At 40.0% G+C, this 57,671-nt stretch carries 44 protein-coding genes (1 of these 44 cut by a window edge); 18 read left to right on the forward strand and 26 right to left on the reverse strand.

The window, feature by feature from the left end; genetic code table 11:
* The first annotated feature begins 492 nt into the window (after positions 1-492).
* Positions 493-3,225 (forward strand): choice-of-anchor I family protein, encoded by a 2,733-nt coding sequence (locus H5163_RS01140; protein WP_182730904.1) that lies wholly within the window; start codon positions 493-495, stop codon positions 3,223-3,225.
* A gap of 305 nt (positions 3,226-3,530) precedes the next feature.
* Here H5163_RS01140 and H5163_RS21495 read toward each other — a convergent pair whose 3' ends face one another.
* From H5163_RS21495 to H5163_RS01155, 3 genes are all read right to left on the reverse strand, one after another.
* Positions 3,531-3,923, reverse strand: coding sequence for a GreA/GreB family elongation factor (locus tag H5163_RS21495; protein ID WP_182730903.1), 393 nt, complete (start codon positions 3,921-3,923; stop codon positions 3,531-3,533).
* A 231-nt stretch (positions 3,924-4,154) separates the two neighbouring features.
* Positions 4,155-7,244: an efflux RND transporter permease subunit gene (locus tag H5163_RS01150; RefSeq protein WP_182734032.1), complete on the reverse strand. Its 3,090-nt coding sequence runs from the start codon at positions 7,242-7,244 to the stop codon at positions 4,155-4,157.
* Positions 7,244-8,293: an efflux RND transporter periplasmic adaptor subunit gene (locus H5163_RS01155; protein WP_182734034.1), complete on the reverse strand. Its 1,050-nt coding sequence runs from the start codon at positions 8,291-8,293 to the stop codon at positions 7,244-7,246. Before H5163_RS01155 ends, H5163_RS01150 begins: the two co-directional genes overlap by 1 nt.
* Positions 8,294-8,463: 170 nt before the next feature.
* Here H5163_RS01155 and H5163_RS01160 point away from each other — a divergent pair, with 170 nt between their 5' ends.
* Positions 8,464-9,069 (forward strand): TetR/AcrR family transcriptional regulator, encoded by a 606-nt coding sequence (locus H5163_RS01160; RefSeq protein WP_145234238.1) that lies wholly within the window; start codon positions 8,464-8,466, stop codon positions 9,067-9,069.
* A 17-nt stretch (positions 9,070-9,086) separates the two neighbouring features.
* On the opposite strand, the gene H5163_RS01165 is transcribed toward H5163_RS01160, so the two are convergent.
* The gene (locus H5163_RS01165; protein WP_149980025.1) at positions 9,087-9,776 is read right to left on the reverse strand and encodes a VC0807 family protein; all 690 of its coding nucleotides are present in this window, start codon (positions 9,774-9,776) and stop codon (positions 9,087-9,089) included.
* A gap of 107 nt (positions 9,777-9,883) precedes the next feature.
* Positions 9,884-10,792, reverse strand: a complete 909-nt coding sequence (locus H5163_RS01170) for a LysR family transcriptional regulator (RefSeq protein WP_182734036.1) — start codon at positions 10,790-10,792, stop codon at positions 9,884-9,886.
* Positions 10,793-10,912: 120 nt separating this feature from the next.
* Between H5163_RS01170 and H5163_RS01175 the strand changes: the two genes are divergently transcribed.
* From H5163_RS01175 to H5163_RS01185, 3 genes are all read left to right on the forward strand, one after another.
* Positions 10,913-12,901: a ligand-gated channel protein gene (locus H5163_RS01175; RefSeq protein WP_182734038.1), complete on the forward strand. Its 1,989-nt coding sequence runs from the start codon at positions 10,913-10,915 to the stop codon at positions 12,899-12,901.
* A gap of 435 nt (positions 12,902-13,336) precedes the next feature.
* Positions 13,337-15,364 (forward strand): ATP-binding protein, encoded by a 2,028-nt coding sequence (locus H5163_RS01180; protein ID WP_182734039.1) that lies wholly within the window; start codon positions 13,337-13,339, stop codon positions 15,362-15,364.
* A gap of 331 nt (positions 15,365-15,695) precedes the next feature.
* Positions 15,696-16,559, forward strand: coding sequence for a sensor domain-containing diguanylate cyclase (locus H5163_RS01185; RefSeq protein WP_182734040.1), 864 nt, complete (start codon positions 15,696-15,698; stop codon positions 16,557-16,559).
* Between the two features lie 65 nt (positions 16,560-16,624).
* Here the strand turns inward: H5163_RS01185 and H5163_RS01190 are convergent, their stop codons facing one another.
* The 6 genes from H5163_RS01190 to H5163_RS01215 form a co-directional block, all read right to left on the reverse strand.
* On the reverse strand, positions 16,625-17,488 hold the full coding sequence (locus H5163_RS01190; protein ID WP_182734042.1) for a DMT family transporter: 864 nt from the start codon (positions 17,486-17,488) through the stop codon (positions 16,625-16,627).
* Between the two features lie 210 nt (positions 17,489-17,698).
* Complete coding sequence (locus H5163_RS01195; RefSeq protein WP_182734043.1) at positions 17,699-19,360, reverse strand: methyl-accepting chemotaxis protein; 1,662 nt, start codon at positions 19,358-19,360, stop codon at positions 17,699-17,701.
* A 217-nt stretch (positions 19,361-19,577) separates the two neighbouring features.
* The gene (locus H5163_RS01200) at positions 19,578-20,567 is read right to left on the reverse strand and encodes a Gfo/Idh/MocA family protein (protein ID WP_145234213.1); all 990 of its coding nucleotides are present in this window, start codon (positions 20,565-20,567) and stop codon (positions 19,578-19,580) included.
* Positions 20,568-20,569: 2 nt separating this feature from the next.
* Positions 20,570-21,373, reverse strand: coding sequence for a class I SAM-dependent methyltransferase (locus H5163_RS01205; RefSeq protein WP_182734044.1), 804 nt, complete (start codon positions 21,371-21,373; stop codon positions 20,570-20,572).
* 8 nt (positions 21,374-21,381) lie between these two features.
* The gene (locus H5163_RS01210) at positions 21,382-21,753 is read right to left on the reverse strand and encodes a hypothetical protein (RefSeq protein WP_145234209.1); all 372 of its coding nucleotides are present in this window, start codon (positions 21,751-21,753) and stop codon (positions 21,382-21,384) included.
* 57 nt (positions 21,754-21,810) lie between these two features.
* On the reverse strand, positions 21,811-22,230 hold the full coding sequence (locus H5163_RS01215; protein WP_149980032.1) for a DUF3429 domain-containing protein: 420 nt from the start codon (positions 22,228-22,230) through the stop codon (positions 21,811-21,813).
* 245 nt (positions 22,231-22,475) lie between these two features.
* Here H5163_RS01215 and ahpC point away from each other — a divergent pair, with 245 nt between their 5' ends.
* The 3 genes from ahpC (at position 22,476) to H5163_RS01230 (ending at position 25,262) form a co-directional block, all read left to right on the forward strand.
* Positions 22,476-23,045: an alkyl hydroperoxide reductase subunit C gene (gene ahpC, locus H5163_RS01220; protein ID WP_145234205.1), complete on the forward strand. Its 570-nt coding sequence runs from the start codon at positions 22,476-22,478 to the stop codon at positions 23,043-23,045.
* Positions 23,046-23,147: 102 nt separating this feature from the next.
* Positions 23,148-24,722 carry an alkyl hydroperoxide reductase subunit F gene (gene ahpF / locus H5163_RS01225; protein WP_182734046.1) on the forward strand — a complete coding sequence of 525 codons (1,575 nt, stop codon included), beginning with the start codon at positions 23,148-23,150 and terminating at the stop codon, positions 24,720-24,722.
* Positions 24,723-24,857: 135 nt separating this feature from the next.
* A complete protein-coding gene (locus H5163_RS01230; protein ID WP_182734047.1) occupies positions 24,858-25,262 on the forward strand; it encodes a GFA family protein in 405 nt (134 codons plus the stop codon).
* A gap of 98 nt (positions 25,263-25,360) precedes the next feature.
* Here the strand turns inward: H5163_RS01230 and H5163_RS01235 are convergent, their stop codons facing one another.
* Both H5163_RS01235 and H5163_RS01240 read right to left on the reverse strand, forming a co-directional pair.
* Positions 25,361-25,831 (reverse strand): DM13 domain-containing protein, encoded by a 471-nt coding sequence (locus H5163_RS01235; protein ID WP_182730892.1) that lies wholly within the window; start codon positions 25,829-25,831, stop codon positions 25,361-25,363.
* A gap of 200 nt (positions 25,832-26,031) precedes the next feature.
* Positions 26,032-26,844 carry a transporter substrate-binding domain-containing protein gene (locus H5163_RS01240; RefSeq protein ID WP_257326987.1) on the reverse strand — a complete coding sequence of 271 codons (813 nt, stop codon included), beginning with the start codon at positions 26,842-26,844 and terminating at the stop codon, positions 26,032-26,034.
* 140 nt (positions 26,845-26,984) lie between these two features.
* Here H5163_RS01240 and H5163_RS01245 point away from each other — a divergent pair, with 140 nt between their 5' ends.
* Complete coding sequence (locus H5163_RS01245) at positions 26,985-28,610, forward strand: methyl-accepting chemotaxis protein (protein WP_182730891.1); 1,626 nt, start codon at positions 26,985-26,987, stop codon at positions 28,608-28,610.
* Positions 28,611-28,765: 155 nt separating this feature from the next.
* Here H5163_RS01245 and H5163_RS01250 read toward each other — a convergent pair whose 3' ends face one another.
* From H5163_RS01250 to H5163_RS01285, 8 genes are all read right to left on the reverse strand, one after another.
* Positions 28,766-29,611, reverse strand: a complete 846-nt coding sequence (locus H5163_RS01250; RefSeq protein WP_259398218.1) for a patatin family protein — start codon at positions 29,609-29,611, stop codon at positions 28,766-28,768.
* Positions 29,612-29,640: 29 nt separating this feature from the next.
* The gene (locus H5163_RS01255; protein WP_145234192.1) at positions 29,641-30,876 is read right to left on the reverse strand and encodes an ABC transporter permease; all 1,236 of its coding nucleotides are present in this window, start codon (positions 30,874-30,876) and stop codon (positions 29,641-29,643) included.
* Entirely contained in the window at positions 30,876-32,072 is a 1,197-nt protein-coding gene (locus H5163_RS01260) for an efflux RND transporter periplasmic adaptor subunit (RefSeq protein WP_182734050.1), read from the reverse strand. The genes H5163_RS01255 and H5163_RS01260 overlap by 1 nt, the downstream gene beginning before the upstream one ends.
* Positions 32,069-33,229: an efflux RND transporter periplasmic adaptor subunit gene (locus H5163_RS01265; protein WP_145234188.1), complete on the reverse strand. Its 1,161-nt coding sequence runs from the start codon at positions 33,227-33,229 to the stop codon at positions 32,069-32,071. Before H5163_RS01265 ends, H5163_RS01260 begins: the two co-directional genes overlap by 4 nt.
* Positions 33,219-34,190: an efflux RND transporter periplasmic adaptor subunit gene (locus H5163_RS01270; protein ID WP_182734051.1), complete on the reverse strand. Its 972-nt coding sequence runs from the start codon at positions 34,188-34,190 to the stop codon at positions 33,219-33,221. Before H5163_RS01270 ends, H5163_RS01265 begins: the two co-directional genes overlap by 11 nt.
* Positions 34,184-34,858: an ABC transporter ATP-binding protein gene (locus tag H5163_RS01275; RefSeq protein WP_182734052.1), complete on the reverse strand. Its 675-nt coding sequence runs from the start codon at positions 34,856-34,858 to the stop codon at positions 34,184-34,186. Before H5163_RS01275 ends, H5163_RS01270 begins: the two co-directional genes overlap by 7 nt.
* Positions 34,859-35,178: 320 nt before the next feature.
* Positions 35,179-35,631, reverse strand: coding sequence for an NfeD family protein (locus tag H5163_RS01280; RefSeq protein ID WP_182734054.1), 453 nt, complete (start codon positions 35,629-35,631; stop codon positions 35,179-35,181).
* Positions 35,632-35,649: 18 nt separating this feature from the next.
* Positions 35,650-36,603, reverse strand: a complete 954-nt coding sequence (locus H5163_RS01285; protein WP_145234179.1) for a slipin family protein — start codon at positions 36,601-36,603, stop codon at positions 35,650-35,652.
* 194 nt (positions 36,604-36,797) lie between these two features.
* Here H5163_RS01285 and H5163_RS21215 point away from each other — a divergent pair, with 194 nt between their 5' ends.
* Positions 36,798-36,932 (forward strand): hypothetical protein, encoded by a 135-nt coding sequence (locus tag H5163_RS21215; protein ID WP_259399773.1) that lies wholly within the window; start codon positions 36,798-36,800, stop codon positions 36,930-36,932.
* Positions 36,933-37,053: 121 nt separating this feature from the next.
* On the opposite strand, the gene H5163_RS01290 is transcribed toward H5163_RS21215, so the two are convergent.
* Positions 37,054-37,509 carry a hypothetical protein gene (locus tag H5163_RS01290; RefSeq protein WP_182734056.1) on the reverse strand — a complete coding sequence of 152 codons (456 nt, stop codon included), beginning with the start codon at positions 37,507-37,509 and terminating at the stop codon, positions 37,054-37,056.
* Between the two features lie 558 nt (positions 37,510-38,067).
* Between H5163_RS01290 and H5163_RS01295 the strand changes: the two genes are divergently transcribed.
* Positions 38,068-38,799, forward strand: coding sequence for a FadR/GntR family transcriptional regulator (locus H5163_RS01295; protein WP_182734058.1), 732 nt, complete (start codon positions 38,068-38,070; stop codon positions 38,797-38,799).
* A 104-nt stretch (positions 38,800-38,903) separates the two neighbouring features.
* Positions 38,904-39,305: an SMP-30/gluconolactonase/LRE family protein gene (locus H5163_RS01300; protein WP_259399774.1), complete on the forward strand. Its 402-nt coding sequence runs from the start codon at positions 38,904-38,906 to the stop codon at positions 39,303-39,305.
* Between the two features lie 596 nt (positions 39,306-39,901).
* On the opposite strand, the gene H5163_RS01305 is transcribed toward H5163_RS01300, so the two are convergent.
* On the reverse strand, positions 39,902-41,344 hold the full coding sequence (locus tag H5163_RS01305; RefSeq protein WP_182734059.1) for a sensor domain-containing diguanylate cyclase: 1,443 nt from the start codon (positions 41,342-41,344) through the stop codon (positions 39,902-39,904).
* A gap of 217 nt (positions 41,345-41,561) precedes the next feature.
* Here H5163_RS01305 and H5163_RS01310 point away from each other — a divergent pair, with 217 nt between their 5' ends.
* Both H5163_RS01310 and H5163_RS01315 read left to right on the forward strand, forming a co-directional pair.
* Positions 41,562-42,449: a cation diffusion facilitator family transporter gene (locus H5163_RS01310; protein WP_182734061.1), complete on the forward strand. Its 888-nt coding sequence runs from the start codon at positions 41,562-41,564 to the stop codon at positions 42,447-42,449.
* A gap of 76 nt (positions 42,450-42,525) precedes the next feature.
* Positions 42,526-45,303, forward strand: coding sequence for an ATP-binding protein (locus H5163_RS01315; RefSeq protein WP_182734062.1), 2,778 nt, complete (start codon positions 42,526-42,528; stop codon positions 45,301-45,303).
* A gap of 4 nt (positions 45,304-45,307) precedes the next feature.
* Here H5163_RS01315 and H5163_RS01320 read toward each other — a convergent pair whose 3' ends face one another.
* Entirely contained in the window at positions 45,308-49,846 is a 4,539-nt protein-coding gene (locus H5163_RS01320; protein WP_404936099.1) for an EAL domain-containing protein, read from the reverse strand.
* Between the two features lie 133 nt (positions 49,847-49,979).
* Here H5163_RS01320 and H5163_RS01325 point away from each other — a divergent pair, with 133 nt between their 5' ends.
* The 3 genes from H5163_RS01325 to H5163_RS01335 all read left to right on the forward strand — a co-directional run bounded on the left by H5163_RS01325 (position 49,980) and on the right by H5163_RS01335 (position 54,010).
* Positions 49,980-50,543 carry a hydrolase gene (locus H5163_RS01325; RefSeq protein WP_182734063.1) on the forward strand — a complete coding sequence of 188 codons (564 nt, stop codon included), beginning with the start codon at positions 49,980-49,982 and terminating at the stop codon, positions 50,541-50,543.
* A gap of 99 nt (positions 50,544-50,642) precedes the next feature.
* Entirely contained in the window at positions 50,643-52,799 is a 2,157-nt protein-coding gene (locus tag H5163_RS01330; protein ID WP_182734065.1) for a TonB-dependent siderophore receptor, read from the forward strand.
* Between the two features lie 17 nt (positions 52,800-52,816).
* Positions 52,817-54,010 carry a PepSY domain-containing protein gene (locus H5163_RS01335; protein ID WP_182734066.1) on the forward strand — a complete coding sequence of 398 codons (1,194 nt, stop codon included), beginning with the start codon at positions 52,817-52,819 and terminating at the stop codon, positions 54,008-54,010.
* Positions 54,011-54,023: 13 nt separating this feature from the next.
* On the opposite strand, the gene H5163_RS01340 is transcribed toward H5163_RS01335, so the two are convergent.
* Entirely contained in the window at positions 54,024-54,581 is a 558-nt protein-coding gene (locus tag H5163_RS01340) for a TMEM165/GDT1 family protein (RefSeq protein ID WP_145236272.1), read from the reverse strand.
* 294 nt (positions 54,582-54,875) lie between these two features.
* Positions 54,876-55,733 carry a LytTR family DNA-binding domain-containing protein gene (locus H5163_RS01345; RefSeq protein WP_182734067.1) on the reverse strand — a complete coding sequence of 286 codons (858 nt, stop codon included), beginning with the start codon at positions 55,731-55,733 and terminating at the stop codon, positions 54,876-54,878.
* A gap of 103 nt (positions 55,734-55,836) precedes the next feature.
* Here H5163_RS01345 and H5163_RS01350 point away from each other — a divergent pair, with 103 nt between their 5' ends.
* Positions 55,837-57,671 carry the 5' portion of a TonB-dependent siderophore receptor gene (locus H5163_RS01350; RefSeq protein WP_182734069.1) on the forward strand. It continues 214 nt past the right edge of the window, so 1,835 of the gene's 2,049 nt are visible here — the first part of the coding sequence; it begins with the start codon at positions 55,837-55,839; its stop codon lies beyond the right edge, outside the window.

A 57,671-nucleotide genomic window follows, 5' to 3' on the forward strand; every position in this document is an offset into this window, starting at 1 on the left:
CACGGCTACCGTGCTCGCAAGAGTTTACTGCATGTGCTTTGGGAGCAAGAGCAATGGCTCGAAAAGTACTTGTTAAGTGACGAAGCTCCTGTAAGCGATGCTCAAGCAAATACTGAACCTTCTGTATCAGAGTAAATTGAAAGCGCGGTTTATGCTGCGCTTTTTATGCCAAAAAGTGCCCCTCACAATTTTAAGTGTTTTATAAATTTTTTCTATTGCGCAGAGTTACAACCTGATATTCAGTACATCACTACAGCTATTAGTTAGAGAGCAACGGCAAGTAAATTCAACGTAGTTAGAGTTGGAAATTATTACCTGTACGTCTGAATTTTGGTTATTTAGAGTGAGGTGAATTATAAATTAAATCATGACTTTATAGTTTATTCTCGTTCGCAATGTCATCCCATTGACATGATAATTACATTTAGCTGTCAATATTACGCTTTAGGGTATCGTGATTAATTAAAACTAAAACGATACCAAGGAAATGTGATGAAATTGAAACCGATAGTAGGCAGCTTATTAATGCTAGGTCTATTAAGTGGCTGTGATCTAGCAGATGATGATAATGATTTAGAGCCTTTGCGTTACCAACTGATATTAAATATCACAGAGCAAAGTGCTGGAAACGTAGTAATAAGTCCAGAGCGTGCTGATTATGAGCAAGGTGCTATTGTTATGCTAAACGCTCAGGCTGCACAAGGATATAAATTTGTTTCATGGTCTGGCGATATTGGTAACGCAGACTATAGCGCGACTTCTTTAACTCTTACAATGAATAACCATAAAGAGGTTACTGCAACATTTAGCCAAATTACTGAGACACCATCAGCAGGGCAAGTGGTGATCAACGAGGTGCGTTCAAATGAAGGCGGTTATGATTTTATTGAGTTGTTTAATAACTCTGAACAAGCATTTACCTTTAGTGACGCTAATTGGGCAGTAAATGATTTAAAAGGCTTTGAGATTGATAAAGAGCCGGGCATTAAAATTCCACAAGGTACAACCATCGCTGCAGGTGGGTTTTTAGTGATTGCCACAGATCAAACTAGCATTCCATTTGATGCACCAACAGATACTTTAGTTGCCACTGCTGGCGATACTGATTTTGGTTTAGGTAAAGGCGACACCGCATTACTGGTGCACAACAATCAAATTGTAGATAGCGCACATTGGAGTGATGGTAGCCATGTGTCTACATGGGGGCGTTTACCAGATGGTGGTAATTGGCACACTCAAGATGAAGCGCTCGCGCCAACGCCTGGTGCTGCCAATAAATTACCAGCGCCGGTTGATGGTGCAACTGCCGCTAATATTGTGATCAATGAAGTGGTTTCAAAAGGCCGTGATGACGCCGATTTTGATTTTGTTGAGCTGTACAACACATCTTCTGAACCATTTGTTTTTGCAGCTAATGAGTGGGAGTTAGTTGATTTAGACCGTGAAGCGAATAACCAAGCGGGTTTAACTATCCCTGCAGGTACAGAAATTCCTGGCCACGGCTTTATTGTATTATTGCCGAATTTAGTTACGGGTGCTCAGTTACCTAACGGTGCACCCGCAACAGCTATTTTAAATAATAATGAAGACTTTGGCTTAGGCAAAGGCGAAACCATTAAACTAAAATACCAAGGCCAAGTGCATCAACAAGTCAGTTATGGCGATTTCCATGTTAATAGTTATGGCCGTTTTCCTGATGGTATGGAATTTATAGAGCTTGTTGATGAGAATGCGCCACAACTTTATGCCAGCCCTGGACGTAAAAACTTCAAAACTCCTATGCATGTTGGTGCTGCAACTACATTAAATTTCACATCATTTAATGATCAAGAAGCGGCTCTTGAAAGCAAAGGCTTCCGAGTATTTGGTAAAGGTGCAGATTTAGCTGCAGACGTTGAGCCTGAGTATGTCGCCGTATCAGCTGATTCAAGCACTGCATGGGTGTCATTGCAAGAGAATAACGGCCTTGCAAAAATAGACTTAACCACGAAAACTATCACTGATATTTTTCCGCTGGGCTTTAAAGATTATGGTATGGCTGGCAATGAAATCGATGCCAGTGATAAAGATAATATGATCAAACTACAAACTCGCGCAAACGTAGTGGGTATGTATCAACCTGATGGCATCGCAACATTTACACAAGATGGCATAGATTACGTTTTAACTGCCAACGAGGGGGATATACGTGACTGGTTTAGCAACTTCGCTGAAGGTGAGAAAGTTGCAGATATCGTGCTTGATGAGTCGGTATTTACAGACGTAAGTATATTACAAAACAACGTCGAATTAGGGCGTTTATTAGTATCGCAATATGTTGATTCTGATACTGCAGCATCAAGTCATAATAAACTCTATAGTTTTGGTGCACGTTCATTCTCAATCTTCAATGGTGATACCGGGGAGCAGGTGTTTGATAGTGGTTCATCACTTGCCTTTGAAGCTAATAAAGCCGGCGTTTACCCAGATGGTCGCAGTGATGCGAAAGGCACTGAGCCTGAGAGTGTAACAACAGGTATGGTTGCCAATAAGCGCTATGCATTTATTGCTTTAGAGCGTGCTGATGCGGTTGCAGTATATGATATTAGTGATGTTAATGCCGTAAGTTTTGTGCAAATGCTCGTTACCCAAGGTGATGATGCGCCAGAAGGGGTGTTATTTATAACCGCTGATCAAAGCCCAACGTCAAAAGCGCAGCTGGTAGTTGCAAACGAAGACAGTGGTAATATCACCGTCTATAGTGAAAACAACGAAGGCAAGTTTGATTTTGCATCACGCTTGTTAATTGAAGGTGGTGAAGGCGCCGCAGAGATCACGGCTTATGATGCACAAACAAAACGTTTATTCGTAGTAAATAACGGCAGCTTGCTTAACGCTCCTCGTATTGAAGTGATTGATTTTGCTAACCCAAATAACATTGCAACACTTGGCGCAATTGATATTAGCTATTACGGTGCAGGTGTTAATTCTGTCGCAGTATCAAACGGAAAACTTGCCGCTGCGATCGAGTCAGGCGTGAAAACTGATACTGGCGTTGTTGCTATGTTTAACACGAGTAGTTATGAGCTTGAAATGATATCTGCGGTCGGAGCACTGCCAGATATGGTAACTTTCAGTCCCGATGGTAAATTAATCATCACCGCTGACGAAGGCGAACCGAGTGAAGACTATAACGTAGATCCGCTAGGCTCTGTATCAATTATTACCGTGCCAACAATACAGTAGCTAATTCAGATTTATTTAAACTTCATCTATAACAAAGGTCTCTATTGAGGCCTTTTTTATTAATATATTTAAACGATAAAAGCCCGACATTTTTATAATGCCGAGCTTTGGACTTTATTAAGGTTTCCATGAAACGTTATATGTAAAGTGACAACTCTTTACTTTTCGGTTGTCTTTGTTTTCTCTTTACGTATTTTTCGCTTTTCTTTTAACGTCATTTTTGCTGGTTTTTTAGCTTTTTCTTTACTCATTATAAATAACTCCAATTAAATATATAAAAATTAATAAATAAAAATTGAAATGATTTACTCTATATAATTCTCCTTACTATTAATTGCTAATATTTGCCAAGAGTGAAAACATCCATATTCTTTACACTCAAAAATGTGACCTATTTTATGTCCTAAAAGATCAGTACCTATAGAAGAGTGTAATGACACAACATTATTACATAGGCCCTTTTCTGCAGCCGGAACTAAGCTTATACGGCGTTTATAACCCGTATCAGTATGCTGGATGACTACGGTACAGCCAATTTGTACATGTGGGCTAAACTTTGACCAAGGTCGTTGTGAATACTCTATTTTTTGCAACACATGCGCGAGTTTCAGCGGATGTAAAAATGCTGAACTTTGGCTTAAATAGTTTTTATACTTATAAAAAGCAGGGGTTTTGTACCCGAACAGAAAAGCAAACACGGACTAAATCTCCACGAAAACTGAACCGAACTTAAATTTAAAATAATACAGTGAGACTGCCGAGTGTAAGAGTTACACTCGGCTTAAATGTCGAAGGTGAGATTTGTTTTTTGTGGATGAGATATTAATATAAACATGATGTTCCTCTTATTTAAAGTAATCATACCTCATAAAAATATTATATCAATGGTGTTTTATAATTTAAAAATAAAGATATTAATTTTAAATTTACTAGTGTGCGTTAATTCCATGTTTTTTTGTGCGTAGCGTGCGTTTTGATACTAAATAATATGCCACAGGAACAAAATAAAATGACAACACAGTGGTTAATACAGTACCACCTGCGATAGCGACGGCAAACGGAGGCCAAAAACCTCCGCCGGCGAGTATGAGTGGTAAAAAGCCACCAACGGTGGTGATAGTCGTGGAGCTGATATGGCGTGAGCAAGTCATCACAGCGGCAACGATTTTGTTTTTATCAGTGAGGGCTTGCAGTGAATTTAACTCTGATAAAATGACAATGGCGGCATTTATGGCCAGTCCCATTAAGCCCAATAAACCAATGATCACAGTAAAACCAAACGGGTAGCCAGCAATAAATACACTGAGCAAGCCCAGCATTGCAGCTTGCAGGGCGTTTATTAAGATTAGCCCTGTGGTGGTAAATGAATTAAATGACATCACCAGTACGGTGATCAATAACACGACAATAATCCCCACTTGGCCAAGCAATTTACCAACCGCTTCGTTGCGTTTTTGCGACTCACCACCGAGCTCTAATCTGTAGCCATGGGGTAATACAAAGTCTGATTGTGCAATGGTGGCGGTCACTTCATTCAGTACGGTTTGCGGTAATACGCCAGTTGCTAAATAAGCTTCGATAATATTAACACGTTCACCGTCACGGCGAGCGATAGAGCCACGAGAAGGGCTCAGTGTTGCACTGGCAAATGATTCAACCACTAGCGGTTGTGCAGTATCTATTTGGTTTGAACTAGCTGGCGTATTTAACTGCGTACTAAATAGCGAGCTAATATCATCTCGGCGCTTATCTGCAACTCTAACACGTACGGGAGCGGTTTCGGTATTATCAATAATACTGCCGACCACGACACCATTGAACTGGTTTTGTAGTTGTGTTGCCATATTACTTAGGCTTAATCCTGCATGAGTCAGCGCTGCTTCATCGGTGTTTAACCATAGTTTAGGCGAGCCCGACAATAAGGTTGGACGGGTGTGGGTTATATCGTTATGAGCAATGAGCTGCGTGCGTAATTGTTGGCCCAGTTCAGAGAGAGTATCTAGGCTTGGGCCATAAATACGCATTTCAATTGGTGCATTGAATGGTGGACCTTGCTCAAGCTTTCTGACTAAAGTTTGTGCGTTTGGAAATGCTTTATCAAGCTGTATTTGCAAGCTTTTTATTAACTCGTTGGCACGTTCAAAGTCGGTTACTTTTACCATCGCTTGCGCATAGTTATTGGCGCCGCGATTACGCTGGAGCATATTATAGTAAAAGCTTGGGAAATTAGTTCCGATCATCCAATCAAGCTTTTCAATGCCTTCAGATTGCCGAATTAGTTGATCCATTTTCTCTATGGCTTGTCGAGTTGATGTAATACTCACATGAGGGGCAAAATGCACTTCAATTTGAAACATATCGCGATCTGAGGGCGGGAAAAACTGCTCGGTGAGTTGTCCTGCCCCAAAAAAACCGGCAACAGGGAGTATAAAGACCAGTAGTAAAGTGAGTATTGGTTTTTCTAGGCTACGTTTTAACGTTGCTTCAAAGCGTTTACTGAGTTTAGGTGTGCGTATACCTTGATAAAAGATACCAGTACGCTGTTCGTTATTGATAAATTGCCCTGCAAATACCACCACTAAAGAGTGTGAAATCAGGTATGAACCAATTAAGGCAAAAATAACACTTAAGGCAATACCGCCAATAAACTCTCCTGCAGCACCTGGCATCAGCACAATCGGTGCAAACGCTAAAATAGTTGTTAGAGTTGAGCCAAGCAGTGGAAGCCAAAAATGTGCCACGGCTTTTTCTACTGCGGCTAAAGCTGTTAGGCCTTGTTGGCGAAAGCGCTGAACAGCATCGGTGATGACAATGGCGTTATCAACCATAATGCCCAGTGCCACGACTAAACCGGTAACCGACATTTGATGAATAGGTAAGCCATAGAGCTGCATACTTACTAACGTAAACAATACGGTTAAAGGTAACGCGGTGCCGACAACCAGAGCAGCTTTAAAACCTAAAGTGATAAATAATACCACTAGAATAAGCACAAACCCCACGGTAATATTGCTGAGTAAATCGGCTAAACGAGTTTGGGTATAACCGCGTTGATCAAAAATATCTTGGAGTAAAATTTGGCTTGGTAAGTCTTGGCTAAAGTTATCGATGGCGACATCAACACGCTTAGAAAAAGTATCGATACGCAAGTTTGGTAACATGCGGATCGCAATATAAATACCGGGTTTTCCATCAATTAATGCAATTTCGTTCACGGGTGTTTTTACTGAGCGAGTAATTTGGGCTACATCAGAGAGTTGATATTGCCCTGCATTTTGATTACTACTTAGTGGAATTGCGCCAATGCGAGCAATCGAGTCAAACGCACCGGTCACTTCAATTTGCATTTGCGATTTGTCATTTGTAAGGGTACCAGCGGCTACTTTTGCATCTGCACCTTGAATAGCTGCATGAATATGCGCTAAAGGAATACCGGCTAAACTGGCTTTTTGTTGATCAACCGCAACTAAAATTTCCTCATCAACTTGGCCAAAAAAATGCACCAACTCCACACCCGAAACATTACGCAATTGATTTTGCAGTTCTTTTGCATAGCGATTAACCGTTGCTAATGTGGTTATATCGTCATTGGCGTTAAGCGATAAGATACGAGTATAAGCATAGCCACGCTCGTCATCCAGTAGCGGTGATGAAGCATTTACTGGCAACTGGTTGTTGACATCACCTAATAAATCACGCATTCGCGACCAAATGGGTTTAACGTTCGTGACTTCGTCTTTTAGCTCAATGGTGATCACTGAGAGCCCAGGACGAGAAATCGACGATAAATGCTTTACTTCAGCTTGGGATTTTAGTTTTTGTTCGATTTTTTCACTTATTTGCACCTCAACTCGTTCAGCACTGGCGCCAGGTAAAGCAGTGGTTACGATAGCGATACGATTAGTTATTCGAGGATCTTCACTGCGCGCTAAGCCACTGATCGCAGCTAAACCACTAACGATAAGTAACGCCACTAAAAGCGCTTGGACACGCCCGTGATTAAATAAATAGCGGATCATCACAGCACCTTGGTTGGTTGATTTGCAACAACATTAACCGAAATGTTGGCCGACAGCTTATGCATGCCATTGGCAACAATTTGCGCACCATTGTGTAATGGGGCGCCAATAAATGCATAGCCATCATGGGCATAATAAAGCTGCACAATGATAGGTTTTAGTACCTTGTTTTTTATTTGATAAACCTGCCAAGTACCGCGCACACCATCGGCAAGGGCATCAAGAGGCACCCAAAAACCGCTTTGTTGCTGATATTGTTGCACTGTTAATTTTGCTAATTGGCCAGCATAAACAACTGCGCTACTTGGCAAAGCAAAGCGCATTGTTAAGGTTTGTGTATGTGGGTCGATACTCGCTCCTTTACTGATAGATTGTGCAGTAAAGTTTTGTCCGGCAATCTCAATGTCCATGCTATTTTGGATGGTGCTTTGCAGTGTCAGTGGGATCCCCATGCTTACTTGCGCATGTTGGTTTTCGATTAAACGCACAATCGGTGTACTGGCTGCAACAATTTCACCTTGTGAGGCAAAGCGCTGGCCTAAAATACCGTTGAATGGCGCGGTTAAATGTGCCTTTTCAGTGCGAATACTGACTTCATTCAAGTTTGCTGCTATTGCGGCTAGTTCTGCGTTAAGTACAGCGATATTGGTTTTAACTTGGTCAAGTGCCGAGGTGGCCGAGTAGTTCTTTTTATCAAGTTCTGCTAAACGCTTTTTTTCAAGTTTAGCGAAGGTAAGTTGTGCTTGAATTCGTTGTTTTTGCGCCTGGAGTTTTTGTTCTTCGATAACTAAAAGCTGCGTATTTTGGCGTGCAATAATATCGCCTTGTTTTACTTGCTCGCCTTGATCAAAATAAATTTGTGCAATTTTTCCTGGAAATTCAAAACTCAACTTTGCATCGTTTTGTATGACCACTTTGCCACTAAGCGTACGTGTTTGATAATAGCCCGCCTCTTGTTGTACTGTGTAGGCAGCTACATGGACCAGACTTTCGCCGTAACATATAAATGGTGTGAATAAAATGAATGCACTAAGCAGATATTTTTTCATTATAATATCCTTATTTATCGCCATGTTAAATCAGCGTGGTTAGTCAGGTGCATTAAACACAGTTATGCTTTGTGCTAGACGCAGAATGATTTAGAATTGGACTCAAGAGTCTAATTTTGTATAAATATAAATCAATCAAACTAGACTGTCTAGTTTGATTTGAGGTGAAAATGGAAATAACTACCCTAAGTCGGTCAGAACAAAAACGACAACAAATTATTACAGCTGCAACGACCTTGTTCATGGATAAAGGCTTTCCTAATACCAGCATGGATCAAATTGCTAAATTAGCCCAAGTATCTAAACAAACGGTTTATAGTCATTTCAAAGACAAAAATAATCTATTTGTTGAAACTGTAACAGCGCATTGTTCCTCCTCAAACTTACGTAAAGAGCGTTTTGAGCCAGCGCAAAGCCTAGAGGAAAACTTACTACGTGTTGTGACTAATTTTATTACACTGGTATTTTCACCCGAGGCATTGAAAGTATACGACACGTGCGTAGCGCACAAAGATGAATACCCTGAGTTGGCCTTATTGTTTTATGACGCTGCCCCTAAAGTAGTGATGCAGCAGGTAGAGGTCTGCTTATGTAGTATTGCACAGGCGGGCTTGCTTGATATCGACAACCCTAAGTTTGCCACGTTACAGTTACTGGGCATGGCCACAGGTGATTGGAAATTACGCCATGCACTTGGGCACGCAAAAATTAATGATGTACCGCCAGCAGCATATATTGAAGATTGCGTAAGGCGGTTTATTAAAATGTATCGCTAAGGCTTTTGAGTAACCACTTACTGCAATATAAATTCATCGATAGGTTGTTTAGTTAATTTACCTATTTGCTTAAAAATGAAAATAATTGCTCCGCCTAATAGCACCATAGTCGGCGCCACAATGACTGGGTAGCTTAACCAAGTCATACGTCCTAACTCTTCGGCATAAGCTGTTGTGCCAGGCATACTAACAACAATACTTTTCGCTAAAAAGTAGTTGAGTGTTGCAGATAAAAAGAACGCACTGGCAACAATAAAACCGGCAAGACGCATTTTTGCATCAAATACCGCGGTGTTGTTTTGTTGCTCTAACGAATGCATAAGTTTATCAATATCAAGCAATTCAGGGTTAATTAGTAATTTACGGATCAGCGGATAAGGAGTGTACTGGCTGATCAATACAATCACACCAATAATTGCTGGTACCATCGCTTCTTTAATCGCGATATAAGCTGGGTCAAGTTCAAATAAACTGATACCGCCAGTAAGTAGTACGCTGATAATGCCAAGTACTGAGAAAAAGTTTACTTTGCCTGATTGTTTAAGTTCCCACAAACCAAATAACAGCGGAAAAGCAAGTGCTACCACCACTGCCCATACCGGGCCTAACGTATCAGGTGTACTAAAGCGGCTTAAAATCACCGCAGGTAAAATAATATTAAAAATTATATTACTGAAAAAATTACTCTTCTTTTTTGCCGCTGTCATTATGCATCAATCATTGGTATTCAATACATAAAGTATATACACAAGTTACTTTAAGATATAGACCCGCTGTGTTGCAGTAGTTACAAGTAAGTTTAGGATAATTTGCTTTATGCAGACTGGTTTAATGAATCTGAGATTTCATCACAGTGCTGTTTTAAAATTTCGATAGCCACTTTGGTTTTACCTGCCAAAATATCTCTTGCTGGGGTAATTGCATACACACTGTAGGTTGGCAGTTGCCAGTCAGTGCATAACTCAACGAGTTCTCCTTCTAGCAATAATGATTGTACTTCTGGCTTTGGTAAAATTGCATAACCAACGCCATCACACACTAATTGAATAATACTGTGCATGTTATTAACCACGATACGTGGTTTTGGGAGCGCTTTTTTTTGGCTGTTTAAACTATGCGTTAGTGGGTGATCTGCAGTGCAATGCGAGATACGAGTATGATGGTTTAACTGCCAAGGCGACAGTGTGCAATGCTCAGCCAATGGGTGACTTTTATGCACACATAATACGAGTGGCCACTTCGCCAAAGGCCGAGCAACTAAACTTGAATCATCCAGCGGGCCAATCGCTATAGCCAAATCAGCGCCCGACTTTATTATATCAAGGGGTTCGTCAGATAAAGTCAGTTGCACATCAAAATCAGGGTACTGGTTGGTTAATTTTTTAAGCGGTTCACTTAATATTCCGCCACCAAATCCAACCGGTGCTACTAACTTTAATTGACCACTAGGGCTGTTTTGTAAAAATTGCAGCTTTTCACCAGCTTGTTTTGCAGCGGTGAGGATGGTTACACAGCTTTGATAATAAATCTCGCCAGCCTCGGTGAGTGTCAGTTCTCGTGGACTGCGATTAAATAAGCTCAACTTAATATCAAGCTCTATTTGTTTGATTTGTTGGCTAATTGCTGATGTGGTCATGGCAAGATCAACTGCGGCTTTACTCATACTACCCGTTTCAACAATGCGCACAAATACAGTTAATGTGCGAAGTAATTTTGTATTCATTTGGTTAAGTCTTACTTAATACTGTTTTAAGAAAATACACATTGTAGAAAAAGGAACATCTCACTACCATGCAAACGCTAATTATTATCATTTAAACTGCATTTGTCACGGAGAAAAATCATGAACCCGGTAAGTTGTAAGTTAATACCGTTAACTAGCGCCATTTTAACCGCGCTTAGTTTATCCAGCTCAATAGTGTTAGCTGATGAAACGAAACAAGATATGGAAGTTATCGTGGTATCAGCGTCAGGTTATGAGCAAATGTTAAAGGACGCGCCAGCAAGCATCAGTGTGATTGATCGCGCAGATCTGGAAAAACGCTTTTATCGTGACTTAACCGATGCAATGACCGATGTCCCTGGAGTTGTGGTTACCGGCGGTGGCGATCGCAAAGATATAAGCCTGCGAGGCATGGCTAGCCAATACACATTAATTTTAGTTGATGGCCAGCGACAATCATCACGTGAAACAAGGCCAAACAGTGATGGACCAGGTGTTGAAGGTGCATGGACACCGCCAATCTCTGCAATTGAACGCATTGAAGTGATACGTGGGCCTATGTCGTCCTTGTATGGCTCAGACGCTATCGGCGGGGTGATAAACATTATTACTCGAAAAACACCCCAGCAGTGGTATGGTGAGCTGCGTTTAGACAGTACAGTTCAACAAAGTAGCGACTCAGGTAATACTAATCAAGGTAGTTTTTTCGCAGCTGGTGGACTTGTCCCAGAATTATTAGGTGTGCAATTATATGGGCAGTTTTCCAAACGTGACGAAGATAATTTTACTTCAGGCTTTAGGGGCAAAGAGCAAAGTAACCTTAAAGCGAAGTTTATTTTAACGCCAAACGATAATCACGAAATAATGCTAGAGGTTGGCAGCGCGCAGCAAAAATTTGAAAACACACTGGGTAAAACAGTTGAACCATTGGCGCCGGGTGAAAGCTGTGGCCGAAGAGGTTGCCCAGAATCATCGACAACAGAGTATGAGCAACAAACTTACTCGTTAACCCATAACGGTTATTATGACTTTGGTAACTCGCGCAGCTATTTAAAATACGATAAGTACGATAATACTTCTCGTGAAATGTTTGTTGAAAACACGGATGCGCAAACCAGTTGGACTTTACCGATTTTTGCCGGTCATAACGCGACGCTTGGTGCAGCTTACTTAAAAGAAGTGCTTGATGATTACACGAGTAATAGGATCAGCGAGTTAACCCATGTAGAAAATAAACAGTGGTCGGTATTTGCTGAGGATGAGTGGAGCACCAGCGACAAATTTAAGCTCACCACAGGTTTGCGTTACGACCACGACGATAATTTTTCAGGCCATTGGAGTCCACGTTTATATGGAGTTTATACCGCGTCTAAGGCTATCACTATAAAAGGTGGTATTTCGACAGGTTTTAGAGCGCCTAATATTCGTCAATCAAATGCAGACTGGGGACAAGTAAGTCGAGGCGGCAATATCTATGGCAACCCAGATCTTAGTCCTGAAAAGTCATTGAATTATGAAATGGGTATTTATTACGATCCACGTGGTGATTACACAATCTCAAGTACTGTGTTTTACAATGAGTTTGATGACAAAATTACGCGAATTGCATGCCCACTTACGCAATGCACGGATGGCCAAAATCAGTTTGGTTCAGATCCGACAACCTATGTAAATGTTGATGAAGCCGTGACTCAAGGGTTTGAATTTTCAGTCTCTTACGACTTAACCAGCGATTTAGGTTTAAGCGCTAATTACACTTATACCGATTCTGAGCAAAAAACCGGGCAATATAAAGGCAGTCCTCTCAATCAGTTACCTAAACATATAGTGCAAACATCGTTAAACTGGCAGCCAAGCGATAAGTTAGGGGGTTGGTTACGTGTGCATTATCGTGGTGAGGAAAGCCAACCAACCACAGGTCCTTCACAAAGCAGCCTAATTGCACCTAACTACACGTTAGCCGATGTGGGTGGTAATTATGTTTTGACTAAAAGCGTAAAGTTAGGCTTTGGTATTTATAACCTATTTGATAAAGATATCACTGAGAATGAATATGGTTATGTCGAAGACGGACGCCGTTATTGGGCATCGCTCGGGTGGCAGTTTTAATGCATACCACTTAGTAACCCCTGCTTAGGTTAAGTAATAAGGTCTCAATTGAGGCCTTATTTTATAAATGGAGCTTTATAACTAACTGAAAATATAAATAAACTATTGCTGATGAAAAGTTTCTACTCTAAAGTTAGGGTAGCATGTGTTTCTATTTCGAAGTTGCTTTGCAGCAATGTGTTTGGCTTTTAGGCAAAGCTGAGCTTAGTAGTGTGGTTATTCCTCATAAATAGGCGATAACGCAGCATTACTGGCAAACATACGGTGCGCTATGCGTTACACCTAAATAGAACAAATTTTAATCCTGAAAGGTCAGTCGCCTTAGTAAGGTAAATATTTAATTACACGCTATAATAATTAACCAATATGAAGTGGTTAGATAAGATTTTTTAGCTATAGCATCTGTCACTATGCAAAATAATACGAGGTATTTATTTGAATTTCCTTCGAAGCTTCCATGATATTGTATCTGATCAAAGTCAAAGTTTTGACGAGAAAACGCATAGTTTGCTCAAGTTTGGGCTTGATGTATTTAATTTAGATATCGCGATTGTTAGTAAAATTGAACAAAATATTTATACCGTGCTCTACGTTATAACACCTGATAATTCTTTAGCTTCTGGTACAACTTTTGATTTAGAAGGCACTTATTGTGTACATACACTCGCAGCAAATGCCGCGCTTACTTTTCATAAAGCGTCGAGTAGTCGCATTGCAAACCACCCATGTTACCTAAATTTCCAGCTCGAATCTTATATTGGTGCGCCAATAAAAGTCGGTGCAACCATATTTGGTACAGTTAATTTTTCATCACCGGCTGTATCTACTCCATTTTCGCAACAAGCCCATGACTATGTTGAGCTATTTGCACAATGGTTGGGTGCTGAGTTTGCCCGCAAGATCACCAATGAACAGCTCGTTAAAAACAATAACACGCTGTTAAAATTAGAGGCTGTAGCAAATATTGGCACGTGGGAAGTTGATTTACTCACTGACAAAGTCACTTGGAGCGAGCAAACACGGCGTATTTACCAAGTTAGTGATAGCTATGTTCCAGATCTTAATGCTGCGACTGAATTTTTTAAAGCAGGAGAAAGCAGAGAAAGCATCGTTAATGCAGTGAACTCTGCAATACAAAGTGGCGAGAAATGGCATCTCGACCTTGAACTTGTTACCGCTAATGGACAGACTTTGTGGGTATCAACATTTGGTGAAGCTGAATTATTAAATGGTCGATGTGTGAGGTTATTTGGTACCTTACAAGACGTGACTGAATCGGTCATGCTTCGCGAAGAGTTAAAAAATAAAAAAGCAGAAGCAGAGCGCATGTTAGAAGATAGAAGCATGCTACTAGCTAAAATAAGTCACGAACTCAGGACACCATTGAACGGCATAACCGGAATGTTAACTACGCTATTAGGTGAGCGCCGTGAAGATAAGAGAGTTGAAAAACTAAAGATAGCTTTGCGTAGCGCGGATATTTTACTGAGTATAATTAACGAAGTGCTCGACTTTTCAAAAATAAACCACGGTGAGTTAAAACTCGAACCAAATCATTTTTTATTAAAAACAATTTTTGTTGATCTTGCTTCGTTGTACATTCCATTGTTTAGAGATAGTAAGGTTGATTTTAAAACAAATATAACGATAGCAGATGACTGTTGGGCTTATTGCGATAATGCTCGGCTGAGCCAAATTGCGTCAAACTTATTAAGTAACGCGTTAAAATTCACTGACGAAGGCTTGGTAAAATTTAATGCTGATGTGAACGTAGTCGGTGATAAATTAGCCTTGCATCTTGAAGTGTGTGACAGCGGAAGGGGGATGAGCAACTCATTTTTAGATTCATTGTTCTCACCTTTTACACAAGAAATAGACGCAAAAAAGAGTAAAGGTGGTACCGGCTTAGGCTTGGCAATCGTAAAAGAATTGATTGATTTTATGGGGGGGACAATAACGGTTGATAGTACCTTTAATCAGGGTACGACATTTATCGTGGATATCCCACTTGCAGTCGGCGCCGTACAAATCGAAAATAATCCTCGGGTAAACGTTGTCATAGCGGCAACTAATTTATCGGTTTTAGTCGTTGATGATAACCAAATAAACCGATTAGTACTAGACGCTTCACTTGAAAAACTAAATATTAAAGCCGATTTTGCAGTTGATGGCGAAGACGCAATTTTAAAGTGTAAGCAAAAAAAATACGATCTTATTTTTATGGATTGCGTGATGCCGCAGCTGGATGGACTTGAGGCCACTAAAATTTTGCGAGCGCAACATATTTGTCCTTATGCAGATACCTTAATAGTGGCATTAACTGCAAATACATCATCTACCGATAAAGTTGCATGCAAAGAAGCTGGCATGGATATGTTTATTTCAAAGCCTTTTAAACTACATTCGATTGAGGAAGCGGTAGTTAATGCTGTAGGAAGGAGCAAAACTAAAGAAATAAGCTAGTTTACAGCGGTATTTTTTAAGGTTTTAGCTTTTCAAGTTATATTTGGTGACGGCGTGTTTAGCATTTGAGCAGTACAGTAAAAGCAGTTTACTGACAGATAAACATAACGTGGCCTAATATTTGTATGTATTTTAATGTGGTATTTGATAAAACGCACTATGATTAGTTTTATTATCGCAATATATTATTATTTCTTTATAGCTCTCAACAGCAATGAACCGTATCCTAAGATACGTTATACACTATTACGCAATGATTGATTGCTTAACTGATGTGTACTGTAAATAAATAATAAAGTCTGCAATTTTACTGTTTGAGGCATGGAGTTGAATGAAAAATAGTGGTGTGGTTTGTCTCACTGATGTACTTGAACTGATGCTTGACGCTGTTTGCGTGGTTGACAAGCAAGGGGTATTTGTTTTTGTGAGCGCGGCTTTTAAAGACATTTTTGGTTACGAGCCTTGCGAAGTAATCGGTAAACCAATGCTCGACTTTGTTTATAAAGAAGATGTTGAGATCACGCTTGACGCAGTAGATACGTTATTATCTGGAGGCTCTAAACCGCGCTTTGAAAATCGTTGGGTGAGAAAAGACGGGCAAGTAGTGCATATATTATGGTCTGTTCGCTGGTCTGATTCACATCAGTTCAGAATTGCTGTTGCTCATGATATCACCGAGCGCAAAAAATTTGAAAAGCAATTACAACATATGGTGGGACATGATCAGTTAACTGGGTTGCCCAATCGCATGCTGTTACTTGACCGAATTCAATCAACATTAACGAAAGCTGACCGACAGCAGGTTGAATTATCGCTACTATTTATAGATTTTGATGGTTTTAAAGAAGTTAATGATTCATATGGGCATCAATGTGGTGATCGATTATTACAAGCCATTGCTGCTCGGCTACAAGGGTGTGTTCGAGGGTCTGATACTGTTGGGCGTTTAGGTGGCGACGAATTTTTAGTCTTACTTCATGGGATTAGCTTACGCTCAGACGTACATAAAACAGCTGAAAAAATCCGCAAAGAGTGCGAACAAGCTTTTGTGATAGATGAACATTCATTACAGCTTTCAGTCAGTATCGGTATCGCCAGTTATCCTGAAATGGGCGAGAATGAACAACAACTTATTCAACATGCAGATCAAGCAATGTATGTTGCAAAAAATGCAGGGGGTAATCGTATTGTCTAAACACGTTACTCCCCTTTGATTAAAATCAACATTTAGCTTTATAACTATACGTCTTTTTGGGTTTGTTAGTTACTGTCTTTACTTGTAGACATTGAACTGCCAACCGATGCAACTACCACCAAAAGAATGGCTAACCATTGCCAAAGAGTTAATAACTCGCCTAAAATTATAAAGCCAGCAAGTGCCGCAATAGCGGGCTCTAAGCTCATCATAATACTAAACCCTTGTGCAGGCATATTACGCAGTGCAACCATTTCCAGCGTGTAAGGTAGGGCACTTGACATAATAGCAACCAATAAGCCTAAAGGGATCACTTCCCAGTTTAGTAGTGCACCACCTTGAGAAATAGCACCATAAGGCACTAATATAAGTGCCGCGACACTCATACCAAGGGCAACAGTCATCCCGCCAGAGCCTTGATTACCCGTTTTTTTGCCAAATAAGATATAGCCAGCCCAACACGCACCAGCTCCCAGTGCCAGAATTACGCCCAGTAGATCGAGACTTTCTTCACCTTTCATATCCGGGAGCAACATTACGATCCCCGATATAGCACAGGCGACCCAAAATAAATCTCGCTTACGTCGCGATGATAGCAGCGCTACCGCTAACGGGCCGGTAAATTCAAGTGCGACTGCAATCCCCAATGGAATACGCTCAATGGCGTAGTAAAATAAAATGTTCATACCGCCCAAGCATAAACCATAAACCATAATTGGCATGCGTTGACCAAGTGGCGGAAATGCGCGCCAAGGTTTAAACACTAAACACAATATAGCTGCTGAGAAACCTAAACGAAGTGCCGTTGTCCCTTCTGGGCCAATTATTGGAAACAGTTGCTTAGCAATTGAAGCGCCTGACTGAATAGTCACCATGGCAAGTAATACGCAAATAACAGCAATGAAAAAAGGAGGAATTGTGCGTTGCATTACAGTCCTTATAGTAGTGCAAAAGGTTATTGGCGGGGATTCTACGCGCTTTTTGAGAGTGGGGCTAAGCTTTTGCGGTAAAAGTTTTTAATTATGATGAGGTACCCAATGCGCTTTAGTAAACTTAGATTTTTGTATTCTTGCCTCAGCGTAGTCTTAAACTAAATATAGTGCTTTTAATATAAATAACGACTGCTTTGGCAAGTGATATTAGTTTAATTTAAACTTATTTATTTGTGTATTTAAATTAATCGCAACTTGCGCGAGTTCACTAGACGAAGACGAAATTTGTGCGGTTTGCGACTTCGACTGCATACTGGCATCTTGAATACCAGTTAAGCGTTCAGCTATATCTTCGGTTACTTGTGCTTGTTGCTCGGATGCAGCTGCAATGGTTCGGTTTGCATCTGAAATTAAGCGCACTTGGGTGCTTATTTCTTTGAGCATTGAGCCCACTTTTTCTGAGTTTGATACTGCGTCTTTAACCCGCGTATCACTGCTACGGATCCGTTCGGTTACAGCGTTACTTGCAGACTGTAAGCTATTGATTTTTTGTTGTATCTCAACTGTTGAGCTTTGTGTTCTGCTCGCTAATGTCCTTACCTCGTCGGCAACGACGGCAAAACCTCGACCTTGTTCGCCAGCTCGTGCGGCCTCAATTGCAGCATTAAGTGCTAATAGATTAGTTTGTTCAGCAATATTGCTGATCACATTTAAGATCACCGCTACTTCGTTAACTGAAGATTCGAGATCATTTAAATCATTAATTGACTCGGTTAATATTTCAGCAACCGATTCGACAGAATGAATACTCTGATTAACGACATCGATCCCTGCTTGTGTTTTAGCATCTGCATCTCCTGCGTTTTGAGCCGCTTCAGAGCAGTTTTTTGATACTTCTTTGACGGCGGTGGAGTTTTCATATACTGAACTTGAGATCACCTCAATTGCTTGACTCTGCTCGTCATTAAGCAGTCTTGCCTGCTGTGCAATAGAATCTAGCTCGTTTGCAGCAATTTGGGCTTGTTGGGATTGCGAGTTAATTTCTGACAGTAAGGTAGATAGTTTATCGATCATAATATTAAAACTGGCTGATAACTCTGCAATTTCATCGTTACCGGAGTGAGCAATTTTATGCGTTAAATCACCATTGGCGATTCGTTGTGCTTCATTGACTAATAGCGTGGTTGTCTTTATTACGCGCTTCTCAAGCTGTAAGTAGCATAAAATTAAAATAGTGATTATAACTAATACCATCACAATACTAATAAGGCTTAAATTAGCAACACGATTGTTATTATTCATTACTTCTTGCAAGCTGCTGTTTTCTACCGCAGCTAAAAATTCTTGCACCGGTGTCTGTATTTTAGCTACTTCATCCATATATCCCTTATCGGTTAGCAGTCCTATTGCCTGTACCCACTGTTTTGATTCGCTCGTATTTAATAATGATGGTGATTGCCCAGCAAAACTACTTACCAATTGAAAAGCTTGTTCTTCAGTGCTGACTAACTGCAAAGAGAGCGAGTTAGATTTATTTAGCAAAGCAAGTTCTTGTTCATTCACATTAAATTCTTTTAAGCGATCAATATAAGATTTTTTACGACCGTCTAACCAGGGTTCAGTCCCTTCAATTTGATTTACAAGTTCATAGTATTGTTTTTTATAGCTAGGTTGAAGGGTTACAACATATTGTCGGGCGAGTTCTGTTAGCTTGATTGAGTTGGAGGCAGACAGCTTAGCAAAATGACTTAGTTGATAGCGTTGCTGAGCAGATTGTTGACTATCAGATAATCCTGTTTTTAACAGTAATATGATAATGAGTAGCCCTGCTGCAATTGTGATTGCTAGAGCAAAAACAGTTCTTAGCATTAATCTTATTGTCAAAATTGCCTCTGATGCGATTTAATAATAATGCTAAATAACTATAGAATATAATTTCAATTAACTAAAGAATTCATGAATTTTATTTATTATTGGATACGCATTAAACTAGTGAGCAGATTGCAAGAGTATGATAAAAGTGACAACAACATTGACAAGCCTCAAAGCATTGAGGCGTTGTTTTGCGTATATAATATTTTGTAGCTTATAGTCGGTCGGCTGGATAAATAACACCAAGTTGCTGTCTTGCTTTATCAAGTACAGCCATCACATTGATACTTAGTTGATGGGTATTGATAGGTGATTCGAGTTGTCCTGCGTTGGCAATTGTAATGAAATGGGCAACTTCGTGGCGCATAAAGTGTTCATCAAATGGCTGTGATAATTCTTCAACACTGCCATCATTAGCAATAAATTGTATCTGTTTTAATAACGAAACGGCTTCAATTCTAATACGGCCCAGCTCACCTTGGATTTCTGTAAAATTATCACCTTGAGATATTTTTGAATAACTGATCACTGCTTGCTTATCACTATAATTTAGTAATACATCACCAGCACCATCTACCCCTGTTTCAAGTAATACTCCACTGGCTTTTACCGTGTTTGGTGCACCCCAAAGTGCAATCAAGATATATAGCGGATAAACCCCTAAATCGACGAGCGCACCATTAGCGAATGCTGGTAAAAAGGTGTTAGGGCGCTCACCATTTTTGTATTTATCATAGCGTGATGAATATTGACTATACTGACCTATGTATTTACGTGGCGTCCCAATTTTGGCAATGGCTTGTTGTAAAACGGCAAAGTTAGGCAAGTGAGTGGTCATCATCGCTTCCATATAAAGGCGATTATTTTGTTTTGCTGCGTCCACTATCGCGGCTAATTCTTGGCTATTTGCTGCTGCAGGTTTTTCACCTAACACGTGTTTTCCTGCATTTAAACAGGCCACAGCATAGCTTTTATGCAAACTATTGGGGGCTGCGATATATACAGCGTCTACACTGTCGTCGCTGCATACTTGCTCAATAGTCGTAAATACTTTTGCATTTTTTATAGCGTGCTTAGCTAAAAATGCATGACCGCTTTGCTCGGCTCGCGAACATACGCCATATAATGAAAACTCACTGACTGTTTTAGCCGCTGCAAGTAAAGTATCGCTAATAAAATTAGTGCCGACTATCACAAAATTCATGGTCACTCCTGATTGTTGAATTGTGCAAGCCAAGCTTGCCAGTCTGCCTCAAAGCCTAACATTTGTTGGTGCTTTTTAGCTAATAGGTGTTTTTGTTTATCTTCACTGGCTTGAAATGGACCTACTCGGCACAGCGAACAGCTATCAACTGCTAAGTAGCTTGGTATAGTTAATCGATTATGGAGTTCAGTCGTTTCTTTGGGGCTGAATACATAAGTGGTGCCACTGGTGTCTTTTACGTGTTTGTCACGATCAACATTACGGATTTTATAGCCAGGGAAAGGACTGATATCAAATGGCATTTGGCCGATATAGCGTGATGCTAAGCCATAATTTAAGCTGCCTTCAATATTCCACTCACGATATGGTTTAACATCTTTTGAGGTGATGTAGCACAACATTGGGCCATTGTTATCAAGAGCATAGCTGGTGGCATATTTAATATATTGGTGTAGCAAAGCCCGGTTGAGGGTGTTCATACTGGTTGTTTGGGTGTTTTCACGATAAGCACTCTCCCCGACAAAAGCAGGAATAAGCGGAAATTGAAAAATCACCACATCAAATAGCTCGCCATTTAAGCGTTGCCAGGCTTGTGGGTCAGTCACATCAAAACTATCAAGTACCGTAATGTGATGATCTCGCAGTGCATTTAGTGCGTTATCAGCATATTTGAAGGTAATCGTGGCTGCACTATCATAGGTAGAAGCAACTAACTTGGCCGGCTTTAGATCAGTAGATAAAGCATGAGAAAACGATAAGTCGCCATCGCCAACGGTAAGGATCCGCCAATTAGGATTTAAATACATTAATTCAATTATTCTAGTGGTGTGTTTTTAGCATCATGATCAATTAAACGTAAAAACGCTAAGCGAGTCTTTAGTCCTTCAATCGCGATTTGTTTGATAATTAAATTAAACGTGATTAATACTGCAAACGCAATATGAATAGGGCCATGAGTAAAGCCTGCGTCTGGATCGAAGAGCATTAAGCCAAACAGTAAAAAGAGTACCACGAGTGCAATTTCAAGCCATTGATTAGAATAAAACGATAATCGGCCTTCACTCTTATGATCTTTCTTGATTTGAATAGCACAAAAAAAAGGGATCACTTTAATTTTGAAATGAGCGCTTTTCTCAACATAGTTTTCACCGAGTTGATCAAGCTGTTGGCGCAATTGGTCTATCATTTTAGTTCCTCAAAAAGCAGTGCACGGATGGTACATTAATCCGTTTTAAAGGGCGAGCTAGTTAGGGTATAAACTAATGCCTATTACTAATATATGGCAAACAAACACCACTGAGGTTAATACAAAGCGCATTTTTTGATAATCAGCATGATAGCTTTGCCATTGCGGGCTGGTTTTTTCAAATAGTAATACCAGCCAAAAACTAACCGCTAACCAAGCCAAGGTTATGTGTTGTGGTAAAAAAGCTAAAAAGCCAAGCGGTAAAATCGGTAGTATAGCCTTAATAGCATCTCGATAACTCTGTTGTCCAGCGTGCCATAAGTTACCACTCATAAAAGCCAAAATCGCAATACTATAAAAAGTAAAAAACTGCATATTAAAGTTATTACTACCGACTAATAACGGCCAACCGACACACGCTAAAAAGGGCAATAAGCCTAAATAGCCTAACTGGATATGATTGATGAATTTATTCATGGCTTACCCCAAAATTAACTAAAAATACGTATTCGCGATATTTTTCAGTGAGCATTGTAACATTAGACGCAAAAAAAGCTTTAGCCCTATCTGTCCAGATGACAATGACCACTTCAGTCAATAAAATCGATTGAATTAATCTAAACAATCAATTTTATTAATTTTTATTTACACCTTATTGTATTACTCAAGCCAACGCAGCAACCTGCGTTGTTTACACTTTAAATAAACAAATGAGGAATACTATGAGCACTTCATTAATTAACACTAAATTACAACCTTTCAATGCAACGGCTTACCACAATGGTGATTTTGTTGAACTATCAGAACAAGATGTTTTAGGTAAGTGGTCTATTTTCTTTTTCTACCCAGCTGATTTTACCTTTGTATGTCCTACGGAACTGGGGGATGTTGCAGATCACTATGCGCAATTACAAGAAATGGGTGTAGAGGTTTACTCAGTATCGACTGATACTCACTTTACTCACAAAGCATGGCACGATACATCAGACACTATTGGTAAAATTACTTACCCTATGATCGGTGACCCAACAGGACGTATTACACGTAACTTTGGTGTAATGATCGAAGACGAAGGCCTAGCACTTCGCGGTACGTTTGTAATGAACCCTGAGGGCGAAATCAAAATCATTGAAACACATGATTTAGGTATTGGCCGTAGTGCCAAAGAACTAGTACGTAAAGTACAAGCGGCACAATACATTGCGACTCATGATGGTGAAGTATGTCCGGCTTCTTGGCAGCCAGGTGAAGAAACATTAGCACCATCGCTTGATTTAGTTGGCAAAATTTAAATCACTATTACAAAGCATTAATATGCTTGAAGGCTCATCATCACAATTTTATTAAGCACATTAGCGTGATGATGGGCATTTTTGCTAAAACAAGGGTAAGTCATGTTAGATACCAACATTAAAAATCAATTAAAAAGTCACTTTGCAGCTATTGCTGATCCTGTTGAGCTACTTATCGCCTTGGATGACAGCAAAAAATCAATAGAAATTGACAATTTAGCCAACGATATTGCGTCGTTGAGCGACAAATTTTTGGTGCGAGATAATCCAGATAGTGGCGTACGCCGTCCATCAATAACGGTATCTTCACCTATTCGAGATAGCCAAATTACCTTTGCTGGTGTGCCGATGGGGCATGAGTTTACCAGTTTGGTATTAGCGTTGTTACATACGGGCGGGCATCCGAGTAAGGCGTCGGCTGCAGATCTTGAGCAAATCAAGTCACTGACCCAGCCACTTGAGTTTGAAGTGTATATTTCATTAAGTTGCCAAACATGCCCGCAAGTCGTACAAGCGCTTAATTTAATGGCTGCGAACAATAGCAACATCAAAACAACTATGATTGATGGGGCATTATTTCAAGATGAAGTAGAGCAGCGAAATATACTGGCAGTACCCGCGGTGTACTTAAATGGCAAGCCCTTTAGCCAAGGTGCGATGAGCTTAACTGATATTTTAAATAAAGTTGATAGTAAAGGGGCAGAGCGCCAAGCCGCTTCTCTCAATGAAAAATCACAATTTGATGTGCTTGTCGTAGGTGGTGGCCCTGCTGGTGCATCTGCAGCAATTTATTCAGCACGTAAGGGCTTAAATACAGGCATTGTTGCTGACCGGTTTGGTGGACAAGTAGCTGATACGCTAGCAATCGAAAATTTTATATCTATTAAAGCAACCGAGGGGCCTAAGCTCGTAGCTCAGCTTGAAGAGCATGTTAAAGAGTACGATGTAGATGTCATGCACAATCAACGAGCCGTCGGTCTTAGTTATAAAAATGGTTATGAAATCACGCTTGAAAACGGAGCTGTGCTCAGTACTAAATCGTTAGTACTGGCAACGGGCGCTCGCTGGCGTGAAATGAACGTAGCTGGTGAACAACAATACCGTGGTCATGGTGTAGCGTATTGTCCACATTGTGATGGACCGTTATTTAAAGGCAAACCTGTTGCCGTTATTGGTGGTGGTAATTCGGGTATAGAAGCGGCAATTGATTTAGCTAATATTGTTGAGCACGTTACGGTACTTGAATTTGCAGATACGTTACGCGCCGATGACGTCCTTATTCGTAAAGCCAATAGCTTAGAGAATATCACCATTATTAAGAATGCCCAGACTACAGAAGTACTCGGTGATGGTAAAAAAGTGACGGGCTTAAGCTATACTGACCGCACCTCAGATGAGAATAAACAGTTAAACTTAGCCGGTATATTTGTGCAAATAGGCTTAATACCTAACACTGAATGGTTAAAAGGCAGTAATGTTGAACTCAGTCAGTTTGGCGAAATAATAATAGATGCAAAAGGAGCGACATCTTTAGCGGGAGTATATGCTGCGGGAGATGCAACGACCACACCATTTAAGCAAATCATCATTGCGATGGGCAGTGGTGCAACAGCAAGCCTAGGGGCATTTGATTACTTAATTCGTCAAACACCTAGTGAAGAGCAACGCGTAGCATAAATCAAATTATAGTCTCTTGATATAACAGCTCCCACCCATAGCTGTTTGTTCACCCAAGCCGCCCTCTCCAAAGGCGGCTTTTTTGTATAAAAAATTGTGCTAGTATTTAGGCTTATTTTTTTAAAGAGTTTTAGCATGTATCAAGGAAGTTGTTTGTGTAACAAGGTCACAGTGCAAATTGATGGCCCGATCCAGAGCATTATTCATTGTCACTGCTCGTTGTGTCGTAAATCTAGTGGTACCGCATTTGCGACCAATGGATTTATATCTCGTGTTGACTTTAAAGTAACCAAAGGCAATGAGTGGTTAAGCAGATTTGAATTTAAACCAGGGCGTATCCGCTATTTTTGTAGTGCATGTGGCAGCCCAATCTACAGTGAAAACCTTGATGATATAAGCAGACTAAGGTTGCGTCTGGGTATACTCGATAGTGATATTACAGAGCGTCCTATGAGCCATAACTTTGTTAGCTCAAAAGCGAATTGGGAGCAAATAAATGCTGATATCCCTCACTATGATGGTTTTGAACCGACACGCTAAGGTCGTTGGCTGATAGTGTTTTTATAATAAGTAAACTGGCAAATAGTCTGTGCCGCAACTCTCTGTTGCTTTTAAAGCAGTTGTTTCCCAGCACTTGTTCATTGGTACTGAGCCGCGGTTATAAATTGTTCAAAACTTTCACACCACACAATCACAGTGTTAAAGCGTGCAATATTAATATCGGCTGGCACCTTAATTATAAAACCATCGAATGTATTTACGCTTGCAACCCTTGTCATTGTACCTTTATATGCTAAAAAATCGGCTTCATTATCAATAAAGCGATTAGCTAAATAAAGCTGATAATCTGGGCCTGGGCTCAAGATGCCATCAAAAGAGATCATATTGTTGGTTAATCTGACTTGGCCGTTACCATAATGCAAAGCATCAGAGCCTGCGAGATCAGCTTTGAATTCACCACTATAAAGTGCTTGTTGTGCATGTGTGGCCAACTCAAGTTTGCTAGGAGAGGGTGGAGCCGTTAAAATTGGCAGTGTGTATAACCCTGCAACAAAGCCAACACAAAATATCATCAGATAAACGACTACCTGCCACAATTTACGCATCATAATAAGACCTTATCCATGAGAATATTCAGTATATTGGGCAAAACAAGCGGATGCCTTCATCTATAGTTATAAGCTAGCTTACAAAATCGGATTGGGCGAGTTCAATCGTCATTTAAGTATTTACTTTATTAGGGTGCTTGACCCTATTGTGAACTGACTTAGTTGTTAGCTCGCAATAAGTAATGTGAGCTATGTTGTTGCTAATTTAACTGGAAAATTTTTCTTGTTGATAATGCGAGATCTTGTTCTTTGTCACCAAAAAATTGTTGATAAAGCTGCTCAAACTTACCGTTTTTTTGAAGTTTTAGTAACCCAGCCTCTAACTCCATTAGTAAAGCATCGTTTTGTTTATGAGTGTAAAAATAATAATGACTCGGGTATTGCAACATGATCGTTGGTTCAATCATTAAGTTTTGATGCTGCAGTTTAGTCACCTCAGCGGCAATAGCTGATACAGAGCGAGGAAAATAATCTGCCAAACCTGTCTCGAGTGCCCTAGTCATGCCTTTATAATCTAGCTCACCATTAACAGTGAAGCCATTGCGTATAAGTACATCATAATCAGACCAACTCTGCTTTTGTAATGCTATTAAAGGCTTCAGCTGTGCTGAAGTTGATATTTCAGCGAAGCGCGGTTGTTGATTTTTATTAATTATTAGTAATCGCTTACCGTGTAAACCTTGGTAAATTGACAATGAGGTATGATGTAAATCTGGGTAGCTGTTAGCAGGGAGCGATAGCCAAGCTAAATTAATACTGCTTGCTTTTGACAACTCTTCCACCACGCGTTTTTTATTCATTGGTCTAATGGAGTATATAAAATTAACCTGTTTTCCTTGCTCAGCAAAGGCGAGCGTTAATAGCGCATGAATATAGTGATTACGAGGGGTATCTGTGGTGCTGGGGCTTGCTAAGTGAAGATTAACGATTGCTTCATTAGCGTGTACAAAGTTAGTAAACGCCAAAGGCAATAACAATAACCAGAGCACTGCAAAATTATACAATTTCATCATTGAGCTATAACTTAAAAGTTTATGGCTCAAGTATAGCAAAATTATAATACCTCATTGTTGCAAAAAATATTATAAAAACGTAGAGGCTTTTGAATTACGTATTATACTTGTAAATATTAAAGATGTAGCTTTGGAATACTATGTTAAATAATTACTTGGTCCGTTCCCGTTTAATTGTATTAGCGCTTTTACCCGTTGTAATTTTTACGATTACTGCCATATATTCAATTAGTACTATGGGAGGATTAGTTAAAGGAATTGACAGTTTATATGAGAACCGTGTCGTACCATTGAAACAGATAAAAACGGTGTCAGATAACTACGCAGTTAATATTGTTGATTTATTTCATAAGTTCAAAGCTGGTACCATTAGTCAAAATGATTTACTTGCGGCAGTACAGCAGTCTCAAAATACAGCCGATAAAGAATGGAATACTTACCTTAGTACAGACTTAACCAGTGAAGAAAAAAGCTTAGTAAATACTGTCGAACAAAAACTTAAGCCAGTTCAAGCGCAAATTAAAAACTTGTTGAACAAAGTACGCACAGGGGATTTCCAGTCACTCCCACAACAGCAGTTTGTTACTGATCTATATAATGTATTCGATCCGTTAAGCGCAAGCTATCAAGCTTTAATAGAGCTGCAATTAAATGAAGCTAATCACTTTAAGAAACAAGCCGACGAAAACTTTGCGTTAGTAAGTCTAGTGATGAAACTATCAGTAGCACTGTTGATTTTTTTGTTGTTAGCCATTGCTTATTTTATTTACCGTTCAATTCAAAACCCATTGGTGGCGCTGCGCGATACCATTACACAAATTGCAAATAATGCTGACTTGCGAATACGAGCCAATGTACTTGGTGAAGATGAAATTGCAGATACTGCACGAAACTTTAATAATATGTTGTCACGTATACATACTTTAGTAACCGATGTATCTGGAGCGACGTTAACTTTATCTTCTGCGGCAGAAGAAATGAACTCAATTAGTGAGCAAGTGGCCTCAACAGCCACAGAGCAAGAGCAACAGTCTACAATGATTGCGACAGCCATTACGCAAATGAGTAGTGCGATTGAACAAGTGGCACAAAATGCGATGGCCACATCAGAAAAAGCCACTAATGCAGATAGTAAAGCACAACAAGGGCAGCAAGCCGTTGCTGATAATATTAGCTCAATCCAAACGTTATCTAAGTTAGTAAATACAAATACACAATTAATAAACGACCTTAATACACAAACAAATGATATAAATCAGGTTGTAATGATGATCCAAGGCGTTGCAGAGCAAACTAACTTACTGGCTTTAAATGCTGCGATTGAAGCCGCAAGAGCAGGGGATTCTGGTCGTGGTTTTGCTGTTGTTGCCGATGAAGTAAGGCAGCTTGCTCATAATACCCAAAAAGCCACAGCGAGCATTAATGAAATGATCAGCAAGCTACAAGGTATGGCTCAACAAGCTGTTGTTGCTATGGGCAACGCTGAAAGTAGTGCACAAGAAAGTGTTGATCATGCAGAATATTCATCACAAGTTTTAACTGAAATAAATCAAGAGGTAACCGAAATTGCCGATATGAACACGCAAGTGTCAACAGCCACTGAAGAGCAAAAAATGGTGGCCCATGAATTAAGTAGTAACATCAACGAGTTTAGTTCTAGTATTGCATCAGTGAGTGAAAGTTCTCAGCAAAACGCACAAGCATCACAGGAGTTGGCGTTACTCGCAAGTATGTTACAACAACAAGTAAATGAGTTTAAAGTATAACACTGTAATGAGTGTACCTTGTTACTAATAGAGTACGAATGACAAGGTACAGTCTAAATTTATTAGTTTCACAAGGTTTGGATCGCGCAGCTTTGTGACAACATCAGCAAAAACAATAAGCTGCCACACACTTTTTTATAGATAAAATCATTGTTCTATAGCTGCATGTTTTGCAAGTGTTGCTGTGCAGCCACAATCCCCATCTGATAACCATCGCTGAGCTTTTGATAGTTTTTAGTGGTGCGGCCAACGTTAAAGTCAGCAGGTGGTGCGATGATATTTATTTTACAGTCTGCAGGTGGATTATGAATAAACGCAATACTGGCATTATAGTTATCAGCACGAGCTAAAGATGCACTGGCAAGTGCCGGGTGGTTTTTATAAATGCGGCGTGTAAACCATGGGGCCTTACTGGTTTTTTTACGATATCCAAGTGGTTGTGATAAAACGACCGTGATTTCTTCAGCCCCCATTTGATAGGCTTTTCGGATCGGAATTGAATCAGCCACACCGCCATCGGTCATGGCAATACCATCAATGAGTGGGTAATCACGATAAGCAATAGGAATCGCACAGGAGGCTTTTAACTGCTGCTCCATTTGCTCTGCTGTCGCTTTTAAATACTGCGCTGATGCTGTGTCTATATCGGTTGCGACTATATAAAATTCACAGTTCTGTGCTGCAAATGTGCCAAGATCTAAACGAATATCAGCCATGGTGGTTTGCCATAACCAATCTAAGTCAAATAAATGCCCACCACGGATAAAGCGCGCTAAATTAATAAACTCGGGTCGGCATGAATAATCAGTGATCACTTTATGATTACGTTTAGCTTGTTGGCATAAATAAGCCGCAATATTAGTTGCTCCAGCAGAGACACCAAAGCAGCGATTAAATGGTTGGTATTGTGCCCCTAAAAACGCATCAAGTACGCCGGTGGCAAATATGCCGCGCATTGCACCACCTTCTACAACAAGGGTGTGTTTGTTGTTGCTCACCAAATTTTCTCCTTTAACTACTAACATTCGAGTTAATCACTTTGCAGTGCTTCAATAGGATCAAGCTGTGACGCTTTGATCGCGGGGTATACACCAAAAATAAGGCCGACTAACGCACAAATACTAAACGATAACACTATGGCGGTCATTGACCACGATACCGCCCACTGCGAATACATAGAGATAATTTCAGACAAGCCAATACCAAATACCACACCCAGTAAGCCACCTAAAATAGAAATGGTAAAGCTCTCGGCAATAAATTGTATCCGAATGTCTTTTTGTGTTGCACCAATAGCACGCAGTAAGCCAATTTCTTTAGTGCGTTCAAGCACCGTCGCCAACATGATATTCATAATACCGATACCGCCAACCAAGAGTGAAATGCCTGCCACGCAGGACATCACAATATTAAATATTTGCTGGGTTTGTTTTTGCTGGGCTAATAACGCGGCAGGAATAACTAATTCAAAATCATCAATATCACTGTGGCGATTTTGCAGTAAATGTTCCAGTGCTTGTGCGGCAACAATTGGATCAACCGATTTATCAATGGCTAGTTTCAAGCTGCTGACTTCACTATCAAGTAAGCCACTTTCAAAGCGGTGTAATGCAGTACTAAGTGGAATAAATACTTGGTTTTGTTCGTTACCAAGTTTGACTCCTTGAAATTCTTTTTTCTTTAAATAAGGCGCTTGTAAAATACCGACTACTTTAAACCATAAGTGGTTAATTTTTATTTGTTGACCGAGTGCGTCACCTAACGGAAATAGTTGCTTGGCAGTATTTGCGCCAAGCATTGCCACTTGAGCAAACCGTTGTTGATCGTTTTTATTTAATATACGCCCAGCAAATAGTTGAAAATGTGACAGCTGAAAATAATTAGCGCTTACACCTACGGCATTGGCGTCGCTGTTGTTGTATTGGCTAAAAATATGATACGTCTCGATGGTTTTTTGTGCGGCAAAATCGGTAACAAAAGGCAGCGAGTCGTGGGCAACTTGGGCATCACGCAGGCTTAAACCGGCCGAATGCTTACGTTGCTCTTTGAGTTCTTTTTCATCGAACTCTTTGCCATTAACAATCAAATTATATAACCCCATAGAGTCAATCATTTTCATGGCTTCACGTTCAGCACCTTCACCAATATTGAGCATAGCAATGACGGCACCGACACCAAATATCATCCCTAATAAAGTCAGTAAAGTACGTAACTTATGCTGTGCAAGCTCTAAGGCGGTGTCGATAAATAAAGTTAAATATTTCATCAGATGTCCTTTATATCAATGAGTGAGATCACATCATTAGCAGCTAAACCTGCGAGGATCTCTACATGACTAAGGTTATGTTTGCCTAATGAAACGGTCTTTTTGACAAATTCGCCAGCTTCTTCAACATAAACATAATGCGCATTTTGTTCGGTAAAAACACTTTGTTTGGGTACCACTAAACGCTCACTTTGCGGTGTCACTAAAATAGTCGCATTGAGTTTTAAACCCGGGCGTAAAGCGTCATTTTGCTGATTTATTGTTGCTTTTAGCTCGTAAAATTTTTGTGGATCGCCGCGTTTTATTGATTTAGGAAACGGCGATACCGCGATTAACTCGCCGCTAAATTGCTGCTCAGGCAATGCAATAAGTTTGAATGTAAGTGACTGACCTACTGTTAAATCGATTGCTTCACGTTCAGACACATATAACATCAACTGCATTTGGCTAACATCAGGCAGTGCTGCTATTTTTTGACCAGGCCATAAGGATTCACCCGCTCGCGGTTTTTCGCCGCGCCAATTAGTACTATGGGTTAATAAGCCATCGTGAGGGGCGATGATCTCAAGCAATGATAGGTTAGTGTTCAACGTTGCTAATTTTTGTTTGTATTGGTCTTCTTTCATTTTTAATAACATCAACTCTCCGGTGGCACTTTGCTCAAAACGGCCAGTTTGCCAGTCGTAGTAGTTATGTTTTGCATTTAAAAACTCAACATTTTGTTGTGACTCTAAAATATCTAATTTAGAGCGAATGCGTTCATCTTCAATTGAGTAATCTTCGGCAAATTGCTTTTCTTCATTAACCAATACAATATCGTGTTCTAAAATAGTCTTATCTTTATCTATTTCTCCTGATTTTTGTGCTAAATCTTGCGCTGCTAAAGCCGCTTGATTAGTGTTTTTTTGGCTTTGCCGACGCATTTGTTCGCCATCAAAACGAGCAATGACCTGACCTTTTTTAACTTGGCTATATTCTGGCATTAACCATGCTAAAGTTTGTGGCCCACGGCTTGATGCTGGCGCAACAATCAGGGTTTCATTTGCTGCGATCAAATGCCCTTTGGCTTCAACCTCAGTTTTAAAACTGTGTTCACTAACCGTATAAGTAAGCGCGTTTTGAATTTCATGTTCTTTTGAACAACCGCTGATAAATAAAGCTGTAACGATTAAGCTAAGTGCAAAGCTCGTTTTCATAATTTTACCTCGTCGCCTAGTTGTAGGCCGCTTTTGACTACGGCGAGATTATCGGTAAAGTGACTTATCTCTATAAATTGTTTGTTATTTTCAGTGGTTGCAACATAGGGACCTTGTTGATCATATTGCAAACTGGTTAAAGGAATACTTAATACTTGAGGTAGGCGAGCGGTGGTGATCTCTAAGCGCGCAGTAAGTCCTGGGCGAATAACACTGGTGTCAATATTATCAATACTAACAATGGCATCCACAATCCGACGCTTATCTTGATATGACTTTTCTCTAAATACACGACCCAAACTCTTTATTTTCCCTGACACAACTAGTTCGCTACTGCCATCAATGGTTATTTTAACGGTTTGCCCTGGGGCAATTTTACCGCTGTCGGGTTCATCGATTTGTGCTTTTACTTGCATATTTTTAAGTACAGCAAGCTCAATAACAGGCTGACCAAATTGCACACTTTCACCAATGGATGACTTTTCACCTTCATAATTGGTTTTATAAATTACCAGCCCATCAATTGGGGCTTTTACCTTAAGGCGTTCAATATCTTGTAAATACCCGTCTACCTCACTTTGCAGCCGTGCAACTTTACTCTGCACCATTTTTAAGTTTAGTTCTTTGCTCTGTTGCTGAAACGTTTGCTTACTTTTAGCAAGCGTTAGATCGTTGTTTGCAATAGTAAAATCAATTTGTGACTTTTTACGTTCAACTTCAGAGCGAGATTGATCAACAATCTCTGCTTTGCGTTTAGCTTTATCGTAGTTCATTTTCATTTCGGCAACGCTGAGGGTCAGTTCTTGCTCTTTGATAAGTTCTTTATTTTGCGCATTTTCGAGTTGTTTTTTTGCTCGCTCTAATGAAGATTGTTTGTCGATTAGCTTATCGCGAACTTGTTTATCGTCAAACGATACCACCACTTGGCCTTTTTTAACTTGGGTGTTTTCCGCTAGCATAGTCTTAATTTGGTATTGCCACATACGAGCAACTGACGGCGGGGCAATGATCGCACTGGTTGATGACTCTAGTTCGCCATTGGCATTAACCGTAATAGCAATATCACTCTTTTTCACTAGATAATGTTGTTGCTCATCGTCATTACATGCAGTTAATAGCAACATACTCAATATTATGCATAAAACGTTATGATTCATCAGAGTCTTCTCCGATTGTTAATTTTGCACTCATGCCCGGTAACAGTTTTAAATTCTGAGCGTTAAAGTTAAAGCGAGTTCTAAAGTAGGCATCTTTGCCCCACTGAAGGCGTTCTTCTGGCTGAGTTGAAATTTCGCTTAAAGTCGCGTTGAGCGGCTGTTGTAAATAGGCATCGAATAACAATTGCGCTTGTTGGCCAAGTTGTAAATGTTGATAATCAATTTCGTGTACCCAGGCTTCAATGTAGAGTTCACTCATGGCCGGTATTTCGACAATTTTCCAGCCAGGTTGGGCTGTCATACCAACAAATGCTTTTTCGCCATTCCACGGATGGTTTGCATACAAAACCGGCCCTGTACGCTGTGCTTTAATGCTCATACTTGCCAGTTGCGTTTTATTGTATGCAAGGTCTGTTTTTAGTTGTTCAATAGTCAGTAGCTGCTTATTGCGCGCAACGGTATTTTCAGTTTTAACTTGGCTGAGTTCTTCGGATGATTTTTGTTTATTGATCAGGGCTTTTTCAAGTTCGAGCTGATTTTTTTGATAATCATAGGTACTTAAGTTAGCGTGTGGAATAGCAGCATCAATACGGGCACGCGCTAGTAAAAGCTCAGTGCGCTTAAAGTTAAACTCAGCTTCTATTTGTTTTTCTTGATTGCTGGTGGTGATCCTAAGCAGCTCTTCTTCGGCGGCATCTAAACTTACTTCATCTTGTTCAATTTCACTGGCAATCGAGCCGCTATCAAACACCACAACAACATCATCTTGTTGCGCTATTTCGCCTTCTTTCATCATCCATTGCACTTGTACTCGCCAGTTGTCTGATTTTGGAGCATAAAAAATTTGCTTATCGCTGGCTTTTAGCTCACCGCTGAGTAACAAACTTTGCGCATTGCTTGAGAAAGCTAAGCTGCAAAGTAATAATCCTAAACAGGCTTTGAAACATTGATTTTTTAACATCCGCTATCCTCTATGACTATGCCATCTTTCATCCGAATAATTCGCTTAGCATAAGCAGCAATATCTTCTTCATGGGTTACCATGACCAAAGTATGTCCTTGTTGGTGGAGTGAGCAAAGCAACTGCATAATTTCATGAGACGTTTTACTATCGAGGTTACCCGTTGGTTCATCAGCAAAAATGACTTTTGGCTCGTTTACTAGTGCTCTGGCAATAGCAACTCGTTGACGCTGACCACCGGACATTTCAAATGGTTTATGGCGTGCGCGATTTTGTAAGCCAACCTTATCCAGCATCGCCATAGCGCGCTCACTGGCTTGCTGTTTTGGGGTGTCAGTATAACGCAGTGGCAAAGCCACATTTTCTTGAGCACTAAGGCGAGTTAATAAGTGAAAGGTTTGAAATATAAAGCCAATTTTTTTATTGCGGATAGCTGACAAACTTTCGTCATCTATTTCTTTAATACTTTCACCAGAGAGCAAATAACTGCCTGAGGTTGGTGTATCCAGACACCCAAGGATATTCATTAAAGTCGACTTCCCTGAACCGGAAGCGCCCATCACGGCGACAAACTCACCTTCTTTAATATGTAATGAAACATTACTTAATGCAATGACTTGCGTTTCGCCTGCACCATAAGTACGGCAAAGATTTTCGACCCTGATCATACAGTTACTTTTGTTTTTATTATTATCTGATTGGTTAAACTAGCGAGTTTTATAGCGAGACACAAGTCCAAATCTAGTAGTTAAATATACGTCTATTTGCAGCCTTTAATTGTTTTAACATTTAAAGGCTAATTAAATCATCATAAGTTAACAATTGCGCGGTTTTACCGTTGATTTGTTGCGTTTTAGCCAAGAGTTGAGCGGGTTTAGCGAATATTTTTTGTTACAAAAAAGCCAAGTAATTCGATAAAAGAATTACTTGGCTGGCTTTATGGTAAAAAATCATACAGCATATTCAGAGTGATATACCCACATCTAGGTTAAATTGCTGCAACCCACATAACACCGACTTCTTTTTTTACCACTTTTACATGGGTGCCAGCACTTAGTGGTTGCTGGCTTTTTAGTTTCCAGCTCACCCCGGAATACGAGTAGGTACTAACACCTAAATCATCAACATCGCTAGTGAGTATAAAATCAAGCTCAGCAAAGTCACTTGTCACTTCTTTATGATCAACATTATCTTGCATGCGTTTTAGCGGTTTCCATAGTAAAACAGCGCATGCGGCGGTGACCAAGGTATTACTCCAAAGTGCGGTGGTTAATGAGTCTTCTAACAGCGCGAAGTTCATCATTAATCCAGTTGCAAATAATGATATACCCAAAAACAACAATATAAAGGTCGACATTCCCAGCACTGCTACTTCAATTATCAGTGCCAGTACACCTAAAATCATCAGTGTTTGGGCTAAATTATTGGTAATGAACTCCATAGTTTGCTCCTTTACAGCTTAACCTTTTTGTTTGGTATTTAAGGTATTAATAATCGACATCGCTTGCGCTACCATAGAGCTGGCATCGGTGCCGTTATCGGGTAATAAAACAACTGACGATTCTTTAGCAATGGCTTGTTTCGCGGCAATTGCTTTTGAGGCGAGGTCTAATTGAATGGCTTTTTGACCTTGCTCAGTATCAGCTGCTTCACCTACTTTACGTAGTGCATCAGCTTGTGCTTCGGCTACCGCAATAATGGCTTTAGCTTCACCTTCCGCACGCAGGATTTGCTCGGCTTTTTCTGCTTCAGCGGCTAGTACTTGCGCTTGTTTTTTACCTTCAGCGACATTGATATTAGCTTGACGATCACCTTCTGATTCTAAAATTTGTGCACGTTTAACACGTTCCGCTTTCATTTGTGCTTCCATCGCTTCCATTACCGATTGCGGTGGCACAATATCTTTAATTTCATAACGTAATACTTGAATACCCCAAGGATCTGCGGCTTGGTTAATTGCCGCAACAATATTAGTATTTAGTACATCACGTTCTTCAAAGGTTTTATCCAGCTCCATTTTACCAAGCTCTGAACGCATCGTTGTTTGCGATAATTGCGTAACGGCAAACACATAATCATCAACACCATAAGTGGCTTTGTATGGGTCCATAACACGGAAATACAATACACCATCAACAATCAATGAAATATTATCTTTGGTAATAGCAGATTGCGACGGCACATCTTGAGCTTGCTCTTTTAAGCTACGATCAGCGGCAATACGATCAACAAACGGCACAATAAAGTTTAGGCCTGCTTCTTTAGTTGATTGATACTTACCAAAACGTTCAATGAGCCACGCACGGTTTTGTGGCACAAATTTAACACTGCTTTTTAGCAGTACTAAAACAAAAATGAGTAAAAACGCCTCAACAGTGAATAACATGTTGAGAACTTGCGTGATCGGGTCCATAGATACTCTCCTTTAATAGTGGCCAATATGGCATGCCACACTATTACTTATGTAATTATTAGCGTGACTAAACCTAGGTTACCATCGTGCTGTTAACCCGCCTAGTGAAAATTCGTGACAAAGTATGTCAGTTAAAAATTGAGCATATTCTAGTTTTTAAGCAGATACAATAAGACGTTACTGCTTTTTAGGTGATGGTTAGTGCCACACGTTCATTACGTGCACAAAGATTTACTTGGAATGACGATGGTACGCCAAATTTTGCAAAAGCTAGCACAAACTTAGAGCAACAAGCGTTTACTGCGCTGTTGTGGCAAATGGTGCCTTAGTGCCTGGCTGGCGCGAATGTTGAAATGGCTTGCGAAACTAAAACAGCGCAATGGTGTATAACGCCAGTTGAAGGTAGGGCGTGATGTTGAACAATTTAATTATTGCTATGTTTATCTAAGCTCATACCATGGCACTGATAAGCGCACCAGTGTCGGTAACACCAGCTTCTTTCATTGCTTCAGCGATTGTTTGAACTAATGAACCCATTTGAGCTTGCATTGATACAATCATATTAGTTTGCGCTTCGACTTGTGCTTTAACAGCCTCATCTTGCTGGTTATCCAGCGCTTTTAACTTAACGAGTTGCTCTTTTTGTTGTTCAATCTGTTCTTTGACTTTTTTCAGCTGTTCGATCATTTTAGCGATATGATCGGGCATATCTGAACTTGCCTCTTTTTCCGCTTTTTCTTTCGTTTCCCTGCCTGATAAGTTGTCTAACTCTTTCTCTGATAAACGATAGTCAGCACCGTTTTGGTTTTTTGATGTTGTTGCTGTTTCTTGTTTCGTTTTCTGTGTGGTATCTGTTTGCTCTGTCGCTATCTTTGTTGGATAGGCTTGCTGTTTGTGTATGTGCATTATTATTGATTATCCTTAATATTATATTTGTATGTTATCGGCCAACTTGGTAAAGATCTAAAGAGCTAATAAAAAATAATTTAGTCAAATATTAACGTAGCTTGCATTTTAAGCTGCGTAATAAAGGAAATCACCGTGGTGAGCAATGTCAAATATATATATTCAAAATGAAAAAAGGATTGGCAGATTCAGCTTCGAAGTGCATAACCGCTATGCAGCTATCACTACCATTATCAGCAGTGAAGTGATCGTAACAACTGCTTTTTCGTAGGACTTTAATAAATCAATCGTTGCCGCTGTAACTGTGTATGCTGATTTATCTTCAACAGCGTGCGGCCGCTCATCAATACTTACTCTATTTTTTAAAGCAATTCACATATATTCAGCTGGCCACTTTTTCTACCAATTCAAGTTATGTATTTATCTTCTGAATCTAAGTTATTACGCAGTTAAAACAGCGAATAAAAAGTATTTACAGCAGCATTGTCAAAGATTTGCCTGATGACGCGCTAAGGTTATAGTAGTATCATAGAATGAGTATTTTTAAAGGAACTGCTTATGGCACGCATTGAAAATTTAAATTTGTCACAACAGGTAACTAATGAGTTAGGTAAAGCCATTATTAATGGTCATTACACTGCTGAAACGGGTTTACCTACTGAAGCAAAATTATGTGAAGAGTATGGCATTAGCCGTACTGCTATTCGTGAAGCAGTAAAAATGCTTGCTGCCAAAGGGCTTATTTCATCGCGCCCGCGTCAAGGCATTCGTGTTGAACCAGCAAACACATGGAATTTATACGACACTAGTGTATTAAAATGGTTGCTTGATAGTAGCCCGACTTTGTATGTATTAAAAGAATTTTTACAGGTACGTTTAGCCATTGAACCGCAAGCTGCGGCACTTGCAGCAAGACGTGCTGATAAAGGAGCAATTGCAGAGATTGCGATTGCAGTTGAAAAAATGCAAGCTGCGGCTGATGCCTCCGATGGTGAAATCCATGAAAGTGATTTAGCCTTTCATACCGCAATTTTGTTTGCCAGCGGTAATCGTTTTTTCTTTCAATTGCGTGATTTTATTTGTACTGCTCTTAACGTTAGTATTCAGCATACAACACCCGCGAAAGGTAATAAAAAAGCCATTGCGGATGAACACTTTAAAGTGTACCAAGCAATTTTAAATGGTGAGCCTGAGCGCGCTAAAAACATGATGACGAACATGATTGACGAAGCGATGTCATTTATTGAAAAAGCAATAGCTGAAAAAGAGTCTCAAAACGAATCGAAGTAACCATGTTTGTTAATGAATGCTCTTAATACTTAATGAAATAATTCTAGCCTCAATATCACACACAACAAGTTATTCAAGTCTCGTTGCTAAATGTGTTTTTATTAATGAGCACAATAGGCATGTATTTTTTGGCGCTATGGATAAACATCAACAACACAATACAGGGGTGTTGTATCGCTTATCTCAGCAACAAGCGTGTATTTGTAAAATTTGACGAGACAATGGGCTTTCCCGGTGGCATGACAGTCGATAACTTCAAGCACTTGTGGGTCGCGTCTTGGAATGGCCACTGCCTTTATCGTTTTTGTGAAAATGGCACTATCGTGCATTTTTATCGACTGCCCGCACCTAGGATCACCAGCCTCACTTTTTTTGGCGATGACCTAACAACCATCGCTCGTACTGGCCTAGAACCTGAAGTACTAAAACAATACCCCTACAGCGGCGCCGTATTTATTTTAACGGCAAGCGTCAAAGGGATCGCAGAAAGCCCAGCACAACTGTAATTAAGTAGATCGCAAATAAACGATGTGTGCACTTGTCATTAGAGGCCGCACTCGAAAGAATGTTTAATTTTTGACCTACAACAAGCCGTTCAGGGGAGTATAACTACAACGATTTAGCTTTGAATGAACCAGACACGATACCTTGCTTAAGCCTTTATTTTGATCTTTAAAAATATGGTATACAAACAGTGGGTACAATATGTCATGTTTTATAAGATAAGTTACCTTATTTAATCTAACTGTCCGTTTAAAGTTTTTTTGCTGATATTCTATTGTTCACTGCAACGCAGGCAGCTTACAGCTTAGGTGACGATGGACCGACAAAAATATCGGGAATATTTTTGAACTGCGAAGCAGACCTTTATGGCGAAGGGCAGGAAGCCTAAAGTAAACGACATATCTAGTAAAGAGTGCAGCCTGAGGAAGTAAGGTCATGGCAGATTTTTGTTCCCGACAAAATCTAAGTACCTAAATCCATTTAGGCAATGACCGACGTAACCAAGCTCCATGGATGGATTGTTAACAGCGCGGTTTATTTGAAATTAAGTTCACTTTGATTTGTCGCGAGGTAAACTCGCTGCTACGAATACATGGCTCTAATGCTCTTCATCAAAGATTTGAATTTGATTGCGGCCTGATTTTTTCGCTACGTAGAGTGCGCTGTCGGCGGCGAGGATCATCATATCTGCGGTGGTATGTTTATCTGGTGTACAGCTGTAACATCCGATGCTGAGGGTGAGGTGGTCGGCGATGTTTGAATTTGGGTGCAGGATATTTAGTTGACTGATTTGCTGTTGCAGTAATCTGGCAAATTTTAAACAGTGGGTTTTATCTATGCTGGGTAACACAATTGCAAATTCTTCTCCGCCGTAGCGGGCTGCTAAATCACCTTGTCGCTTACATAAGTTATGTAGTGCATGGGCAACTTGTTTGAGCGCTTCATCGCCTTGCTGGTGGCCATGATTGTCGTTATAAAGTTTAAAATAATCGATATCACAAATGATTAAACTCAATGGTTGATTTGAGCGTGTTGCACGTTGAATTTCATTAAGTAATGTTTGATCAAAACAGCGACGATTGGCGATATTTGTTAGGCTGTCGAGGTTTGCTTGTGATTGCAGTTCTTGGTTGACCAATAGTAATTGTTGTTGAGCTTGCTCTAAGCGTTGTTTATACAGAACGTTTTTGAGTGCATTGGCAATAATTTCACCCACCAGTTTGATCCGCATAAGATCGGTGTCGGTCCAGTGGCGTATATGTGTTACGCAATCACAGCCAATAAAACCAAACAAGGAGTTCTCAGAGCGAAGCCCAATGCATAAAACAGATTTGATCCCTTCAGATTCAAATTCAGCTTTTTCGGCTGCAGCGGCTGGAGGGAGTAAATTAACATTCGGTACCTTAAAAACGTGCTTTTCGTTCATCATAGTAAAAAAGTACGGTAGTAAATCTTGCTGAATACCTTGCAGCTTTTCTTTAAATGGCTTGATCTGTGTATTAACCCATTCATGGGTATTACTCATTTCTTTGCCGTCTTCGCTAAATTGAAATAAATAGCTGCGGTCAGCATCACAAAATGTACCTATGGTTTTTAAAGCACTTTCGATTTGTTGGTCTAGATTATCTATCTGTATATCAATTAGTTGCGTTGATATTTTTGCTATTACTTCGTCAAAGTCAGCTTGCACAGAACACGATGAGTGTGATTTTAACACCAGCATCATTAATTGTGGGCCAATTAGACTGTAGGTGACTGTTACACAGGATATTGTGTGTTTTGTGGCGATATTATAGGTTTGTTCGGTGTTATTTTGGGGAGTTAAAAAGGTGTGATAATCAACAATCGTGTGGTTTTCTGTTTGTTTAATAGATAAGTGCTGAAACGCTTTTTCTACTGGACTTATTGCCGGCATTAAATTTAGTAACTGTTGGCTCAATGCATTGGCGTGCAGCGTGTCTGTTTGTTGATCAAACAATACGATTGCAAGTGGTAAGGCTTGTAAAGATTGCCAAATTTCGTCTACAGAATACTGTCTCACTGGATTTCCAACTTCCTATTAACAAATTAAGCTTACATTCAATTTTAAGAAAATGGTACTTTAATTAGCCGTTTTATATATAAATTAACTCGATATTAAGTTTTTAGTGCGTTTGACTGATGGAAGTACTACAATTGATACTGTATATCATTACTCTTTTAACGTTTCTTAGAATGATGACTCTTAGCACACTAAAGCACAGGTAAAACCGCCTTTCATGACCGACATTACAACTCACCAAGCATCACGACGTAGATTATTAATTGCATTAGCCATCACTAGCTCATTTATGATTATCCAAGTGATTGGTGCCTATTATGCAAACTCTCTTGCTGTATTAGCCGATGCAGGGCATTTATTTGTTCATAATAGTTCTTTATTTATTGCTTTGATCGCATCGAGCTTAGCGATTCATTTAGCTAAAAACTACAACGATGGTTATCAAAAAGCAGAGTTGACTGGTGGTTTGATCAATGGCTGTTTGTATTTAGCGATCAGTTTAGTAATTTTATACGAAGGTGGCGAGCGCTTTATGCATCATCATGAAGGGAAAGGGCCAGTTGTCAATAGTTATTTAATGTCGGTAATTGCTGCCACAGGGTTTTTATTTCACGGTGCCGCAGCATGGGTATTATATAAAGGTAGAAAGGCCAGCTTTAATGTTTATGCGGTATTTTTGCACTCATTTTTTGATTTGATTTCAACCGTGTCTACGTTTGTCGCCGGTATACTTATTTATCTAACGGGTTGGAGTGTTATTGATATTTTATCAAGCATGTTGATTGCGTTATTTGTTTTGTTTACAGGCGTAAAAGTAATTGTTGGTTGTGTTAAAGGTCTGCGTTTAAATAAAGCGAAACTACCCGATGTGGCCGATATTGAAAGTGCCATAGGGCAAGTTGAGCACGTAGAAAATGTACATAATGTTACGGTTATGCGCCGCGATAAGGAGTTAGTTGTTGGGGCACATGTGGTCCTTAAACAACATTGTACTAAAGAAAAACATGATGAAGCATGTCGACTTAAAGTTGAGCAATTGTTAGCCCAGCAATTTAATGTTGGTAATAGCGTTTTACAAATCGAAAGCCATGGTTGTCAGCATTAAATACAAGTAGTTAACTTGGCAAAATGCGTTTTTTCTTTTACTTTTAGATATAGTCTATTTTATTCGGAAGCAAACATTGCCGTTTTCTCAGCATCGATATTTTGCATTTAGCTGCTCCATACTTTTGGGCGTGTTGGCCGGCTTTGTTAATTTACTGCCATTTTGGTTTCTAGACAGCTCTGAATTTTTATTTGGTCAGCTTTTTGTTTTAATTTGTTTGTTGCTCTTTGGCTTACGCTACGCGTTAATTGCTTGCGCTATCAGTGCGGCTTTTATTTTTTATCGCTGGGGGCATTGTTGGCCATCAATCGTATTTGTTGGTGAAGTACTTTGGCTGTATCACTTTAGCTTTAAAGCCGCGCGGCTGCTGTTTATCCGCGGTATTATTTATTGGCTGTTAATAGGTATTCCACTGCTGGGGCTAATTGGTTATTTTATCATTGAGCTACCCATACTTGCTATAGTAACAGCCTTAGTTAAGTACTTCTTAAATGCCGCTATTGTTTTATGTGTTATTGATTTATTGAGCTTTTTCTTTATTCAGCAGGTATGGCAAAAGCGACCAAATTCGTTATATAAAATTCTTAATTACATTGTAAGCATTCTCATCATTTTAGTGGTGTTATTAACCTCCATTGTACTTACCAACAATCATTACGCGCGTATCGAATACGAAGTGAAGGCGCAGCTTTCTGAAAAATCTGAAGACATTGCCGAAAAAATTGACCTGTATTTAAATGACTATCGCCGTGGCATCGTATTAACTGCCAAAGCCATAGAGCAGGGGGTTGATAAACAGTTAGCACTGAGTCATTTGATGGCACTATACCCTAACTTTCTTACATCAATGGTTACGGATGAAAACGCAATTGCGCGGATATTTTACCCACTTAGTTTACAAGAAAGCTTAAAAGGTAGCGATTTATCGGTTGCCGATCGGGATTACTTTACAATAGGTAAAGACTCGCCAACAGGCTATATTTCTAATGTTTTTAGGGGCCGAGGATTTGGTAATGAACCCATTGTGGGTGTTTCTGCACCAGTGCATATTAACGGGCGTTTTCGGGGAGTTGTTGAAGGCTCGTTAGTGTTGGGCTCATTTTTGCAATTTAGGCCAACCATATTTGATAATGATGGTGAATTGATAATTATTGATGCCAAAAAACACGTGGTATTTAGCACCTTGCCTAATCATTATTCGGTATTGACTCAGCTCACTGAAGATAAATTTACCCAGTTAAAAGGTGATCAACAAGCCATTATGACCACCGACATTGATGGTGAACAATATTACGTAAAAATATATTTATCACAGCATCAAGGCTGGTATGTGGCAAGCTTATTAAAACGTAAATACGCTAATCTTGTGGCGGCAAGTGCGTGGGGGCAATCACTGTTACTGACTTTTGTGGTGATTATTTTGATCAGTATTTTTATCACCCAGTTGAGCCGTTGGTTGGTAAGGCCAATAGAAGAGCTTACCGAACAAATCGATGCCTTTGATCCTAAAGCTGATATCAGTGATTTACAGACTCAAAATAATGCGTGGCTGGAAGTACTGAGTTTACAGCAGCAATTTGCAACTTTAGCATTTAAATTGACCAGCAACTTTAAAGATCTAGAACAAGTAAATACTGAAAATGCAGCACTTAATCTGCATTTAAAACAGTTTAATGTAGAGTTAGAGTATCAAGTAAATGAAAAAACAGATGAATTAGTTAAAGCTGTGGCAACTGCAAATCAGGCCAGTAAAGCTAAATCACAATTTTTAGCGAATATGAGTCATGAAATTCGCACCCCGCTGAACGGTATTATGGGGCTGACTGATATTTTACTTAATGCTGATGACGTAAAGTTGGAATACCGTGAACAGTTGCAAATGATACAGCAAAGCGCAAAAAATCTATTATTGATTTTAAACGATATTCTAGATTTTTCTAAAATTGAGGCGGGGGCGGTCAAACTAGATATTCATATAGTTAATGTACGAAAACTGCTTACCCAGTTAGCGCAGGTGTTTACAAATACTGGCGTACAGCCAGGCGTTGAATTTGTATTAAATATTGCCCCGTCAGTACCAGATGTGGTGCAGTTAGATTCATTAAGGCTAAGCCAAATTGTCAATAACTTGTTGAGTAATGCAGGGAAATTCACGAAAACTGGCAGTATAACTATGAACATTGATTATGCTGATAATCATTTGTCTGTGGCTGTAACAGACACCGGTATTGGTATTTCTGGGCAGCAGCAATCATCGTTGTTTAGTGAGTTTACTCAAGCCGATATTTCAACCACGCGGCAATATGGTGGTACTGGTTTAGGCTTGGCTATTTGTAAGCGAATAGTTCAGTTAATGGGGGGCAAACTTAAATTACACAGCGAGATTGGCAAAGGCAGTTGCTTTACTATCACCATTCCTGTTGAGGTGGCGCAACTCAGTGACGAAGTTGACATACAGCAAAACATCCCTGATTTAACTGGATTGAAAGTATTACTGGTAGAAGATAACCAAATCAATCAAATCGTTATTGCTAAAATGCTCAGTGATACTCATTGCACCTTAGAGGTTGCTAACGATGGTGAAAAAGCACTGGCGTGCTTACAACACAACATGGCCGATATTATTTTGATGGATTGCCAAATGCCTATTATGGATGGGTACCAGTGCACAGCTGAAATCCGTAACAATGGTGCTCAATTTGGCCCTGTGGTTATTATAGCCATTACTGCTAATGCTTTTGAAGACGATCAAAAACGTTGTTTAGAAGTGGGTATGGACGATTTTATTGCCAAACCGGTCGATCGTGCCCAACTTTTTCAATGCCTTAAAAAGTGGGCTGATACATTGAGTTAACTAGCTATGTAGTTTGCAATTTCTCTTGCAGTGCTTGGATATACGCATCGCTAATGAGAATCTCGGCAGTTGTTGGTTTTGCAAAGTAATAGCCTTGAAGGTCATCGCAGCCGATACTGTTTAAAAAGCGTATTTGCTCAATTGTTTCTACACCCTCTGCAATGCAATACAGATTTAGGTTTTCAGCTAAGGTATGGATTGTTCTGATAATTGACTCATTATTGCTATCTCGCCCGATATTACGCACAAAGCTTTGATCAATTTTAATCACATCAATTGGAAATTGACTTAAATACGTTAAAGAAGAATACCCGGTGCCAAAATCATCCAATAACAATTTAAAACCAGCGCTTCTGAGTGCTTGCAGCTGCTTAGCCGCTTTGTTTTTGTCATCAAGCAAGGTGTTTTCGGTGATCTCTAAACGTAACTGAACAGGTTTTATATGATGCTGATTTAGAATAAGTAATAAGCGTTCGGCTAAATTAGACTTTAAAATATGCACCGGTGATAAGTTTAAAGATAGATAAAACCGCGGATTAGCTTTAAATAATGGTGCGAGATCTTCAAGTGCACGGGTCAGCGCTTGTTCGGTTAGTACATCGATTAAACCAGTTTCTTCCGCAATAGGTATAAACACTGCTGGGGATATCAATTCAGCCTGATGCTGCCAACGCATTAAGAGCTCTACACCTTTGATTTTTTTACTTTTATTGTTAACAATTGGCTGGTAATTATTAAAAAACAAATCGTCCTTGTAGGCGTCTTTTAAAGCATTTTCGAGCAGCAGCTTTTGGGTGATTTGGTTATTCATTTGTTCAGTGAAAAACTTAAAGCCGTTGCGGCCCGATTGTTTAGCATGCATCATCGCTATATCGGCATTACGAATAAGCTCATCGGTGGTATCGGCATCAAATGGGTAGAGTGCAACACCGATACTGGCCGAGATATTAATTGCAAAATCGTTGATCACCACCCGTTTTGCAAGCTCTGCAGTTAGGCTACGTACTAAGTTACTTAAACTTTGTGGTGAGTCTAAGTTTTTAATCAATAACAAAAATTCGTCACCACTTTGACGCCCGACAATGGCATTATTATCAAGCATGCTATTCATTCGATGGGTAATATCACATAATAGCTGATCGCCAACCGCATGACCAAACGAGTCATTCACCGGTTTGAATTTATCTAAATCTATAAACAGCAAAGCAACAAGGCTCGCGCGCGTATCGGCATCTTTTATCGCATGCGATATCTTTTGATACATTAATGTTCTGTTTGGCAGCTTAGTTAATGGATCATAGTTTGCCAGATAACGAAGCTCATTTTCAGCGCGTTTTTGCTCAGTTAAATCAGAAATAACTACCACATAATAGCTCACCACATTACTGTCTTTTGCCACTGCGGTAATACTGATATGAATGGGGTGCGACGGATTTATCTTAGTTTTTATATATGCGTCACCGCGCCAGTTCTGCTTTGGCTGCAATGATTTTAGAATATTGATGAAGTCGACATATTGTTTTTTACCCAGTGCCGCTAAAAACCTTTTTAGCTCAAGCTTTGCTGGTTTTTTTTGCATTGAGAAGGCTTCAGCAAAGCTATTATTAACAGAAAATGGAATGAGTTGACTGTCTAAAATAAGTAGCCAATCGTTTATTTGACTAAAGGCTTCACCTAATACCGCAGCTTGATGTGCTGTAGCACGCTGCTCTGTAATATTAGTATAAATTCCAGCTAATCTTGTAGGATAGCCTTGCTCATTCGTTTCTATCACTTTACCTATGTCGTGGTACCAAAGCCAGTTTCCATTAGCATGTTGAAGCCGATACGTGACCTGCCATTGTTGAGCATTTTTTTGAGTGATGAATATATGCCAATCATGCAGTATTTTGCGCTTATCATCAGGGTGTATTAATGCGCAAAAATCGTCAAAATTAAACTTCTGAGGCAAAGTTTGATAGCCTAGTTCGTGTTTTAAGCGCTGCTGCTTTATCCAATGTGCGCCAATATCAACTTCCCATACACCGCTTTTACTACTGTTTAAAGCAAGCTCAGTTTGTTGTTGTGATTGCAATATTTCATCATGAGTATGCTTAATAATGCGCTGACGAGAGCGGTATTGCCAAAAAATAACAAATAGCACTAAAAACGTAAGTAATAAATAAAGACTTATTGCAAGAGGAGAACGCCACGGGGCATAAGCAACGTTAAAGTTAAGCGTTTTTTCATCACCGAGGCCTGAGTCATTTAAGTTATATGCTGCGATTGTAAGTTGATAATCACCAGCAGGAAGTTTAGTAAAAAAGACTTTATTGTTATTTAGCTTTTCATAGCTTAATTTACTTGGGCCAGTTAATGACACCTTATAGCGTGTTCTATCAACATTTTGAAAATCAAAGTTGGAAAAACTAACTTCTAAACCCATGTCTTCATCAGTCAGTTGTAAAGGCTGGTTGGCGTATTGCAATGGATGATAATTAAGTGAGCGTGAGAGTAACGATATATCGGTGATTTCAGTCACAGTGCTGTCACGATCATTAGGGACGGATAAAAAGTCTTGTGGGGCGAGTGTTAGCACGCCACGTGTGCTGCCAAAGGCTAAGCGGCCATCGTTTAACAGTGTATGTGAGTCGATATTAAATTCATTCACAGTTAAGCCATCTTTAACAGTATATGCATTGAGTTGCATTGAACTTAAATCGAGCCGATAAAGGCCATTTTTACTGCTGATCCATAAAAAGCCAAATTGGTCGATTTGCAAAGCGACAATTGTTTTAGTTTTAATGCCATTACTGAGGTTTATACGGTGTTTTACTTCATAGCTGTTGGCGTCAAGACCAATTAGCCCTTCTTGGGAAGAGGCAAGCCATAGCGTATTGTTATAATCGATCACCCAGTCATCAATAGTGACATAATTTATTGGGTTATAATTTTCAACTTTGTATATTAAGGTGAGTTTTTGGCTAGACTCATTATAACGATATAACGCCCCAGATACGCTGATCAAATAGTCATCGGGTTTATTCGGTAACGGTTTTAAAAAGGTGTGCACGTTGACGGGATCTAACTGCTCTTTGAGTCCTTTAATTACGTTAGTCTGACCACTGTTTCCATCATACAGGAAATAATCATTCTCGCTAAAAAATGCAAAGGTATCAGTCGTGATTTGGTGATAGCCATAAGCTGGGCCGCTGTCGATAATGGCTTGTGTATTGCCTTGCATTGGTAGAGCTATTTTTTGTTCGGTTTTTTTGTCAAATAAAGCAAGACCATCATAAAGTAGTAACCACAAATAACGATCTGGCTCATTTAAGTGTGCCGAGGCAATGCCATACACAGCAAATTGGCCATAAAACGCTTTAGTGTCATTGCTGACTAAGTAAGTTTTCTCTGTTGTCCCATCTTGGCGCATTTTGGCAAGACCATTATCGGTGCCCAGCCAAACGTTATGATTGTCTTGGTAAACAGCAAAGATCACATTACTGTGCAATTTATCATTACTGGTGATTTGAATATTGCCAAAACGCCTTGCTAAAGTTGACCAAGTAAAAACACCTTGTGAGCGCGAGGCAAGCCACATAAGCCCTGTTTTATCGACCATTACATCTAAAATCGTGTTGTCGGTCATGTTGAATTTACTTTGATCAAAACGAAAAAGAAACTCATTGTGATCAGTATGGCGATGGTATTCATACAGACCATCCTCGGTGACTATAAATTCACCATAAGGGGTATTAACGTAGTCCCAAATATTATGTTCTGCAAGCAGCGTTTTTACGTTGTTGAAGTCTAATAACTCATTGTTATTAAATGCAATAGAATAAAAACCTTCGACCGTGCCAACCAGCAGGCCAAGCTGCGAGTCGACGGTTAAAAACTTGATATTATTGTTATCGAGGTTGAGCTTATCCTTGGCAACTAAAGGTATTTTAGTTATATGTTCATCAATTAATGATTTAGAGTACAACCCATCAGTGGTGGCAATATACAAAAAGTCATTATGAACAGTAATTGCGCGGACAAAATTATCATCTTTACTGATTGAAAACTCATGGGTATAGGTATTTTTTTGTGGATCAAAGGCATACACATGTTGGTTAATGGCGTAATAAAACAGCTGCTGATGTTCAGCGATGGCAAAAATAGGAGAAAAGTGTTTATCTTCAGCGTTTAACTTACCTGAATAAACTTTACTGACTTTAAGTGTCACAGGATCTATAAGAAACGCACCAGAATATTCAGTTGATACAAAAATATCGCCATTGCTTGTTTCAAACAACAGAATAATCGAGAGTTGATCCAGTGTGTATTCACCAGAGAATATTTTTACTTCGTAGCCATCAAACCGGTTTAAACCTTGCATCGTTCCGATCCAAATAAACCCTAGTTTATCTTGCAGTGTGCTAGTAACGTGGCCTTGTGATAACCCTTCATCAGTGGACAAGCGTTGTAATTGCTGAGCATAGCTTTGAGCACTGGAATTAACACTAAACAAAGTGCATAAAATACTAAATAAAATGAAAAAAAAGTTATTCAACCGCACTTATGATACAGCTCCCCTGAGGTAAAATAGTTGTTATCCGTTAGTAAATATAGCATAACAACTTACAGTTTAATTAAAGAATTAACTTTATATAACAAATCACTTATGCTGTTAGCTATGTTTAGATTACAGGATGTTCACATTGCCTCATTCATTTAATACTCACACCATGCAAAGTCTGCTGTTAGTTGTCGATATTCAAGACAAATTAAGTCCGGCGATGCCTCGTTATGAACAAGTAAAACAGGTCACAGTGCAATTAGTAAAAGCCGCACAATTGTTGCAAATTCCTATCTTAGTCACCGAACAATATAAACAAGGGCTTGGCGAAACTGATCAGCAATTAAAAGCTCAGATTGGGCAGGCTGAATACTTTGATAAAACCCACTTTAGCGCGTGTAAAGAGGACGGTTTTTTAGAGCTTATTGCTAGCTATAAGCGCCCGCAAATCATTGTAGTTGGTATGGAAGCGCATGTATGCGTATTACAAACTTGTTTAGATTTATTGGCGCAAGGTTATCAGGTGTTTTTAGTCATGGATGCGATTAGTTCGCGTAATGATCTGCACCGCGATTTAGCCATCGCTCAGTTAAGACAAGCCGGTGCTGTGATCAGCTGCGCTGAAAGTGTAATTTTTCAATGGACCGAAGTGGCAGCGACACCTGTATTTAAAGAGATTTTAAAGATTGTTAAATAAGCTTTGCAACAAGAAGAGAATAATTCCACTTCAGCATTGTAAATGATAGTGGTTTTTATTATCATGCCGTAAATTATTTTGATTGCTGTATAAATATCAATGAAACCTTCTTTAATAGCATTAGCCCTAAGTTATATTACCATTGCGCCTGTTGTCGTTGCTGCGCAAACAACAGCAGCAAGATCTGCAACTGATGAGTCTACTGTTGTAAAAAACGACATAGAAACCATTTCAGTCGTTGGACGAGCGTTTTCACTGTATCGCCCAACAGAATCAACGTTTGGTACTCGTACCGATACGCCGCTAGAGAAAATTCCACAGTCAATCCAGGTTATTCCGCAAGCGTTAATCAGCGATCAGGCTGCACGTCAAGTAACTGATCTATACAGTAATATCGCGGGTGTTAATGGCTTTAGTTACTCAGGTGTTACGTTTCGTGGTTTTCGCCAAGATGAAATTTTATACGATGGTGTAAAAGGTGACCCATTTAGTGGTTTTGCGGTACCACAGTTGTTTAATATTGAGCAAGTGGCTGTTTTAAAAGGCCCTAGTGGCGCTGTGTACGGCAGTGGTAACCCTGGCGGGATCATTAATTATATGACCAAAAAGCCCAGCTATGATAGTAAAACAACCGTTGCAGTTGAACTGGGTAATGATGATTTTTTTAGTGCCGCAATCGAATCAACGGGCAGTGCCAATGACGCACAGACCCAAGCCTACCGTGTTGGTGTTTATAAAGATTCAGATAAACCGTTTCGTGAAAATACCAGTGAAGATAATACCATTATTGATTTAGGCTATCGATTTGATTTTAGTAACGATACTAATTTGGTATTGCAATATACCCATGTTGATCAAGATTTAGGCGGCGCTAGATTACGTGGCGTGCCAGTGGATAAAAACGGTAACTTCATTGCCGACATTAGCTGGAATCATAATGAAGCAACGGATTATCAAACCGTTATTGCTGACGTGTTTCAAGCAAGTTTTCAGCACCAATTTAATGAGGTATTTCGCAGTGATATCACTGCGCGTTATTTTAGTAACGATGCTAATCAAAACTATCATGAGCCGCGTGGACTAAGTGACACAGATGGCGATGGAGTACTGGATTGGAGCGAGCGCGAATTTCGTGATCAACAACGCGAAAATACCGGGCTTAGTTTTACTGCCAATTTAATTGCTGACACTGAGCTTGCCGCTATGCAACATGTGATGCTGGTGGGTGTAGATTGGTATAAGCATGAGTTTGAATCAGCATATAGAACAGCTGTACAAGCCAGCAAAGGCGGACCAGTCCCAGGGATTTCAATATTAAATCCTGTGTATGGACTGACTTCAAAAGATGATTATGATTTAGCAAACGTAACACCGCGTTTAGCAAATACTGAGTCAACACGTATTGGCCTGTATGCACAAGACCAAGTTGATGTTACCGATAAATGGAATGTTACGGTTGGCTTACGGTACGATCGTTTTGAAGACACCGATGTCCTTAATAACACCGAGTTTTCAGACAGCGATGTGACGTATCGTATTGGCACAAGTTATAACTTAAACGATACCTTTTTCCCTTATGCGCTGTATGGCACAGGCTTTATGCCACAATCGGCTAGTAACCAAAATCAAGATGTAGGCGGGCCATTTAAACCAGAGCACAGCAATATTCGTGAACTTGGTTTACGTACTAAGTTACTTGATGACTCGTTGGCTGTGAACATGGCAACTTATCGCATTATCCGTAACAATATTTTACAAGCCAGCACTAAGTTATCAGACACTGGCGTTGATCAAATGGAAGCGTTAGGCGAAGTTGATAGCCGAGGCTTTGAACTTGAGATTGTTGGCGATGTCACCGAACGTTTAGTGATCACAGCAAGTTACGCATACAACGACACGCGTATTGTTGAGCAAAGTGAAAAATTTTCCGCGCAAGCAAAAGGCAGCGATAAATTTGCCAATGCGCCACAAAATACCGCAGGGTTGTGGACGCGTTATGAGTTACCTCAGTTGCACTCATCAATCGCGGCAGGTCTTGATTATGTTGATGAACAAGTCAGTTTAGACGGTGATAAAGTACAGCCGTATACCGTCTATAACATGGCTTGGAAGACTGAATATCAACAATGGGTTTGGCAGCTCTCAGTTAAAAACGTGTTTGATAAAGAGTATGCATCAAGTGGCTTTATAACTCGTGCTGGGCATTTCCCGGGCGAACCACGCCGCGTCTATTTGTCGGCTAAGTACACATTCTAAACTGACAATTTCGTACTATGAAAGCAAAGCAGTGGTTTAACTTACATGCTTGGGCAGGGCTCTTGGTTGGCAGCTTGTTATTGATAACGTGTTTATCTGGCACGTTGGCAACCTTGAGCCACGAAATTGAATATCTTAGTGATAGTAAATTTCGTGCCCTCTCGCATTCCCCTAATACTGACTTTGCTGCAATTGAGAATACACTTGCCCAGCGTTATCCTGGCAGCCAAATCATTAGCATATTGCGCCATCAGCAACCTTACTTAGCAACCGAAGTGTCGCTTAAGTGGCAGCAACAGTTTTTGTTTGTGTATGTTGATGGTGCGACGGGGCAATGGCTTGGCGAAGGTCAGTGGGGGCGCGTATCGCGCTTTTTTCGTAACTGGCACATGAATCTATCGATGGGTTGGACTGGTAAGTTGATCGTCACGAGTTTAGCCATTCTCTTGGTTATTTTAGTGGTTACTAGTCCGATTGTTTATCGCCAGTGGTGGCGACATTTTTTTAAAAAGCCACGGCAATTAAAAACAACCAATCGTAGCAGCTGGGCTGATTGGCATAAATTACTGGGGCTTTGGAGTTACTGGTTTATTGTGGTCATGGCCATTACTGGCATGTGGTACTTAGTTGAACACACCCTACAAACAGCCAAAATTGACCATTATATAAAACCCCCCGCAGAGGTTACGGATCTAAAAACTGACGCCGCGCATCCGCCAGCGATAAGTGCCATGGTAAACGCGGCGCAATCAGCGTTTCCAAGTTTACAGATTCGCGCTATACAATACCCAAGCAAAGCAAATAAACCGGTTGTGGTACTGGGCGATAATGATGACGTTTTAGTACGCTTACGAGCTAATAAAGTGTATTTAGATCCAGCTTCAGCAGATGTACTGGCAATTCAAAAAGCCGCAGATTTACCTATTGTCGCGCGCATTAAAGATACCGCCGATCCTTTGCATTTTGGCAACTTTGCAGGGCTAGGTACGAAGTTAATTTGGGCTGTATGTGGTTGTTTAATGACCTGTATATGTATGGCTGGATTGTATATGAATTGGCTGAGAGTAAAGCGTAAGCAGCGTTCATTATTGCAATGGTTTGGTATCATGGGTGCAGTGAGTGTTTTATTAGTATGTTGTTCTCTACTTCTCACAACGCAAACATTTAGTGTACGCCAAGCACCAGCAAAACTATATTCGCCGGTGCTGTAACGTGCAGATAAAGTTAGCTAGTAACTAGGCCATAACAACCCAAAGCAACAAACACTATTGCAGCAAGCATTCTTACTTTTGCCATTGGAATACGTTTTAGCAAGGCATTGCCAGCATAAATAACCGGCACATTGGCAAGTAACATACCTACAGTGGTTCCTATGGTTACCCACAACACTGATTGATATTGAGCGCCAAGCAATACTGTTGCTATTTGGGTTTTATCGCCAATTTCGGCAATGAAAAACAGCACCAAGGCAACTAAAAAAGCCCCGTATTGATCGTACTTATTGCTTACTTCTTCATCTTTATCTGGGATCAGTAGCCATAAGCCAACGACAATAAAACAGCCGTTCACAATCCAAGGCAGGTACGAAGAGGTAAAGCTTTGCGATAAATAATCGCCCAACCACGCAGATAAACCATGATTGATAATAGTAGCGACTAAAATACCTAAAATAAGTGCAGGTTTATTGGCAAAGCGGGCAGCTAACAGCAGGGATAAAAGTTGCGTTTTATCGCCTATTTCAGCTAAAGCAACGGTGACGGTTGATGTGATAAATGTATCCATTTTACTTCTATAAGGCGGGAACATTAAACCAAGGTAAACGCCTATCTCCCGCCATGAGGATAGTGTTTACCCAGGTCTTGCCGATAATGCTTGCTACATTACAAACTTACCATGCACATGAGGTGCAATTATGTTGATAAGTTTACTTGCTGCGCTTTAAGTTAAAAGGCATCAAGCAGGCTACTCCCCCGAGAAGTGCGCACTTTGCCACATTTCTTTTTTAGAGTAAAGGTACAACAACAGGTTTTGTGGTGCGGCTGAGGGTGAACTCTGTAATTGAATATAAACGTATGCTTAAAACCATGCTTTTACTTTTTGCATATTATTCCTACTTACCAACACTTTATCATCATTGCTCATGAGTAGTGTTGCTTGGCGACCTTTACTTTTTACACTGCGAATATACGCCCGATTGACCCAATAACTACGGTGAGTTTGACTCATTGTATGTTGTTCATCAGCTTCGGCCAAAGCCGATATGGCATCTTTTAAATTAAATAAGATCAGTTTTTCGAAATCATGTGCAACGACTTTTAAATAATGTAGCTCGGCTTTTAAATAGACTATTTCATCTACGCTATTTACAGTAGCGAGCTGTAAAAATGCGGTAAGCTTTTTTGTTTCTGGTTCTATTACTTCTGCAGCTTTGAGTGGCGCTAAGGGGGGGGATATCGGTATTGTGCGAGCAATTGCTAAAGTTGGCGTGTCGGGCGGCATTTCTGGTAAAGGTATTCTTCTTTGCAAAGAAAGCCCAGTTAACCAAGGTAGATTTACAACTAACCAAGAAAACATTGCCGTGGGGATCATATCACTGCATTCTTGGACTAAAGCTGCGAGGGTATAATCAGTATCATGTAGCCAATAAACATCAAATAGCAGTGAGACGGGGGCATAAAATAGAGAGGCAATAAATGCGCTCACTAGCAACTTTAAAGCACTGTTAAGTCCTGATAATTGGCTAGTTAAAAATAGGTGAGTGGCGATAAAAAATAATGATCCGCTATGAACTTGAAGCTGCCACTGTAAAAAAACTTCAACAACATGACGTGTTTCATCATCGTTAACGAGGGTAAATAGGCTTGCTAAAATAAACCCCAAGATAAAAAAATATCGCCAAGGATTTATCTCACCTAACGGAAAATGCCCATTCATACAAAAAGCTGCCCATTCGTTCAAAATCAACAAACTTAATTAAAGCAAATTCAATCCATGGCGTAAATTGTTGTCATCACAATTTATACAAGGAATGGATACTATGAATAAAATGACACGATTATTACCTTTAACAATCTGTGCTTTGGCAGTCATTAACGCTCAGGCTAGTGATGAAAAAGAGCTCGAAGAAATAACGGTGATCGCAGTAAAACCAGATGGTTTAAAGATCAGTTCAGACAAGCTCTTATCATTACCAGGCACCGGGAATGATCCATTAAAGGGCTTAGAAGCACTGCCGGGGGTTGTACTTGCAACTCCCGCCACCGGAGGCCCGGTTGCGCAGCCTGCAATACGTGGTAGCTCGAGCAATGACAACTTATATCTTACCGATGGCTTGGAGATGGGGTATGTTTTTCATAATGACGGGTTAAGTGTTTATAACCCACTTCTCGTTGAGAGTTTTGAGTTAAAAACGGGGGCTTGGAGCAGTCAATACGCAAATGCGAATGGCGGAGTGATATTAACCAATTTAAGAGATCCCAATGGTGTGGAGCCGGCACGAGTGATCGACTTAAGCTTTTTTAGAAGTGGGTTTTTATATGAACAGGCCTTATCAAGCAACGCAGCGTTCTACGTTTCTTTTCGAGAAAGCTTAGTTCATACTTATGTTGATAATTTTATAGAAGACGAAGACTTTTCTTTCGCGGTACCACCGAGAAATCGAGACTATCAGGCAAAATTTATTTGGGATTTTGACGCAAGCAATATTATTCGATTCTCCGCCAGTGGCGCAAAAGATTATATCGAAATAGCGTTTGATCAAGACGGTAGAGATATTGCTAAAAATCCTGATCTAGCCAGCGGCGAAAGATATCAAACTTACTACCACAGTCAAGCGGTGAGTTTGCAACATTTTGGCGATGTAATAGAGGCTAATTTTAGTGTTAATTTATTGACTCAAAATCAGCAAGAGCGTGAAGGGGAGGTTTTTAGATGGGATGCAGATATCACAAAATTGATTTTCAAAACTGAAAACCAATACGTAGCAGAATCCTTTACGTTAAATTTTGGTGCCACATATAGAGACACGTCGGTAGACTATCTAGCCAGTGGCCGGTTGATGCCGTGTAATACCGAATTTGAAATGTGCCCACCTAGCTACTTTAGTCCTAAATTTAATGAGCAAGGGACTTTAACTATTTCAGATTATCATGCTTACACCCATCTTACGGGGCAAATCACTGCTAAACTTGATTATCAAATCGGCATTGCTGTTGTTGGCACAGACAATAACAGCCAAAGTTATGTTGAACCAAGATTAGGGATTGGCTTCGACCTCTATGACAATCACACGCTCAGACTAAACTACGGGATCCATCATACCTTTATAGATGACTATCAATTTTTAACCGCTCAATATGGAGAGCCAAGCCTTGAGGCGAGTAATTCATCGCAATGGGTTTTAGGCCTTGATTCACAATTAGCTGATGGAATAGCTCTACGAACAGAGCTTTTTTACAAAGAATTGAAAAACCTCGTTGTTGCAAACCCGCAAGCACAAGCTCGCAGCGAAAAGGATGTAGCACTCAGTGATCTGCTTTTTGATGATGTTGCCAGTGGCGAAGCGTATGGGATTGAAATACTTGTAAATAAGCAACTGTCGAACGACTGGTTTGGCTGGGCAAGTATTGCTTATAGTAAAACAGAGCGAAAGAACCCATTAACAGCAGAGGCGTTTAATTCTGAATTTGACCTGCCTTGGGTTGCAAACTTGGTTTTAGATTATAAATGGAATGATCACTGGCAAGTCGGTGCAAAATGGCGATTTCAAAGTGGCAGGCGCTATACGCCAGTATTATCTGCACAGCCTTATAAAGAAACTGGCAGTCAAAATGCGCTCTTTTATATTCCAAAATACAGTGAATTTAACAGTTC

The sequence above is a fragment of the Pseudoalteromonas sp. SG44-8 genome (assembly GCF_014164125.1).
GTDB classification, from domain to species: Bacteria; Pseudomonadota; Gammaproteobacteria; order Enterobacterales; family Alteromonadaceae; genus Pseudoalteromonas; species Pseudoalteromonas rhizosphaerae.

Excerpts from the sequence above, each read along its gene's own strand:
- H5163_RS01140 (WP_182730904.1), top strand. The coding sequence starts at position 493 with ATGAAATTGAAACCGATAGTAGGCAGCTTATTAATGCTAGGTCTATTA.
- H5163_RS01150 (WP_182734032.1), bottom strand. The coding sequence starts at position 7,244 with ATGATCCGCTATTTATTTAATCACGGGCGTGTCCAAGCGCTTTTAGTG.
- H5163_RS01155 (WP_182734034.1), bottom strand. The coding sequence starts at position 8,293 with ATGAAAAAATATCTGCTTAGTGCATTCATTTTATTCACACCATTTATA.
- H5163_RS01160 (WP_145234238.1), top strand. The coding sequence starts at position 8,464 with ATGGAAATAACTACCCTAAGTCGGTCAGAACAAAAACGACAACAAATT.
- H5163_RS01165 (WP_149980025.1), bottom strand. The coding sequence starts at position 9,776 with ATGACAGCGGCAAAAAAGAAGAGTAATTTTTTCAGTAATATAATTTTT.
- H5163_RS01170 (WP_182734036.1), bottom strand. The coding sequence starts at position 10,792 with ATGAATACAAAATTACTTCGCACATTAACTGTATTTGTGCGCATTGTT.
- H5163_RS01175 (WP_182734038.1), top strand. The coding sequence starts at position 10,913 with ATGAACCCGGTAAGTTGTAAGTTAATACCGTTAACTAGCGCCATTTTA.
- H5163_RS01185 (WP_182734040.1), top strand. The coding sequence starts at position 15,696 with ATGAAAAATAGTGGTGTGGTTTGTCTCACTGATGTACTTGAACTGATG.
- H5163_RS01190 (WP_182734042.1), bottom strand. The coding sequence starts at position 17,488 with ATGCAACGCACAATTCCTCCTTTTTTCATTGCTGTTATTTGCGTATTA.
- H5163_RS01195 (WP_182734043.1), bottom strand. The coding sequence starts at position 19,360 with ATGCTAAGAACTGTTTTTGCTCTAGCAATCACAATTGCAGCAGGGCTA.
- H5163_RS01200 (WP_145234213.1), bottom strand. The coding sequence starts at position 20,567 with ATGAATTTTGTGATAGTCGGCACTAATTTTATTAGCGATACTTTACTT.
- H5163_RS01205 (WP_182734044.1), bottom strand. The coding sequence starts at position 21,373 with ATGTATTTAAATCCTAATTGGCGGATCCTTACCGTTGGCGATGGCGAC.
- H5163_RS01210 (WP_145234209.1), bottom strand. The coding sequence starts at position 21,753 with ATGATAGACCAATTGCGCCAACAGCTTGATCAACTCGGTGAAAACTAT.
- H5163_RS01215 (WP_149980032.1), bottom strand. The coding sequence starts at position 22,230 with ATGAATAAATTCATCAATCATATCCAGTTAGGCTATTTAGGCTTATTG.
- ahpC (WP_145234205.1), top strand. The coding sequence starts at position 22,476 with ATGAGCACTTCATTAATTAACACTAAATTACAACCTTTCAATGCAACG.
- ahpF (WP_182734046.1), top strand. The coding sequence starts at position 23,148 with ATGTTAGATACCAACATTAAAAATCAATTAAAAAGTCACTTTGCAGCT.
- H5163_RS01230 (WP_182734047.1), top strand. The coding sequence starts at position 24,858 with ATGTATCAAGGAAGTTGTTTGTGTAACAAGGTCACAGTGCAAATTGAT.
- H5163_RS01235 (WP_182730892.1), bottom strand. The coding sequence starts at position 25,831 with ATGATGCGTAAATTGTGGCAGGTAGTCGTTTATCTGATGATATTTTGT.
- H5163_RS01240 (WP_257326987.1), bottom strand. The coding sequence starts at position 26,844 with ATGATGAAATTGTATAATTTTGCAGTGCTCTGGTTATTGTTATTGCCT.
- H5163_RS01245 (WP_182730891.1), top strand. The coding sequence starts at position 26,985 with ATGTTAAATAATTACTTGGTCCGTTCCCGTTTAATTGTATTAGCGCTT.
- H5163_RS01255 (WP_145234192.1), bottom strand. The coding sequence starts at position 30,876 with ATGAAATATTTAACTTTATTTATCGACACCGCCTTAGAGCTTGCACAG.
- H5163_RS01260 (WP_182734050.1), bottom strand. The coding sequence starts at position 32,072 with ATGAAAACGAGCTTTGCACTTAGCTTAATCGTTACAGCTTTATTTATC.
- H5163_RS01265 (WP_145234188.1), bottom strand. The coding sequence starts at position 33,229 with ATGAATCATAACGTTTTATGCATAATATTGAGTATGTTGCTATTAACT.
- H5163_RS01270 (WP_182734051.1), bottom strand. The coding sequence starts at position 34,190 with ATGTTAAAAAATCAATGTTTCAAAGCCTGTTTAGGATTATTACTTTGC.
- H5163_RS01275 (WP_182734052.1), bottom strand. The coding sequence starts at position 34,858 with ATGATCAGGGTCGAAAATCTTTGCCGTACTTATGGTGCAGGCGAAACG.
- H5163_RS01280 (WP_182734054.1), bottom strand. The coding sequence starts at position 35,631 with ATGGAGTTCATTACCAATAATTTAGCCCAAACACTGATGATTTTAGGT.
- H5163_RS01285 (WP_145234179.1), bottom strand. The coding sequence starts at position 36,603 with ATGGACCCGATCACGCAAGTTCTCAACATGTTATTCACTGTTGAGGCG.
- H5163_RS21215 (WP_259399773.1), top strand. The coding sequence starts at position 36,798 with ATGGTTAGTGCCACACGTTCATTACGTGCACAAAGATTTACTTGGAAT.
- H5163_RS01290 (WP_182734056.1), bottom strand. The coding sequence starts at position 37,509 with ATGCACATACACAAACAGCAAGCCTATCCAACAAAGATAGCGACAGAG.
- H5163_RS01295 (WP_182734058.1), top strand. The coding sequence starts at position 38,068 with ATGGCACGCATTGAAAATTTAAATTTGTCACAACAGGTAACTAATGAG.
- H5163_RS01300 (WP_259399774.1), top strand. The coding sequence starts at position 38,904 with ATGAGCACAATAGGCATGTATTTTTTGGCGCTATGGATAAACATCAAC.
- H5163_RS01310 (WP_182734061.1), top strand. The coding sequence starts at position 41,562 with ATGACCGACATTACAACTCACCAAGCATCACGACGTAGATTATTAATT.
- H5163_RS01325 (WP_182734063.1), top strand. The coding sequence starts at position 49,980 with ATGTTCACATTGCCTCATTCATTTAATACTCACACCATGCAAAGTCTG.
- H5163_RS01330 (WP_182734065.1), top strand. The coding sequence starts at position 50,643 with ATGAAACCTTCTTTAATAGCATTAGCCCTAAGTTATATTACCATTGCG.
- H5163_RS01335 (WP_182734066.1), top strand. The coding sequence starts at position 52,817 with ATGAAAGCAAAGCAGTGGTTTAACTTACATGCTTGGGCAGGGCTCTTG.
- H5163_RS01340 (WP_145236272.1), bottom strand. The coding sequence starts at position 54,581 with ATGGATACATTTATCACATCAACCGTCACCGTTGCTTTAGCTGAAATA.
- H5163_RS01345 (WP_182734067.1), bottom strand. The coding sequence starts at position 55,733 with ATGAATGGGCATTTTCCGTTAGGTGAGATAAATCCTTGGCGATATTTT.